Source organism: Campylobacter concisus (genome assembly GCF_002914195.1).
Lineage (GTDB): Bacteria > Campylobacterota > Campylobacteria > Campylobacterales > Campylobacteraceae > Campylobacter_A > Campylobacter_A concisus_M.
In genome coordinates, this window is the sequence record NZ_PPAU01000132.1 from 1 (window position 1) to 56,960 (window position 56,960).

General features: G+C 37.5%; 60 protein-coding genes, 1 other RNA gene and 1 pseudogene (1 of these 62 running past the window's edge). 39 read left to right on the plus strand and 23 right to left on the minus strand.

Going from position 1 to position 56,960, the window contains the following annotated elements; translation table 11 throughout:
• The 3 genes from CYP28_RS09115 to CYP28_RS09125 form a co-directional block, all read right to left on the minus strand.
• Positions 1–341, minus strand: a 341-nt coding sequence (locus tag CYP28_RS09115) for an Rrf2 family transcriptional regulator (RefSeq protein WP_103593929.1), incomplete at its 3' end; no start/stop codon positions are given.
• A gap of 116 nt (positions 342–457) precedes the next feature.
• The gene (locus CYP28_RS09120; RefSeq protein WP_103593930.1) at positions 458–1,090 is read right to left on the minus strand and encodes an NAD(P)-dependent oxidoreductase; all 633 of its coding nucleotides are present in this window, start codon (positions 1,088–1,090) and stop codon (positions 458–460) included.
• Between the two features lie 29 nt (positions 1,091–1,119).
• Positions 1,120–1,494, minus strand: coding sequence for a cupin domain-containing protein (locus CYP28_RS09125; RefSeq protein ID WP_103593931.1), 375 nt, complete (start codon positions 1,492–1,494; stop codon positions 1,120–1,122).
• Positions 1,495–1,741: 247 nt separating this feature from the next.
• Here CYP28_RS09125 and CYP28_RS09130 point away from each other — a divergent pair, with 247 nt between their 5' ends.
• The 7 genes from CYP28_RS09130 to CYP28_RS09160 all read left to right on the plus strand — a co-directional run bounded on the left by CYP28_RS09130 (position 1,742) and on the right by CYP28_RS09160 (position 7,294).
• A complete protein-coding gene (locus CYP28_RS09130; RefSeq protein WP_242047054.1) occupies positions 1,742–2,713 on the plus strand; it encodes a cation diffusion facilitator family transporter in 972 nt (323 codons plus the stop codon).
• A 26-nt stretch (positions 2,714–2,739) separates the two neighbouring features.
• Complete coding sequence (locus CYP28_RS09135; protein WP_103593932.1) at positions 2,740–3,129, plus strand: transporter; 390 nt, start codon at positions 2,740–2,742, stop codon at positions 3,127–3,129.
• Between the two features lie 89 nt (positions 3,130–3,218).
• A complete protein-coding gene (gene lepA, locus CYP28_RS09140; protein WP_103593933.1) occupies positions 3,219–5,009 on the plus strand; it encodes a translation elongation factor 4 in 1,791 nt (596 codons plus the stop codon).
• Between the two features lie 200 nt (positions 5,010–5,209).
• The gene (locus tag CYP28_RS09145) at positions 5,210–5,440 is read left to right on the plus strand and encodes a 2-hydroxymuconate tautomerase family protein (RefSeq protein WP_009294206.1); all 231 of its coding nucleotides are present in this window, start codon (positions 5,210–5,212) and stop codon (positions 5,438–5,440) included.
• Complete coding sequence (locus tag CYP28_RS09150) at positions 5,434–6,156, plus strand: hypothetical protein (RefSeq protein ID WP_103593934.1); 723 nt, start codon at positions 5,434–5,436, stop codon at positions 6,154–6,156. The genes CYP28_RS09145 and CYP28_RS09150 overlap by 7 nt, the downstream gene beginning before the upstream one ends.
• An 11-nt stretch (positions 6,157–6,167) precedes the next feature.
• Complete coding sequence (locus CYP28_RS09155) at positions 6,168–6,725, plus strand: YajG family lipoprotein (RefSeq protein ID WP_103593935.1); 558 nt, start codon at positions 6,168–6,170, stop codon at positions 6,723–6,725.
• Positions 6,725–7,294 (plus strand): ComF family protein, encoded by a 570-nt coding sequence (locus tag CYP28_RS09160; RefSeq protein WP_103593936.1) that lies wholly within the window; start codon positions 6,725–6,727, stop codon positions 7,292–7,294. The genes CYP28_RS09155 and CYP28_RS09160 overlap by 1 nt, the downstream gene beginning before the upstream one ends.
• Before the next feature lie 83 nt (positions 7,295–7,377).
• Here the strand turns inward: CYP28_RS09160 and CYP28_RS09165 are convergent, their stop codons facing one another.
• The 10 genes and pseudogenes from CYP28_RS09165 to murJ form a co-directional block, all read right to left on the minus strand.
• Entirely contained in the window at positions 7,378–8,016 is a 639-nt protein-coding gene (locus tag CYP28_RS09165) for a YggS family pyridoxal phosphate-dependent enzyme (protein ID WP_242047053.1), read from the minus strand.
• Entirely contained in the window at positions 8,013–9,122 is a 1,110-nt protein-coding gene (rseP, locus tag CYP28_RS09170) for an RIP metalloprotease RseP (RefSeq protein WP_103593937.1), read from the minus strand. The genes CYP28_RS09165 and rseP overlap by 4 nt, the downstream gene beginning before the upstream one ends.
• Positions 9,123–9,313: 191 nt before the next feature.
• Complete coding sequence (pgsA, locus tag CYP28_RS09175; protein ID WP_085657289.1) at positions 9,314–9,859, minus strand: CDP-diacylglycerol--glycerol-3-phosphate 3-phosphatidyltransferase; 546 nt, start codon at positions 9,857–9,859, stop codon at positions 9,314–9,316.
• Between the two features lie 33 nt (positions 9,860–9,892).
• A pseudogene (locus tag CYP28_RS09180) lies at positions 9,893–10,680 on the minus strand (enoyl-ACP reductase).
• Complete coding sequence (dapA, locus tag CYP28_RS09185; protein WP_035167707.1) at positions 10,680–11,549, minus strand: 4-hydroxy-tetrahydrodipicolinate synthase; 870 nt, start codon at positions 11,547–11,549, stop codon at positions 10,680–10,682. Before dapA ends, CYP28_RS09180 begins: the two are co-directional and overlap by 1 nt.
• Positions 11,550–11,575: 26 nt before the next feature.
• Entirely contained in the window at positions 11,576–12,817 is a 1,242-nt protein-coding gene (locus CYP28_RS09190; protein WP_103593938.1) for a M16 family metallopeptidase, read from the minus strand.
• 11 nt (positions 12,818–12,828) lie between these two features.
• Complete coding sequence (locus tag CYP28_RS09195; protein ID WP_103593939.1) at positions 12,829–13,902, minus strand: quinone-dependent dihydroorotate dehydrogenase; 1,074 nt, start codon at positions 13,900–13,902, stop codon at positions 12,829–12,831.
• Positions 13,903–13,954: 52 nt separating this feature from the next.
• A complete protein-coding gene (locus CYP28_RS09200) occupies positions 13,955–15,679 on the minus strand; it encodes an ABC transporter ATP-binding protein (protein WP_103593940.1) in 1,725 nt (574 codons plus the stop codon).
• A complete protein-coding gene (gene cysS / locus CYP28_RS09205) occupies positions 15,672–17,066 on the minus strand; it encodes a cysteine--tRNA ligase (RefSeq protein WP_103593941.1) in 1,395 nt (464 codons plus the stop codon). The genes CYP28_RS09200 and cysS overlap by 8 nt, the downstream gene beginning before the upstream one ends.
• Positions 17,053–18,453, minus strand: coding sequence for a murein biosynthesis integral membrane protein MurJ (gene murJ / locus CYP28_RS09210; protein ID WP_103593942.1), 1,401 nt, complete (start codon positions 18,451–18,453; stop codon positions 17,053–17,055). Before murJ ends, cysS begins: the two co-directional genes overlap by 14 nt.
• Before the next feature lie 123 nt (positions 18,454–18,576).
• Here murJ and CYP28_RS09215 point away from each other — a divergent pair, with 123 nt between their 5' ends.
• The 7 genes from CYP28_RS09215 to CYP28_RS09245 all read left to right on the plus strand — a co-directional run bounded on the left by CYP28_RS09215 (position 18,577) and on the right by CYP28_RS09245 (position 25,041).
• On the plus strand, positions 18,577–20,490 hold the full coding sequence (locus tag CYP28_RS09215; protein ID WP_103593943.1) for a flagellar assembly protein A: 1,914 nt from the start codon (positions 18,577–18,579) through the stop codon (positions 20,488–20,490).
• A gap of 17 nt (positions 20,491–20,507) precedes the next feature.
• Complete coding sequence (gene ruvA, locus CYP28_RS09220; protein WP_103593944.1) at positions 20,508–21,062, plus strand: Holliday junction branch migration protein RuvA; 555 nt, start codon at positions 20,508–20,510, stop codon at positions 21,060–21,062.
• 10 nt (positions 21,063–21,072) lie between these two features.
• Positions 21,073–22,113 (plus strand): D-alanine--D-alanine ligase, encoded by a 1,041-nt coding sequence (locus CYP28_RS09225; protein WP_103593945.1) that lies wholly within the window; start codon positions 21,073–21,075, stop codon positions 22,111–22,113.
• A gap of 64 nt (positions 22,114–22,177) precedes the next feature.
• Positions 22,178–22,408, plus strand: coding sequence for a type II toxin-antitoxin system Phd/YefM family antitoxin (locus tag CYP28_RS09230; RefSeq protein ID WP_021091404.1), 231 nt, complete (start codon positions 22,178–22,180; stop codon positions 22,406–22,408).
• On the plus strand, positions 22,398–23,183 hold the full coding sequence (locus tag CYP28_RS09235; RefSeq protein WP_103593946.1) for an alpha/beta fold hydrolase: 786 nt from the start codon (positions 22,398–22,400) through the stop codon (positions 23,181–23,183). The genes CYP28_RS09230 and CYP28_RS09235 overlap by 11 nt, the downstream gene beginning before the upstream one ends.
• Positions 23,180–24,604, plus strand: a complete 1,425-nt coding sequence (locus CYP28_RS09240; RefSeq protein ID WP_103593947.1) for a Mur ligase family protein — start codon at positions 23,180–23,182, stop codon at positions 24,602–24,604. Before CYP28_RS09235 ends, CYP28_RS09240 begins: the two co-directional genes overlap by 4 nt.
• A complete protein-coding gene (locus CYP28_RS09245; RefSeq protein ID WP_103593948.1) occupies positions 24,601–25,041 on the plus strand; it encodes a hypothetical protein in 441 nt (146 codons plus the stop codon). Before CYP28_RS09240 ends, CYP28_RS09245 begins: the two co-directional genes overlap by 4 nt.
• Positions 25,042–25,052: 11 nt before the next feature.
• On the opposite strand, the gene CYP28_RS09250 is transcribed toward CYP28_RS09245, so the two are convergent.
• Positions 25,053–26,066 carry a hypothetical protein gene (locus CYP28_RS09250; protein ID WP_103593949.1) on the minus strand — a complete coding sequence of 338 codons (1,014 nt, stop codon included), beginning with the start codon at positions 26,064–26,066 and terminating at the stop codon, positions 25,053–25,055.
• A gap of 61 nt (positions 26,067–26,127) precedes the next feature.
• Here CYP28_RS09250 and CYP28_RS09255 point away from each other — a divergent pair, with 61 nt between their 5' ends.
• The 4 genes from CYP28_RS09255 to rnpB all read left to right on the plus strand — a co-directional run bounded on the left by CYP28_RS09255 (position 26,128) and on the right by rnpB (position 29,594).
• Positions 26,128–26,949 (plus strand): thiamine-phosphate kinase, encoded by an 822-nt coding sequence (locus tag CYP28_RS09255; protein ID WP_103593950.1) that lies wholly within the window; start codon positions 26,128–26,130, stop codon positions 26,947–26,949.
• Positions 26,927–28,051, plus strand: a complete 1,125-nt coding sequence (gene truD / locus CYP28_RS09260; RefSeq protein ID WP_103593951.1) for a tRNA pseudouridine(13) synthase TruD — start codon at positions 26,927–26,929, stop codon at positions 28,049–28,051. The genes CYP28_RS09255 and truD overlap by 23 nt, the downstream gene beginning before the upstream one ends.
• Before the next feature lie 453 nt (positions 28,052–28,504).
• Positions 28,505–29,122, plus strand: coding sequence for a Type 1 glutamine amidotransferase-like domain-containing protein (locus CYP28_RS09265; RefSeq protein ID WP_180997974.1), 618 nt, complete (start codon positions 28,505–28,507; stop codon positions 29,120–29,122).
• Between the two features lie 146 nt (positions 29,123–29,268).
• Positions 29,269–29,594: RNase P RNA component class A (gene rnpB, locus CYP28_RS09270), an RNA gene on the plus strand.
• Between the two features lie 14 nt (positions 29,595–29,608).
• On the opposite strand, the gene CYP28_RS09275 is transcribed toward rnpB, so the two are convergent.
• Genes CYP28_RS09275 through CYP28_RS09290 form a run of 4 tightly spaced genes read right to left on the minus strand, consistent with a single transcriptional unit; the run spans position 29,609 to position 32,368 of the window.
• Positions 29,609–29,836, minus strand: coding sequence for a hypothetical protein (locus CYP28_RS09275; RefSeq protein ID WP_087577120.1), 228 nt, complete (start codon positions 29,834–29,836; stop codon positions 29,609–29,611).
• Positions 29,829–30,200: a flagellar export chaperone FliS gene (gene fliS / locus CYP28_RS09280; RefSeq protein ID WP_072594313.1), complete on the minus strand. Its 372-nt coding sequence runs from the start codon at positions 30,198–30,200 to the stop codon at positions 29,829–29,831. Before fliS ends, CYP28_RS09275 begins: the two co-directional genes overlap by 8 nt.
• Before the next feature lie 9 nt (positions 30,201–30,209).
• Entirely contained in the window at positions 30,210–31,970 is a 1,761-nt protein-coding gene (fliD, locus tag CYP28_RS09285; RefSeq protein ID WP_103593953.1) for a flagellar filament capping protein FliD, read from the minus strand.
• A 2-nt stretch (positions 31,971–31,972) separates the two neighbouring features.
• Positions 31,973–32,368 carry a FlaG family protein gene (locus CYP28_RS09290; RefSeq protein WP_084041076.1) on the minus strand — a complete coding sequence of 132 codons (396 nt, stop codon included), beginning with the start codon at positions 32,366–32,368 and terminating at the stop codon, positions 31,973–31,975.
• 120 nt (positions 32,369–32,488) lie between these two features.
• Between CYP28_RS09290 and CYP28_RS09295 the strand changes: the two genes are divergently transcribed.
• From CYP28_RS09295 to CYP28_RS09360, 14 genes are all read left to right on the plus strand, one after another.
• Positions 32,489–32,833, plus strand: coding sequence for an ornithine carbamoyltransferase (locus CYP28_RS09295; RefSeq protein WP_103593954.1), 345 nt, complete (start codon positions 32,489–32,491; stop codon positions 32,831–32,833).
• On the plus strand, positions 32,830–33,396 hold the full coding sequence (gene rsmD, locus CYP28_RS09300; protein WP_103593955.1) for a 16S rRNA (guanine(966)-N(2))-methyltransferase RsmD: 567 nt from the start codon (positions 32,830–32,832) through the stop codon (positions 33,394–33,396). Before CYP28_RS09295 ends, rsmD begins: the two co-directional genes overlap by 4 nt.
• 65 nt (positions 33,397–33,461) lie before the next feature.
• On the plus strand, positions 33,462–34,514 hold the full coding sequence (locus CYP28_RS09305; RefSeq protein WP_103593956.1) for a flagellar basal body P-ring protein FlgI: 1,053 nt from the start codon (positions 33,462–33,464) through the stop codon (positions 34,512–34,514).
• Positions 34,514–34,813: a rod-binding protein gene (locus CYP28_RS09310; protein ID WP_054196705.1), complete on the plus strand. Its 300-nt coding sequence runs from the start codon at positions 34,514–34,516 to the stop codon at positions 34,811–34,813. The genes CYP28_RS09305 and CYP28_RS09310 overlap by 1 nt, the downstream gene beginning before the upstream one ends.
• A gap of 58 nt (positions 34,814–34,871) precedes the next feature.
• The gene (locus tag CYP28_RS09315; RefSeq protein WP_072594307.1) at positions 34,872–35,075 is read left to right on the plus strand and encodes a flagellar biosynthesis anti-sigma factor FlgM; all 204 of its coding nucleotides are present in this window, start codon (positions 34,872–34,874) and stop codon (positions 35,073–35,075) included.
• Positions 35,076–35,088: 13 nt separating this feature from the next.
• Complete coding sequence (gene flgN / locus CYP28_RS09320) at positions 35,089–35,520, plus strand: flagellar export chaperone FlgN (RefSeq protein WP_072594306.1); 432 nt, start codon at positions 35,089–35,091, stop codon at positions 35,518–35,520.
• 3 nt (positions 35,521–35,523) lie between these two features.
• Positions 35,524–37,395, plus strand: coding sequence for a flagellar hook-associated protein FlgK (flgK, locus tag CYP28_RS09325; RefSeq protein WP_103593957.1), 1,872 nt, complete (start codon positions 35,524–35,526; stop codon positions 37,393–37,395).
• Positions 37,392–38,159, plus strand: coding sequence for a TIGR02757 family protein (locus tag CYP28_RS09330; RefSeq protein WP_103588683.1), 768 nt, complete (start codon positions 37,392–37,394; stop codon positions 38,157–38,159). Before flgK ends, CYP28_RS09330 begins: the two co-directional genes overlap by 4 nt.
• Before the next feature lie 66 nt (positions 38,160–38,225).
• Positions 38,226–38,762 carry a superoxide dismutase family protein gene (locus CYP28_RS09335; RefSeq protein WP_103593958.1) on the plus strand — a complete coding sequence of 179 codons (537 nt, stop codon included), beginning with the start codon at positions 38,226–38,228 and terminating at the stop codon, positions 38,760–38,762.
• Positions 38,763–38,916: 154 nt separating this feature from the next.
• Positions 38,917–39,678: a TSUP family transporter gene (locus tag CYP28_RS09340; protein WP_087577113.1), complete on the plus strand. Its 762-nt coding sequence runs from the start codon at positions 38,917–38,919 to the stop codon at positions 39,676–39,678.
• Positions 39,679–39,743: 65 nt separating this feature from the next.
• Positions 39,744–40,427: a F0F1 ATP synthase subunit A gene (locus CYP28_RS09345; protein WP_054196701.1), complete on the plus strand. Its 684-nt coding sequence runs from the start codon at positions 39,744–39,746 to the stop codon at positions 40,425–40,427.
• A gap of 162 nt (positions 40,428–40,589) precedes the next feature.
• Positions 40,590–42,011 carry an Asp-tRNA(Asn)/Glu-tRNA(Gln) amidotransferase subunit GatB gene (gene gatB, locus CYP28_RS09350; protein ID WP_103593959.1) on the plus strand — a complete coding sequence of 474 codons (1,422 nt, stop codon included), beginning with the start codon at positions 40,590–40,592 and terminating at the stop codon, positions 42,009–42,011.
• Between the two features lie 12 nt (positions 42,012–42,023).
• On the plus strand, positions 42,024–42,914 hold the full coding sequence (locus CYP28_RS09355) for an NAD(P)H-dependent glycerol-3-phosphate dehydrogenase (RefSeq protein ID WP_103579507.1): 891 nt from the start codon (positions 42,024–42,026) through the stop codon (positions 42,912–42,914).
• The gene (locus CYP28_RS09360; RefSeq protein WP_103593960.1) at positions 42,911–43,966 is read left to right on the plus strand and encodes a glycoside hydrolase family 3 N-terminal domain-containing protein; all 1,056 of its coding nucleotides are present in this window, start codon (positions 42,911–42,913) and stop codon (positions 43,964–43,966) included. The genes CYP28_RS09355 and CYP28_RS09360 overlap by 4 nt, the downstream gene beginning before the upstream one ends.
• A 15-nt stretch (positions 43,967–43,981) precedes the next feature.
• On the opposite strand, the gene CYP28_RS09365 is transcribed toward CYP28_RS09360, so the two are convergent.
• From CYP28_RS09365 to rarD (CYP28_RS09385), 5 genes are read right to left on the minus strand one after another with little or no spacing between them, the layout of a single operon-like run.
• Complete coding sequence (locus CYP28_RS09365) at positions 43,982–45,178, minus strand: McrC family protein (RefSeq protein ID WP_103593961.1); 1,197 nt, start codon at positions 45,176–45,178, stop codon at positions 43,982–43,984.
• A 16-nt stretch (positions 45,179–45,194) separates the two neighbouring features.
• Positions 45,195–47,093: an McrB family protein gene (locus tag CYP28_RS09370; protein ID WP_103593962.1), complete on the minus strand. Its 1,899-nt coding sequence runs from the start codon at positions 47,091–47,093 to the stop codon at positions 45,195–45,197.
• Between the two features lie 56 nt (positions 47,094–47,149).
• The gene (locus tag CYP28_RS09375) at positions 47,150–47,602 is read right to left on the minus strand and encodes an aryl-sulfate sulfotransferase (RefSeq protein WP_103593963.1); all 453 of its coding nucleotides are present in this window, start codon (positions 47,600–47,602) and stop codon (positions 47,150–47,152) included.
• Entirely contained in the window at positions 47,595–48,482 is an 888-nt protein-coding gene (rarD, locus tag CYP28_RS09380) for an EamA family transporter RarD (RefSeq protein ID WP_087578873.1), read from the minus strand. Before rarD (CYP28_RS09380) ends, CYP28_RS09375 begins: the two co-directional genes overlap by 8 nt.
• Positions 48,466–49,353, minus strand: coding sequence for an EamA family transporter RarD (gene rarD / locus CYP28_RS09385; protein ID WP_084107873.1), 888 nt, complete (start codon positions 49,351–49,353; stop codon positions 48,466–48,468). Before rarD (CYP28_RS09385) ends, rarD (CYP28_RS09380) begins: the two co-directional genes overlap by 17 nt.
• 145 nt (positions 49,354–49,498) lie before the next feature.
• On the opposite strand from rarD (CYP28_RS09385), the gene CYP28_RS09390 reads away from it, so the two are divergent.
• The 7 genes in view from CYP28_RS09390 to trpC are tightly spaced (at most 23 nt apart) and all read left to right on the plus strand, a layout consistent with a single transcriptional unit that may run on beyond the window.
• Positions 49,499–50,839 (plus strand): class II 3-deoxy-7-phosphoheptulonate synthase, encoded by a 1,341-nt coding sequence (locus tag CYP28_RS09390; RefSeq protein WP_103593964.1) that lies wholly within the window; start codon positions 49,499–49,501, stop codon positions 50,837–50,839.
• 23 nt (positions 50,840–50,862) lie between these two features.
• Complete coding sequence (locus CYP28_RS09395) at positions 50,863–51,819, plus strand: NAD(P)/FAD-dependent oxidoreductase (protein ID WP_072594292.1); 957 nt, start codon at positions 50,863–50,865, stop codon at positions 51,817–51,819.
• A gap of 2 nt (positions 51,820–51,821) precedes the next feature.
• A complete protein-coding gene (locus tag CYP28_RS09400; protein WP_103576855.1) occupies positions 51,822–54,074 on the plus strand; it encodes a vesicular transport factor Uso1p in 2,253 nt (750 codons plus the stop codon).
• On the plus strand, positions 54,071–54,778 hold the full coding sequence (locus CYP28_RS09405; protein WP_103593965.1) for a tRNA1(Val) (adenine(37)-N6)-methyltransferase: 708 nt from the start codon (positions 54,071–54,073) through the stop codon (positions 54,776–54,778). The genes CYP28_RS09400 and CYP28_RS09405 overlap by 4 nt, the downstream gene beginning before the upstream one ends.
• Positions 54,775–55,140 carry a YkgJ family cysteine cluster protein gene (locus CYP28_RS09410; protein WP_103593966.1) on the plus strand — a complete coding sequence of 122 codons (366 nt, stop codon included), beginning with the start codon at positions 54,775–54,777 and terminating at the stop codon, positions 55,138–55,140. The genes CYP28_RS09405 and CYP28_RS09410 overlap by 4 nt, the downstream gene beginning before the upstream one ends.
• Positions 55,119–56,384, plus strand: coding sequence for a tetratricopeptide repeat protein (locus tag CYP28_RS09415; protein ID WP_103593967.1), 1,266 nt, complete (start codon positions 55,119–55,121; stop codon positions 56,382–56,384). The genes CYP28_RS09410 and CYP28_RS09415 overlap by 22 nt, the downstream gene beginning before the upstream one ends.
• Positions 56,381–56,960 carry the 5' portion of an indole-3-glycerol phosphate synthase TrpC gene (gene trpC / locus CYP28_RS09420; RefSeq protein ID WP_103593968.1) on the plus strand. It continues 206 nt past the right edge of the window, so the window shows 580 of its 786 coding nt (coding positions 1–580); it begins with the start codon at positions 56,381–56,383; its stop codon lies off the right edge, out of view. Before CYP28_RS09415 ends, trpC begins: the two co-directional genes overlap by 4 nt.

Consider the following 56,960-nt stretch of genomic DNA (forward strand, 5'->3'; position numbering starts at 1 on the left):
TTTAGGAGGGGGATGGTTAAGAGACCTTCGATCTTGCTACCGAGCGGGCAGGCCTTGGGTGAGTCAGAGTGGATCTTAAAAAGTTTTTCTTTATCATTTACTGTGTTAAAAATTTGAAGGAGGGTTATATCTTTTGGCTCTTTCGCAAGACTCACACCACCAACTCCAGCTACGACATTCACGAGTCCTGCAGCCTTTAGAGTGCCAAGCAGACGCCTAACTATGACAGGATTCGTGTTTATACTACCTGCTATAAATTCGCTCGTGACTTTCTCGTCTTTGAAAAAACAAGCTGCTAAAATTATATGGATCGCGGTTGAAAATTTGATCCCTACTTGCATGATCATCCTTGAAATTTTCTCTGATTATACTTTAAATTTTTACTAAAAGCAGTTTATTTTTTAGTTTAGATTTGACAAGCCAGCTTTTTGTGCCAACTATGTCAAATCTATAATTTTTATGCTCGCTCGCCAACTACTGTGAAGCGTTTTTGTATAAATTTTTTGTTTTTTAGCTCGTCTATGATCGCAAGCGCAAGGTCTGCATAGCTTATATAGCTCTCATTTTTTGAGTTTAAGATTAGATTGTCTCCACCAAGCACGTATTTGCCAGTACGAGCACCATTTGCGTAGTTACCTGCTGGACTTACATATGTCCAAAGCAAATCGCTCCTACCTTTTAGCTCAAAATAAGACTCCGCAGTCGCCTTTGCCACACCCATATATGCAGCTGGGAAGTCTGGCGTATCCATGACCATTGTACCATTATCATCTACAAATAATGTACCAGCGCCGCCAACTACGATGAGTCTTGTGCTAGTGCCTTCTAGTAAATTTACTAGGTGAGCGGCCACTTTTTTGTGAAGCGGGAAGGTCTCTGGTGTCCAAGCGGCAAATGCACTGATAACTGCACCAAAGCCTGCTAGATCGGACTTGGTTAGATCAAAAATATCTTTATATATGACTTTAACGTTGTCATTTTTATACTCTTTATTTCTAACTATCGCTGTGACATCGTAGTCTTGTCTTAAAGCCTCGTTCACCAAATTTGTACCGCTTTTGCCGTTTGCTCCGATGATTGCTATTTTCATTATTTCTCCTTTAAATTTTGTTTTTAAATTTACAGCCAGCTTGGCTTTACGTCATCAACTATCACGCCGTCACTCATTGTGTATTGCTCTAGGCTACCGCGTTTTGCCTGGATACAGATCATTTTGATGCCGTTTTTGCCAGCTTTAAAGCACCTTTTGCCATCTGGATCTATGCGCACCGCGTCTCCTTTGCCAACTGCTATCACTTCGCCATCAATAAAAAGCTCGCCATCACCATCAGTGATGATGTAAAGCTCCTCGTTTTGCTTGTGCGCATGGACAAATGGCACGCTAACATTTGCTGGAAGTACATTTATAGAAACTTCACAGCCACTTAAATTTAAAGCCTCTTTTAGCTCGACTCTTGGCTCGTTTGCGATCTTTGCAACTTGATAATTTTTCATTTTGTTCTCCTTGTCTTTGTGTTGTAATATTTTTATTTACAACCGATGAGCGAAGTATAATAATTTTTAGTTGTAATGTCAAGAGTTACAACAAAATTTTTATCATTTTTAAAATTCAATCTTTAAGCGGCACTAAAGCAGATGCAGGGCATATTTATACAGTTTTTAGCTTGCTTAGCCTCTAGTCAGGTGGCGCCAGAGCTTGCTATGGATGTTTAAATTTATCAGTAAAAGGTGATCATTTTAGATGCAAGATACCCACTCTCATCACTCTCATGCCGAGCATGGCGGTATGCACATTCACACGAGCAATAAAACTGTTTTAAGAAATTCATTTTTTCTAATTTTCACATTTATGATAGTTGAGGCGGTCTTTGGCTTCGTTTCAAACTCGCTTGCACTCATCAGCGACGCATTTCACATGCTATCAGATGCCGCAGCGCTCTTTTTATCGCTAGTTGCTTTTAAGATCGCCGAAAAAAGAGCAAATTTACAAAAGACTTTTGGCTACAAGAGAGTCGAGATCATCGCTGCTTTTATAAATGCCATAGCTCTTATTGTGCTTGCTATCTTTGTCGTAGTTGAAGCCATCATTAGGCTTTTTAACGAGCCAGAGATCAAAGCTGAGACAATGCTTTTTGTTAGTATTTTGGGGCTTATTATAAATTTAGTCGTGGCTGTTTATATGCATAAAAGCGCTGATACAAAAGAAAATTTAAATATGAAAGGTGCATATTTGCATGTGCTTGGCGACACGCTTGGCTCGGTTGGCGCCATCGTTGCAGCGCTTCTTGTGATGAAATTTAACTTCACGCAGGCCGATAGCATCGCAAGTATCTTTGTCTCGCTGCTCATCATAAAAAGCGGCGCTAGCTTGCTAAAAGATAGCTTTAATATCCTGATCGAAGCCGTGCCGCTTAAGCTTGATATGGATGAAATTTTAGGCGTTATAAAGGGCGTAAATGGCGTTAAAATCGTGCATGACCTGCATATCTGGGCGATAAATGCTGGCACAAATGCGCTCATAGCCCACGTGGTGGTGGATGATGCGCTAAGCGTGGCTGAAATTTCAAATATGATAAAGCACATCGAGCACGAGCTTTCTCACGCAGGCATCGGTCACGTCACGCTTCAGTTTGAGAGCGAGAGCCTTGGACACAAAAATGGTCTCATCTGCGAGTTAAATGACGAAGATGATCACTGCGGGCATCATCACTAAAATTTGACGCAAAAGGTTTAAATTTAATGTTGCGCATAAAAAATGAATATCTAATGGTCGTGGCTTTGGGGTTGCTTGGTATTTTTATGGATAAGACTCCTCTTATCGCAGTAAATTTTGCAGTAGCCTTGGTTTGCGCTCTATTTTGTATAAAAAAGGGCTATATATTTGTTTTGTTGCTGGCGTTAAATTTTGCTCTATATTTTAATGCCATAGATGCCCCATTCGAACAACCAGAGCTTTGGACTTATTACGTGCCAGTGCTTGCACCTGCGACATACGGGCTTAGCGCTTTAGTTTATGCTTCAGCTTTTCTTGTTTTTTTGCCGCTTCTTGCTTATTTTTATTTTTTATATTCACTTTGCGTTGTGCTCTGCGCTTTGCGTAAAATTTTAAAAGCTAAATTTGAGCTTTAAATTTAAGCCTTGCTAGCCTAGCAAACTCATTTTTACTCAACTTTAACGATTTTTTTTATAAAATCGCCTAAAATTTAACTAGGGATTTCATGAAAAACATTAGAAACTTTAGCATCATCGCTCACATCGACCACGGCAAAAGCACGCTTGCTGACCGTCTCATTCAAGAGTGTGGCGCCGTTAGTGACCGTGAGATGAGCTCGCAGATCATGGATACGATGGACATCGAAAAAGAGCGTGGCATCACGATCAAAGCCCAGTCTGTCCGCCTAAACTACGCACTAAATGGGCAAAATTTTGTTCTAAATTTGATAGACACCCCAGGACACGTTGATTTTAGCTACGAGGTGAGCCGTAGCCTAGCTAGCTGCGAGGGCGCACTACTTGTCGTGGATGCTAGCCAGGGCGTGGAGGCGCAAACCATCGCAAACGTATATATCGCACTTGAAAATAACCTAGAGATCATCCCAGTGATCAATAAGATCGACCTACCAGCGGCTGACCCTGCTAGGGTAAAAGACGAGATCGAGCACATCATCGGACTTGACTGCTCAGGAGCGATCGAAGTGAGCGCAAAAACAGGCGTTGGCATAAAAGAGCTGCTTGAAGCGATCATCACAAGGATCCCTGCGCCAAATGGCGACGTAAGCAAGCCTACAAAGGCGCTCATTTATGATAGTTGGTTTGATAACTACCTTGGCGCGCTTGCTCTTGTGCGCGTTTATGATGGTGAAATTTCAAAAAATGATGAAATTTTGGTCATGGGCACAGGCAAAAAACACATCGTGCTAGACCTCATGTATCCAAATCCTATAGCACCGATCAAGACCAAAACGCTTAGTGCTGGCGAGGTCGGCATCGTTGTTTTGGGGCTTAAAAACGTTAGCGACGTGCAAGTTGGAGATACGATAACGCAGTCAATAAATCCTCTAAAAGAGCCAGTTGGCGGCTTTGAGAGAGCTAAGCCATTTGTTTTTGCGGGACTTTATCCTATTGAAACTGATAAATTTGAAGATCTGCGTGATGCGCTGGATAAGCTAAAGCTAAATGACAGCTCCATTAGCTACGAGCCAGAGACCTCGGTCGCACTTGGATTTGGCTTTAGGGTTGGCTTTTTAGGTCTTCTTCACATGGAGGTCGTCAAAGAGAGGCTGGAGCGTGAATTTGACCTTGATCTCATCGCTACAGCGCCAACTGTGACTTATGAAGTCATTCAAACTGATGGGCTAAATTTAAAAATTCAAAACCCAAGCCAGTTGCCGCCTGTAAATAAAATAGACTCGATCCTTGAGCCATACGTAAAGGCTACTATCATCACGCCAAGCGAGTTTTTGGGCAACATCATCACGCTTTTAAACAACCGTCGTGGCATACAAACAAAGATGGATTACATCACGACTGATCGTGTTTTGCTTGAGTATGACATACCGATGAACGAGATCGTTATGGACTTTTATGACAAACTAAAATCAAGCACAAAAGGCTACGCAAGCTTTGATTATGAGCCTAGCGACTACCGCGTGGGCGATCTAGTGAAGCTTGATGTAAAAGTGGCCGGCGAGACGGTCGATGCGCTCTCTATCATCGTGCCTGAGAGCAAGGCACAAACAAAGGGCAGGGACTTTGTAAAGGCAATGAAAGAGATCGTACCGCGCCAGCTTTTTGAAGTGGCGATACAAGCTAGCATCGGTAATAAAATAATCGCCCGAGAAACCGTAAAATCAATGGGTAAAAACGTCACAGCCAAGTGCTACGGCGGCGATATCACTCGTAAGAGGAAGTTGCTTGAGAAGCAAAAAGAGGGTAAGAAACGTATGAAGGCGATAGGTAAGGTGAATTTGCCACAAGAAGCGTTTTTATCCGTCCTAAAAATAGACTAGCGGATTATCTTTTGTGTCCTTTTGAAAGAGTTAGTGAAATTTTGGCTTGATGAACTGCATGTTCTATCCGCACCAAAATTTCACTAACTCTTTCAAAATCACCACAAAATATTTCGCCTTATTGCGAGGTGGCGATACTACCGCATTCGGTTTTTGTTTTTGATTAAATTTTAAATACTAAATTTGCAAAAAGGAGCATTATGCCATTTGTGAAAATTTGTGTGACAAAAGAGGGCGATAGCCCAAGTGTTGAGCAAAAAGAGAAGATGATAAGTGGAGTTACAAAGCTAATAAGCGAAATTTTAGGTAGAAGCGCTCAAAATACCGTTGTCATTATCGATGAGATCGATACGAATAACTATGGCATCGCAGGTGAGAGTGTAAAAAATCTCCGCAAAAAACAAAAAGAGCAAAAGGAAGTAAAATGCTAAGAACGACATTATTAGCAGTTTTTGCAGCTATCTTTCTAACTGGCTGCGTGGCTAAAGCTAGCCTTTGTCTATCATGTGAAGGAATAGACGGCGTGCAAAGTGCGAGCATAAACAGCGAAGATAAGATGTATTTTGAAGAGGTTATGAGGATACCGGCTGACTGCAGCGCTTGTAAAGGCAGGGGCGATGGCCTTTTTATAAATGGTGTTAGATACAAAAGTGATGTAGCAATAAACTGCTGCTTGGAAAAAAATATGATCGATACTAATGTTGGATTAAAAAAGGTTTATTTTCACAGGATTGTCGATGCTAGAAGTAGCGCTAGATCGATATATTACACAGGTGTTGAAGGAAATACTGCAGTTTTTAACTCAAATCCGCGCCTTGAAGTGCTTTTTTACATGTTTTTGCAGCGTGAGTTAAATTCTCGCGGAATCGTTGTTGTCGATACTCAAACATCACCTTATACGTACAGGCTTGATTTTAGATTTGACGAGCTTAGAGGAAGCTATTCGGGAAGTTCAGAAATTTTAAATGGACATCTAAATGGGCTTCTTATTCTTTCAAATATAAATTTCAAAAAAACGTTACCTATCTCGACTAGGCACCATGTGGAGAAGTTAGAAGCGTCAGAGTCTGGTCAGTTTGACTTTTTTATCGCACTTTTAGTTAAACAAGCCGCAATAAAAGTAGCCGATGAGATCACTAAACTTTAAAAGGAAAAACGATGAATAAATTTAATTTTTTAGCTATTTTTGGACTTTTTGTTTTATTTTTAACTGGTTGTGCGCCAAGCCAAAGTGTTGTCGCATTTGATCCATATAAGGCTGCTTCAAGCCAACAAAATAGCGGCTTTGAAACCTATATAAGCGCAGTGCATGATAACCGCAAAAACAAAAGTACCATTGCTACGATCACTGATAGCAAAGGCACAGTAGAAGAATATGTCGTGCTTCAAAACGATCTTGCTACTTATTTTAGCGATTCGCTCAAAAAAGAGCTTGTGGCGCGCGGTGCAAATGTAAATGGCATGGGTGGCGTTGTAGTTGAAATTTTTATCAACGAATTTGAAGCAAATATGAGCGGATACGGCACTGATAATACAAAAGGTAATATTAAGATCACACTTAAGATCCAAAAAGGCGATCAAAGCATCGTTAAAAACATTTCAAATAATCAAACCAAATTTGAGTTGATTCGCACAGGTGGAGCATTTAAGCCATTTTTAACTGATATTATAAACGATGCAGTCAAACGCACAGCAATTGCTATTTTAAATAGCTAATGTTTTGTGCGTTTTGCAAGAGCTTTACGCTAAATACATTTTGTAAAATTTGCTCACAAATTTTAAGCGAACCAAGCCCGATAGTAAGAGAACTAGAGGGCTTTAAAATTTACAGCTTTTACGGCTACTCTGAAATAAAAGAACTCATCCACTCCAAGCACCAAATGCACGGATATTTTATATATAAAAACTTAGCCAAATTTGCATTTAATCAATTTGCTAAAAGCTTTAGCTTACCGGAGAAAGTCTATGCTCTGCCGATAGATGATAGAGTGCATCACGGCTATTCGCATACGGCTATTTTGGCAAATGCGCTAAGGGCTAAAAATCTAAAGCCCATATTTCATGCACTGCATGCAACAAGCAAGATCAGCTATAGTGGTAAGGATTTACAATTTAGGCAAAATAACCCAAGAAATTTTAAAATCCTAAAAAAGATCACTGCGCCAGTTATTTTAGTAGATGACATTGTAACCACTGGCACTACAATACTTGAGGCTAGAAATACTCTAGAAAAAGCTGGCGTAAAAGTACTTTTTGCTCTAGTTTTGGCTGACGCTAAATATTAAAATTTTATTTTTTGCTCAAGTCTTTTTTAGTAAAAATCTATTGAGCCCCAGCAGTAGAGGCAAATCAGACAAAAGCAATAAATTTATAGATAAAGCATTGTCCCAAGGCGGATCATAGTTGAGCCACATTTTATCGCTAGCTCGAAGTCACTACTCATACCCATCGAGCAGATAGTTGCACCTTTTGGCTTTAGATTCTCGTAAATTTTATAAGTTAGCTCAAAGCTCTTTTGAATCTCTTTTGGTTCATCCACGTGCGCTCCGATACTCATCACACCTTTTAGATTGATATTTTTGCACTCTCTTTGGATATGTTCATAAATTTCTGCCGCGTTTGCTACGCTTACACCTTGCTTTGCATCTTCATCAGCCGAGTTTATTTGAAGCAAGGTATCGAGCTTGTAGCTGAGTCTTTTATCGACCTCCACGGCCCTTTCAAAGCTATCACAGCTTTGCCAAAGTGTGGGCTTTAGACTTATCATTTGATTTATTTTGTTATTTTGCAAGCGGCCGATCATATGCCATTTTATATCAGTAAAATTTTGCAGTTCTAGCTCTTTTTTGGCTAGCTCTTGGACTCTGTTTTCGCCAAAATTTCTCTGTCCTTGTACGTAAAGCTCCTTTACTTCGGCACTTGTTACATTTTTGCTAACAGCGACTAGTGTCACGTTTTTACTTAAATTTTCTATCTTTTCTAATAGCTTTTTTAAAACTATCATCATAAACCTCCGCTTAATCTCATAATGTCGTTAAAGGTCGCAAGTACCATTATGCCAAGTAGTAGCGCCCAACCGCAGTAGGTGAGCATGATAAGCACTCGCTCATTTACCTCGCGTCTAAAAATTAGTTCATAAATGTTAAATAAAATATGCCCACCATCAAGCGCTGGGATCGGGAATAAATTGAATACGCCTAAATTCACAGAGATGAGCGCTGTGATGAGAAGCAGCATGCTAAGGCTAATCTGAGCGGCTTTTGAAGTGACATCAGCGATCTGTACGATACCGCCGATCTCTTTTAGTGGCACGGCTCCACTTACTATCTTAGTAACGCTTTTAAAGATGAGTTTTGAAGCCTCGATCGTCTCGCCAAAGGCAAATTTTAGGCTCTCTAAACCTGTGTGATAAATTTTCACCACTTCGCCATTTGGAGATATGCCTATTAGTGGGCGCTCGATCTTTTCATTAAATATATTTATCGTCTCGCCTATTTTTGGTGTTAAATTTATGCTTAAAATTGAGCCGTTTCTATCTATCAAAATGACACTTGGCTCTAATTTCACATTTTTGCTGATCTCGTCCCACTCGTTTATTTTTACGCCATTTATTGCTAAAATTTTATCGTTTATTGCTATGCCAGCGCTCTCAGCTGCTGAGCCCTCAGCTATGTGCCCAACACTTGGAGTAAGCCTCTCAATGCCGATAAATCCAAGCAAAATGTATATGGAAAATGCCAAGATAAAGTTAAAAAATGGCCCTGCAAAGAGGATGTAGATCCGCTTTATCGGACTTAGCACGTTGTAGCTGTCCGCGTCGTAGTTTTTGGCTTTTGGGTCGGTGTCGTCTTGCCCTTTTAGCTGCACGTATCCGCCAAGTGGGATAGCGCTTAGGCAGTAGTCGGTGCCGCCAATGTTTTTGGTGTAAATTTTCTCGTCAAAGCCGATACTAAAGGTATTTACTTTGACGCCTAGCGATTTTGCTGCTAAAAAGTGGCCAAGCTCGTGAAAAAATATGAGAAAACTAATGGCTAAAACGGTCACTAAAAAATAAAACGAATACGCATAAAGCCCAAGGCAAAGCAGGGCCAGCGTGAAGAGAATGCCTTTCAAAACTTACCTTTTTTTGAAAAATTGATGAGATTTTAGCCAAAATTTATAAATTTACTCTCAAACGGCGTTTAGCTAAATTTTTTAGCTAGGAGAAATTTTTAACTTAATTTTACTTATTTAGAAAATGAAGTTTTTATTATTTATATAAATTTTGCAAGTAAAAACTTTGGGTCTTACAAACAAAAGAAATTTTAGCTCTTTTTCATCGCCTTTACATAGGCAAAAATATACTCAAATCCAGAATAAAGTGTGAGCGCAACAGCGATCCAGAGTAAAAGCTCACCGCCTGGCCAGCTCATCAGTAAAAATCCAACCGCAAACATCTGCGAGACTGTTTTTACCTTGCCAGCCATCGAAGCTGCGACCTCTACCCCATCACTTGCCATAACGACACGAAAGCCGGTTATAAAAAATTCTCTTACTAAGATAAGATAAACAGCCCAAGCACTAGCTCTACCAAGCATCATAAGGCCTAAAAATGCAGCAAGAATTAGCATCTTGTCTGCCAGTGGATCAAGGATCGCTCCAAGCTTGGTCTTTTGATCCCAGCTTCTGGCGATGTAGCCGTCAAAAAAGTCAGTCACCGAGGCGATCACAAAAATAAGAGCTGCGAAGTAATTTATCCAGCTTATGTGAATTTGTGTAAAAATTCCTGGCGCATTTACGAGCATAAAAAACATAAGCGGAGCCAGTAGTATCCTAAAAAATGCCAATGCGTTTGGTAAATTTAAACTCACAAATATGCCTTTATGCTTAAAATTTCAATCTTCTCATTTAAAAGTTGTGCCGCCATCTATTATAAATGTATGTCCAGTCACCCAGCTAGCCTTAGATGAGCATAAAAATAGACATGCTCCGGCTAGATCAGTCGGCTGTCCCATGCGGTTTAGCGGGCTAAGCTTTGCCGTCATATCGCGCACCTCTTCGTAGTTTGTAAAGGCTCTTAGTGCGTCTGTCTCGATAGGGCCGCCACTTACGACGTTTACACGGATATTTTTCTCGCCAAGCTCAGTAGCAGCGTATCTTGCCATGGCTTCAACGGCTGCTTTTGCTGTACCGTGACCTGCGTAGTTTTCGATATAGACTAAATTTCCAGTCGATGATAGGCTGATGATGCTACCACCACCCACTTTTTCTATGCGTTTTGCAGCTTCTTGAGTGCCTACGACAAAGGCATTTACGGTTGCTGTAAGATATTGTTTATGCCTCTTGGTTTTAGCTTCATAAATTTAGTGTATCCGCCAGCTACTGCACGACCTGAGATGATAGCATTTGAGATGAAAAAATCAATCCTATCAAAATCCTCGTCTATCTTTAAAAATAGCTCTTTATAAGTCTCTGGCTCGAGGATATTTAGTGCATATGCTCTTGCTTTTATCTTATAAGTAGCTTCAAGCTCTCTTGCTTGCTCATTTGCAAGCTCTTCGTTTGAGTTGTAGGTAAATGCTATATTTACACCAGCTTTTGCAAATTCTTCAACTATGGCTCTACCGATACCTCTAGTGCCACCGCTTATAACTAGCGTTTTACCTTTAAATTCGTTTAGTGTATCCTTCATTAAAAACCCTTTATTTCATAATTTTTTATTACTTCTTCTATCTTTTTGAAATTTTCTTTACTTGGTTTGCAAAGTGGCAAGCGGTACTCTAAAGAGTCGATTAGTCCAGCTAGATACATCGCTGCTTTGATCGGTATCGGATTACTTTCGCAAAAGAGTGTTTTATTTATCGTGTATAGATTGTCGTTTATTAGTTTTGCTTTTTTGTACTCTTCGTTCATTGCAAGGTGCGTAAGCTGTGAAATTTGATCTGGCAAGAGGTTTGCAGTAACTGAGATAACGCCTTTGCCGCCATTTGATATGATAGGATAGTTGATCGCATCTTCGCCGCTGATGACTACTAAATTTGGCTCGTGAGCCAGTAGATCGACGCATCTATCGATACTGCCTGTAGCCTCTTTGATACCGTAGATATTTTTGCACTCTTTAAAAAGCCTAAAAACAGTCGCTGGTAAGATATCCACACCAACTCTACCTGGAACATTGTAAAGAAGCACAGGGATTTCAATGCTATTTGCAATGGCTTTATAGTGCTCATAAAGCCCTTCTTGTGTTGGTTTATTGTAGTAAGGCGCAACTGATAGGATACCATCAGCGCCATGAGCTTGGGCAAATTTAGCGATACCAATAGCCTCGTGAGTGGCGTTACTACCAGCGCCAGCTAGTACTTTTACATTTGTGCCTTTACATGCATCAACGGCTATTTCGATACAAATTCTATGCTCATCATGCGTTAGTGTTGCGCTCTCGCCAGTGGTTCCAACTGGCACAACGACATCTATGCCGTGTTTTATCTGTCTTTTTATTAGCTTTTCAAAACTGACTTCATCTACTTTTTGATTTTTAAATGGCGTAATGAGTGCGGTCATCGCACCTTGAAGCGAATTTTCCACGTTTATTCCTTTTTTAATATGATTGTTGTGCTGGTTTTTTCATTAAAATATCTATTTGCTATCTCTTTTAAAAGCTTAGCATCAATCTTATCGATATTTTTCTCAAGCTCATAAAGTGGCTTTATGTCGCCTCTAGCAAGATATGAGCCATATAAATTTGCAACTTTGCTTGCACTCTCAAATGAGTAAATAAAATCGGTTTTTATCAAATTCTTAACTCTTAAAACATCATCTTTGTCGATTGGTTTATTTTTTAAATCATCTATGATCTTTAAAATTTCAGCCTCAACCACACTTGCTTCGATATCTGGGTTGCAAACTGCTAAAAATATAAATAAATTTTCATCGACACAACTCATATTGTAAGCGTAAATTTGATTTACAAGCATTAGCTCATCGATTAGACGTTGCTGTAAAACAGAGCTTTTGCCAGTGGCTAGATATTCACTGATCGCATTTAGTCCTACTTGATCAGTGTGTTTAAAATTTGGGATTTTATAAGCGATCGCTAGCATTTGTGTTTGGCTATCTTTATAGATAATAGCTCTTCTTGCGCCGTCTTGCTCAGGCTCTTTGCAGTGAGATTTTGGGATAGCTCTTTTATTTTTTATACCGCTAAAATTTTTCTTAGCCAGTTTAAATGCTTCATCCTTGCCGATGTCGCCACTTATCATTAAAATGGCATTTTTTGGCTGATAAAAGGTAGCATGAAATTCTTTTATGTCGGAGATATTCCAGTTTTCGATATCTTTTATAAAGCCTATCGGTGTCCAGTGATATGGATGATAGATAAATGCGTGGTTATAGAGTCTAAAGTAGAGGTATCCCATAGGGTTGTTGTCTGTTCGCCACCTGCGCTCCTCGTGCACCACCTCGCGCTCTGGCTGAAATTCTTTATCTTTTAGACTTAAATTTTTCATAAGCTCGGCAAAAAGACCAAGCGTTTTGTCTAAATTTTCATTTGAAGCTTTTATAAAGTAGTGGGTATAGTCAAAGCCTGTACTTGCGTTATTTACGCCGCCAAAGCCTTTTACTATCTTGTCAAATTCGCCAGCTCGTAAATTTTTGGTTGATTTGAAATTTAGATGCTCTAGCATGTGAGCGATACCGCTTTTGCCCATCACTTCGTTTCTTGATCCAACTTTATAAAAGACATCGACACTTATCACTTTTGAGCCAGAATTTACTGGTACGTGATAAATTTCAAGTCCGTTTTCTAGTTTTGTTTTATTAAATTTTATCAATCTTTTGCCTTTTATTTTTTAACATCTATGCCGACCGCTTCGCTAATAGAGGCAAAGCCATCTCTTTTTAAAAGTTCTAAAATTTCTAAATTTATATCTCTTGCGATCATTGGCCCTTTAAAGATAAAGCTTGTAAAAATTTGAACCAAATTTGCTCCCATTTTTATGCGCTCATATGCCTCTGCGCCGCTATCTATGCCGCCACATGCGATAAGCGTCGTCTTGCCGTAAAGCTCGTCTGCAACGGCTTTAAAGATCTCTTTTGACTTTTTAGCGATCACCTTGCCGCTTAGTCCGCCAAAATCCTTTAAATTTGACGAGTGAGAGAGCGAGTAATCAACGCTTGTATTTGAAACAAGCACGCCACTAGCGCCGTTTTCTACAGCGCAGCTACAAAGCCTGATCGCATCTTCGTGGCTCATATCAGGAGCGATTTTAAAGATGATTGGTTTTTTAGTAAGCGGCAAAATGACGCTAAAAAGCTCTTTTATAAAGCTCTCATCTTGCAATGCTCTTAAATTTGGCGTGTTTGGCGATGAGACATTTATGACGAAGGTGTCGCAAATTTCACTAAATTCTCTTACTAAAATTTCATAGTCTTTTATTGCGTCTTCGTTTGGTGTGACCTTGTTTTTGCCTATATTTGCCCAGATAGGTAAAGTATAAGGATAAAGTTTTTTGACTCTATTTTTAATAGCCTCACAGCCTTCGTTGTTAAAGCCCATCGCGTTTTGGATGCTCTCTTCGTCTATAAGCCTAAAAAGTCTTGGTTTGTCGTTGCCAGGTTGAGGTTTTGGAGTAAATGTACCAAATTCTAAATACCCAAATCCAAGAGCCGTGAGCGCTTCAAACATCGTGGCGTTTTTATCAAAGCCTCCAGCTATACCAACTGGGTTGTGGTAGGTGCTTGAAAATAAATTTTGTTTTAGTGCATTGTCATCGACCACGCACTTATTTGCTACAAAGCTTAATGATCCTGGAAAAATTTTATTTGCTCCGATCATTGCAAGTTCTGCGATCTTGTGGGCAGTTTCAGGATCAAATTTAAAAAATATAGATTTTAAAGTTTCGTAGTTTAAGCTCATTTTAACCTCTTTAAAATGCCTAAAATTTCTGCAAATCTTAGCAAAAATCGCCTTAAACTAAGGCTTTGCCTTTAAGTTTTGCATAAATTTCATTTCTCTTGCTAAGCTCTTCATCGCTTCCGATATCAACTATCCTTCCATCACACAAAAGCGCGATCTTATCAGCACTCTCAACCGTACTTAGACGGTGAGCGATGACAAAGATGATCTTTTTGTTTCTTAGGTTGTTTATGGCCTTTGTGATCTCTTTTTCGCTCTCATTATCAAGTGCTGAAGTGGCCTCGTCAAAGATAAGAATTTGTGGGTTTTGGTAAAGCGCTCTTGCTATTGCGATGCGTTGTCTTTGACCGCCTGATAGGTTTGTTCCAAATTCATTTAAGATAGAGTGGATACCATCATCTAGTTTGCTTACAAACTCATAAGCATTTGCCATTTTTAGTGCATTTATCACGGCATCTTCGTTAAACTCTCTGCCGTAAGCCACGTTTTTAGCGATCGTGTCGTTAAAGATATAGACACGCTGCGTGACAAGACCGATGTTTTGGCGAAGTGAGTAGATTTTGATATCTTTTAAATTTGTCTCATTTATTAAAATTTCTCCACCATTTACGTCGTAAAATCTCATAAGTAAATTCATGAGCGAGGTTTTTCCGCCACCGCTTGAGCCAACTAGGGCTATAAATTCTGACTTACGAGCCTCCAAATTTATACCTTTTAAAACCTCTTTGTCGCCGTAGCTTAGGCGGACATCATTAAATTTAATCAAATTTATCTCTTCGCTTAACACTTTTTCGCCATCTTTTATCTCGCTTACTTTATCCATCAAGAAAAATGTCCTCTCGCTCGCAGCGATCGCATCTTGCATTTTGTTGTATATATTTACGATACGTTTTAGAGGAGTGTAGAGCATGAAAAGCGCAGTTAAAAATGAAAAGAAAGCACCCATGTTTATATTTCCGTCAATGACGTCTTTGCCGCCTATTATGATGACAGCTGCCACGCCTATTGAGCCAATTGTTTCCATTAGTGGGCTTACTAGTTGCTCGATTTTTACGGTTTTAAGGTTTAACTTAAAAAATTTGTTATTTTCTTCAACGAAACGTGAGTGCTCGTATTTTTGGGCATTATTTGCCTTGATGATCTCGATATTTGTAAAAATTTCACTCAAGGCTGAAGTGATATCAGATGTCTTTTCTTGCGATTTTTTTGAGATTTTTTTCATCTTTTTAGCAAGGCGCGAGATCGGATAAATCGCTATTGGCATAACAACAAGTGCAAAAAAAGCTAATTTAGGGCTTTGGTATATGACTACACAAAGCAGACCTATGATAGTTACAAGCTCTCTAATAAGCTCAGGTATGAAACTTGAAACAATAGATCTTATGCGCTCTATGTCGTTCGTGGTTCTGCTTATTAGCTCGCCTGTTCTAAAATCATTAAAAAATTTCATGTCCAAATTTAGTAAATTTTCGACCATCTTTTCACGAAATCTTCTAATCGTATCTTGGCCGATATATGCCGTAAAATAAGCCTGCATAAATGTGCCTATATTTTTTAACACATAAATAGCGATGATCGCACATGGTAACAAATAAAGCAGTGTTTCGTTTTTTTCAACGAAAATTTTATTAAGTACTGGCTCCACCAGGTACGCACTCACCGCCGTTCCACCACTTGCAAGCCCCATGCCAATGAAGGCTAGGATGAAGTGCGGAATGTAGTCTTTAAAATATGGACCAAAGCGTTTTAGTACATCTTTTAAGCCAAAGTTAGTCATTGTTTTTCTCCCAAACTGCGCCGTTTGGTGTATCCATGATAGAGATATTCATCTTTTCTAGCTCGTCTCTTATCTCATCAGCTCTTGCAAAATTTCTCTCTTTTTTAGCTATCGTCCGCTCATCAAGAAGCCTTTTAATTTGCTCTTTTTGCTCATCACTTACACCAAACTGAAAATACTCAACATAATTTGTGCTGGCAATGCCTAAAATTTCACTTATAAGCTCTAAATTCGCCACTACTTCTGCCTTATAGGCTTTATCTTTTGGATTTGTATCAAGCCTTTCATTTGCTGTTTTTACAAACTCATCAACACTTGCAAGTGCTTTTGAAGCGTTTAGATCATCACTTAGTGCCTCAAGTAGCTCATTTTTAAAGCTCTCATTTATTGCACCTGCTTGCACGCCATCAACTCTTTTTTTAAGGCGGTAAATTTTATCAAGCCTCTTTTTTGAAGCCACTAAGTCTTCATCTGAATAATTAAAATGAGCCCTGTAGTGGCTTGTAAGAAGATAAAATCTAAGCACTTCGCCATGAACGTTTTTTAGGGCGTCTTTTACGAAAAAGCTGTTATTTAGGCTCTTGCTCATCTTTTCGTTATTTACTTTTATAAAGCCATTGTGCATCCAGTATTTGCTTAAATTTTTGTGGTAGGCACATCTGCACTGGCTAGCTTCGTTTTCGTGGTGTGGAAAGAGCAGGTCGATGCCACCAGCGTGGATGTCGATCTCAAATTCCTCGTTTTCTTTGTCGCTTAAAAACTCCCTTATCATAGCTACGCACTCGGTGTGCCAGCCAGGACGACCCTTGCCAAATGGGCTCTCGTACCATTTCTCATCAAATTTCCAAAGCACGAAGTCTTTTTCATCTCTTTTTTCACCAAAACTTGCCACTCGTGCGATTAGATCGGTGTTATTATCCTTGCCGCTGATGCTAAAATATCCACTATCCTTGCTCGTATCAAAGTAAATTCCATCGCTGGTTTTATACGCCACACCTCTATCCATAAGCACCTTGATGTAGCTAATGATCGCCTCCAAGCACTGCGTAGCCTTTGGTTTAAAGTCTGGATCAAGCACGTTTAAAGCGTTCATGTCACTCTCATAATGCGCTATATATTTGTTTGTGATCTTTTCTAGGCTTTGGCCAGTTTGCGCCATTTTATTTAAAATTTTATCGTCTATGTCGGTGTAGTTTCTTGCAAATTTGACCTTGTAGCCAAGCGCTTTTAATACCCTTCTTAAAAGATCAAAGCTAACGGCTGACTTTGCATGTCCTAAATGTGCATCATCATAGACCGTTGGACCGCACAAATAGATGCTAGCTTCACCTTCTTTTATCGGGCTAAATTCTACTTTTTCTCTTTTAGAAGTATCAAAAATTCGCATTAAATATATCCTTTAAAAATGTTAAACCAAAATAGAGCAAAACCGCTAAAACAGCGATGGCGGCTATAAATTTAGGCTCGATTATAGCTAAAAATCGCTTAGCTCCAAAGGCTCTTATGTATAAAATAAGCTGTAAAAATCCCCCAAGTGAGCTTGCAAATGCAAGGCCGGCTGCTCCAAATTTCTGCATTAAAATGACTGCTAGGATCAAATTTATCACAAGGCAGATGATAGAAATTTTAGCTGCCTCTTTTTGCTTCATGTTTGCATAAAGCCAAAGTGAAAAAATTTTAGCCAGACCAAATGGCGTAAGCCCCACCAAATAGGCACTTAGCACCTTCGCACACTCAATAGTATTTACCCTTACGAAATTTCCTCTCTCAAACAATAGCCAGATGATAAACTCACTTAGCACGATGCCTGTGATCGTGGCGGCTAGCAGAGCACTAAGTAGCAGATAAAAGCTCTTTTTCGTCCAAACTAGGGCGTTTGTCTCATCTTTTTGCTTTAAAAGTCTGGTAATCTTTGGAAAGAGTGCTTGAGAGAGCGCGATCGCAAAGATAGCAAGCGGAAGCTGAAAAATTCTATTTGCATAAAAAAGGTAGCTTATCGAGCCACTTACCAAAAAGCTAGCTAGCCAAGTGTCCATAAATGCGCTTATCTGCATAGCACTTGAGCCAAGTAAGCCGTGATAAAAATTTATAAAAAAGCCTTTGCTCTGCGCTCTTTTGCCCTTAAAATATCCTCTTAAACCGCCCCAGAAAATTTTATTTAAGGCGTTAAATTTCATAGCGATTAGATGCACCAAAACCTGCAAGATGCCGCCTGTAACGACGCCAAGGCTAAGATAAAGTGCGACCACGCTTTCGCTCTTGCCACGAGCCAAAAGTAGCGATGCGATCATGGCTAAATTTAGTAGTGCGGTCGAAAACGCAGTCGTGGCAAAGTGCCCTTTGTACTGAAGCAATGCACCCATGAAAGTGACGATATAAACAAGGGCTAGATAGTAGAAATTTATACGCACAAGTGGCACTGCGTCTATGATATTTTGCTCGCTTAAACCGCTTGCGATGATCTTTATAAAGTAGGGCGTAAATAAATTTACAAGAAGCGTTAATGCGCCTATAAAAAGTAGAAATTTGATGAAAATTTCAGCCTGAAAGATCGCTTTTTTCTTGCTATTTGTAAAATTTGGCAAAAATGCCTGTGTAAAGGCACCTTCTCCAAAGATACGGCGAAATAAATTTGGTATTTTAAAAGCGATAAAAAAAAGATCACTAAATATGCCAGCTCCAAGGATAGAAGCTGTTAAAAGGTCTCTTATAAGTCCAAGAATTCTTGAAACCATAATGCCAACTGAGTTTGAAAAAAAACCTTTTATAAACATCGCTCACCTAAATTAAATTTGAAAACGCAATAGTAACAAAAGATGCTTTAAAGCTTACATAACCCAAATTTAATAAAATTTTGGCGATAATAAGAGCCAAATTTTATGTGAAATGGATCAATTTTGAGCGAGAACGTGCAAGAAAACGAGAGATTTTTACCGCCAACGCAAATTCAAACTTCAACGCCTTATATATCGCTTAAAGAGCTAAGCAAGCAACACAGCGTACCGGTAGAATTTATAGATTTTAAAATTTTAGATATTTTGACTTATTATAAAAATAAAGATAATGAAGAGCCGATTTTTGTCCCTGAAGAAAATTTAAACTTTTTTGATGATAATGCTTTTTATCTTGATGAGACACTAGAGATCGAGCAGGTCTATGACGTGGAATTTTTTGATGTTAGGCTAAATGCTGTGCCAAAGCTTCCAAAGATAGAAATCGGTGTAAATTCAACAGTTACAAAAGTAGTCGCAAAGGTAAAAACTACAAAAGATTGTGAATACGAACAGCATTACGAAGATAAACTTTTTGAATATATCGCCAAACAGCTTATGAAAGCTCAAATTTTAATAGGTATAAGGATCGGTAAACTAAAAGACGAGCTAAAACAAATAGCCTCAGTTGTGCATGTAAAGGGCGAACTTGATAAAGACTACATACTAAACATAACACAAGGTATAAATCCAAAAAAAGCTACCGATGCAAAGATACTTTACTACTACAAAGATAAACTTGATGCGATAAAAGAAGAAGATAAGGTTGATTACGCTGATAGAGGTTTTGTTTTTGGCGTGGCACAAGATGAAGTGATAATGGAAGAGAAAAAGTCTCACGAAGGGCAAAGTGGCCGTGATGCGAGAGGTAAATTATTAGCAGTAGAAAAGCCAAAAGAAGATACTGGCAAAGAGATAAGTATAAGCGAAAATATAGAGAGAGTAGAAAATGACGATAGCATAATATACATAGCTAAAAAATCAGGATATGTAGTTGAGAAAAATGGCTCATTTGACATCGAAGAGCGTATAGAGATAAATGAAGCAAATTTTAAAACAACTGGCTCTATTCAAGCAGGCACTGATACAAATGTGACTTTGGTAGTTAGGGAAACTGATACTATAAAAGACGCCATCGGCACTGGCATCATCGTGGAGGCTGACGAGATCGAGGTTAAGGGAAACGTCGGTGCAAATGCGATGGTTAAAGCAAATGAAGTAATAATCGGCGGTCAAACACACCAAAAGGCTAAAATTTATGCAAAGAATGCAAAAATTTCTATCCACATCGGTAAGGTTGAAGCTGAAAATGTCGAGATAGATAGGCTAGAAGGCGGAAATGTCGTAGCAAAAAGAGTTAAGATAAATAGCGTCGTTGGTGGCTCTATAACTGCTCAAAATATCCAAATAAGTACACTTGGCTCAAACTGCACTATCACAGCTTCACACTTAATAGACGTAAGATATTTAAGAGGCACTGATAATAAATTTATAATCGATACTAGCAAAATGCCTGAGAGTGCTGAGGCTACGCAAGAGCAATTAAATAAGATCGAATATACAAAAGCAGAGCTTGCCTCACTTCTAAAAAATATTGAAACAAAGAAAAATGTTATAAATGAAAATAAAGACTCGATTTATACCATAAAAGCAAAGGTAGAAGAGCTCTCAAAAGCTAAAGTGATACCGCCAGTTACCTTTATGAAAAAGCTAAAAGAGTATCAAGGTCTAGTCAATGAATACAACACTTTGCTAAAAATTTTTAAAGATAAAAAAGAGTTGCTAGCTACTTTAAAAGATGAGCTTGAGATCATGCAAAATGGAATATTTTCTGCAAAAGTGATAAATAGAGGCAACTGGGTTGAACTAAATGAGATTAGATTTGTTATCGTTGATCCTCCGCAAAATGTTACTTATATCTCAAAGCAAAATGAGACCGCTCATGCTATTACTTTAGAGAAGATCGGCGATGGCGATGAGGCTGAGTATAAGATCAAAAAGTCAAATAAATTAGAAGACTACACAGATACAAATTTTTAAGAATAAAAGGTTAAATGATGATAAAAGCGATCGAAGGTATCGTCAGCAGAAAAGATCCCGCATTTGTGATACTTAAAACAAATAGCGGCATAAGCTATGGAATTTTTATCTCACTTTTTTGCTCGGCCAAGCTTAGCAAAGGTGAAAAGGTTGAGCTTGCCATAACGCAGATCATAAGAGAGGACGCAAATTTACTCTACGGCTTTTTAGACGCAAATGAGCAAAAGATGTTTGAGATGCTTATAAAGCTAAATGGCATCGGAGCTAGCACGGCTATGGCAGTTTGCTCAAGCCTTAGCTCGCAGGCATTTACAAATGCCATAATAAGCGGTGATGCAGACACCTTTAAAAGTGTGCCAGGTATCGGACCAAAGACTGCTAGACGCATCATAGCTGAGCTAAGCGACGCAAAACTAATAAGTGATGAGAGTGTGCCAAGCTACCAAAATGAGGCACTTTTGGCACTTGAGGCGCTTGGCTTTAAACGTGAGAAGATAGTGAAAATTTTGCCTGAGTGTAAGAGTGAAAATACAAGTGATCTTATAAAAGAAGCATTAAAGAAATTAGGATAAGGATAAAAAGATGAATTTAGGTGTGATATTTGGAGCAAAGAGCTATGAACATGAGATAAGCATAGTTAGTGCGATAGTTTTAAAAAATATCCTAAAGCAAGAGCTAAAATTTATATTTTGCGATGCAAATAGGGACTTTTACCTGATCGAAGAGAAAGATATGAGAGCAAATTTCTTTAGCTCTGGCAAATACAAAAATTCAAAAAAGCTCATTTTATCTAAAGGCGGATTTTTCATACACTCTCTTTTTGGCGATAAAAAAGTAGAGTGTGATGTCATTATAAATTTGATCCATGGCATGGACGGCGAAGATGGCAAGATAGCAGCACTTTTTGACTTTTACGGCATAAAATATATAGGTCCAAGGCTTGAAGTAAGTGCGCTTAGCTACAACAAAGAGCTTACTAAATTTCTAGCACAAAAAGCTGGTGTAAAGGCGCTTGATTATGAGATGCTAACTCGTGAGAGCCAGCCAAAATTTCACTATCCTATTATCTTAAAGCCAGCAAGACTTGGAAGTAGCATCGGCGTAAATATAGTGCATGACGTCAGCGAGCTAGCTTATGCAAAAGATGTGGCATTTGAGTTTGATAAGGATGTGCTTGTCGAGCCTTTTATAAAGGGAGTAAAAGAGTACAACCTTGCAGGCTGTAAGATAGATGGAAAGATAAAATTTTCTATCATCGAAGAGCCAAAAAAGAAAGAATTTTTAGACTACGAGCAAAAGTATCTTAGCTTTTCAAACGAGAGCAAGGTCAAAGAGGCCGATATCTCTGAGGAGCTAAAACAAAAGCTCAAATTTAATTTTTCTAAAATTTATGATTGCGGTTTTGATGGGGCGATCATTAGATGCGACTTTTTTGTGATAGATGATGAGGTCTATCTAAACGAGATAAATCCAAATCCAGGAAGCCTTGCAAACTATCTATTTGAGGATTTTGAGAGCACTTTAAACGCTCTTGCAAACTCACTTCCAAGAGAGCGTAATATAAAGATCGATTATAGCTTCATAAACTCGATCACTTCAGTAAAAGGTCGCGGAAAAATTTAGGCCATTTAGTAGATTATAAAGTAGTTTGTGATATTTTACGTAAAATTTTACACAAAGAGCGACAATGGTAACTTTTACAAAAGACGAAATTTATACGGCAACTGAAGTGGTTAGAAATTTTAGTTCAGTGCTCTCTCGCGTGGGAGCTAATGAATTAAAAAGAGCGGTCATTGTTAAAAATAATAAATTTGAAGCTGTACTTTTAAATATGGAAGAGTATGAGCGCCTTTGCGAAGCAGTGAGCGTGCTTGAGAGCATTTATACTGCAAAAAAAAGAGAAAACGATGGCGAGTAGGATGGTAAAATACAGCTCAGACGAGTATGAGATCAGCTACGAAGTAGTAAATCCAAAATGCAAAAAAATAGTGCTTTTCTTGCACGGCTGGGGCGCTAATAAAGAGATAATGAAAAAGGCTTTTGGTTCATATTTGAGCGAGCTGTGTCACGTTTATATCGATATGCCAGGCTTTGGTAAAAGCTCAATTACTGATCCTTTAAAAACAAGCGATTATGCAAAAATCGTTGAAAATTTCTGTGATGAGCTTGGCATAAAGCCAGATATCATCGTAGGTCATAGCTTTGGTGGTAAGGTCGCAACACTTCTAAAGCCGCTACATCTTGTGCTTTTAAGCTCAGCTGGCATAGTTGTCAAAAAGCCATTTATCGTGCGCGCAAAGATCGCTATTTTTAAAATTTTTAAGTTTTTTGGATTTGGAAAATTTTATAAACTCTTTGCCACAAAAGATGTGAGCGGTATGAGCAGAGTGATGTATGAGACCCTAAAAAACGTAGTTGATGAGGATTTTACGAAGCATTTTGCCAGCTTTAGTGGCAAGGCTTTTATATTTTGGGGAGAAAATGACAAAGCAACGCCTATAACAAGCGGAGAGAGCATACATAAGCTCATTAAAAATAGTTCATTTTTTCCGCTTAGCGGTGATCATTTTTTCTTTTTACTTCACGCTAAATTTATAAGTGAAGAGATAGAAAAAGGGCTAAAATTTGAGCTAGATGAAGCTAAAAATGTCGTGCTAGATGATGATGAGAGCGGGATCGAGGAGATAAGATGAGTATATTTTTAAGCATAAGCACAGTTTTATTTATCTTTGCACTCGCTTTTTATGTGATTACTTGCTTTCAGTGGTTTTCATATAGGCCTGAGCGCGTACTCTTTCACTTCACAAAGCCTGTTTGGCACGTCTTTTTCTTTATTGTGCCGTTGGTGCTTTTTTACACGACTGGTAAGTGGTTTTTTATCTATTTTTACTTTGCGCTTTTGCCAGCTCTTTATCTTTGGCACAAAAAACTTGATAAAAAGCTAGTCTTTACCGCCAGGGTCAAGCACTTCTTTGTGATCCTTGCTTGCGCTATTATCCTAAACTACGCTCTAAATTTTATCATTCACAAGGTATTTTTAGCTCCGATGCCACTTTTTGTCTTGGTTGTTAGCCTATTTTTTAGTGAAATTTTAGAAAAGATAAAATTTCAAGGATTTAAAAACAAGGCGCTTAAAAAACTTGGCGCAAACAAAGATCTAAAAATCATCTTGATCACAGCAAGCTACGGCAAAACTAGTATCAAAAATTTCTTATTTGAAATTTTAAAAGATAACTTTGTCTGCTACAAAACACCTCGCAGCGTAAATACAATGGCTGGCATCATCAAAGATATCAATGAAAACTTAAGTGAGCAAACGCAAATTTATATCGTAGAAGCAGGCGCTAGGCTAAAGGGCGACATTTTAGAGATCACTAAATTTCTAAACCCACAAATCGTCATCGTAGGTGAGATAGGTGCGCAACACATTGAGTATTTTAAAACGCTTGATAATATCCGCTCTACCAAGCTTGAAGCACTTCAAAGCGCTCGTTTGCAAATGGCATTTTTACATAGCTCGACAAAAAAAGAGCCAAGCCAAAATTTAGAAATTTACGATGAGAGCCTAAAAGATATAAACGCAAATTTAGATGGAATTTCATTTATGCTTGATGGCAAGAGTTACGCTTCGCCGCTGCTTGGCAAATTTAACGCTACAAATTTAGCAGTTTGTATAAAGGTGGCAAAATACCTAAAAATGAGCGATGAAGCGGTAGATAAAGCGCTATCTAGGATGAAAAACGTCGAGCACCGCCTAAGCAAGATCGAGGCTGGCGGTAAGTTGATAATTGACGATAGCTTTAATGGAAATTTTTCAGGTATGAGCGCAAGCTACGAGCTTGTAAGCACCTATGCTGGCAGAAAAGTGCTGCTAACACCAGGCATTGTCGAGAGTGATGCGGAGCAAAATACAAATTTAGCCAAGGTGATAAATGAAATTTTTGACCTTGTTATCATCACAAGCTCGCTAAACGCTGAAGTTTTACTAAAGTACATCATAAAGCCAAAGATCATCATCTTAAAGGATAAAAATAAAATGCAAGAAATTCTAGCTCAAAATACGCGTGCTGGCGATCTCATACTATTTTCAAATGACGCACCGAGCTTTATATGAAAAAGATAGTTTTTTTAATCCTAGCTTTAAATTTAGCATTTAGCTTTGACATCGATGATTATGACAGAGGCATTGAGGCACTAAATGCCGGAGATTACGCAACTGCGTATGAAATTTTTTATGATGGTTGCGAGCAAAAAGATGTGCTTTCGTGCGAGGCTTTGGGCGATATGTTTGTAAATGAAGAGATAAATGAACAAATGGATAGTGATCTAAAAAAACACTCAAATATTGAGCTTGGTGTGAGCTATTATATGAAAAGTTGCGACCTTGGCTACCAAAATGCTTGTGATGATGTGATGAGCTTAAAGGACGATTTAAACATAAGCCTACCAGCTGGTGTTTATGAAAATGCCAAAGCAAGGTACGATGAGATAAGACGAGAAGACGAAAAAGAAGAAGCCTTAAGCGAGCAAAATACGACTTCGCAAAAATAAATTCTCTAGTTTTAGACTAGATTTACTTTTAGCGTATGCTCTTTTAGGCTTGCTGGAATTTTGCCATTTTCAAGCTCGATCAGTTCGCTAACTCTTAAAACATAAAAATCCTGCAAGCTTCTGTTTGTAAATTTTTCAAGCTTTTTTGAAAGCGTTTCAAACATATAAAACTCAGCCTCATTGCTAGCTATTAAAAAATCAGCCCCACTATCAAATGCATTAAAGATGGTCTTGCTTGCAAGTGCAAATGCAAGCTTTTCGTTTACTTTTAAAAGTTCAAATCCACAAGGAAATTTGATGTTTAGATTTATAAAATTTGCTCTAAATTTATCTAAATTTGCAGGGATTTTATCGCTTACGGCTATTTTGAACTCTTTAAATTTATCCAAGCTCTTTATCTTTTCAAGCTCATTTTTTGAGGTCTTATCCTCTTTTATCCCTAAAATTTCTTTAAAAAACCTAATCGCTTCGGTATAAATTTCGCTTCCGCCAAAGATAAAATCATCAATCTTGCAAGCTATTAAAATACCATTTTCATTGTTGATAAGCCTCATGATCTCATCATTTTTTTCTTTTTTATAAAGATGATGAGCTAGTATGATGGCCGCTGCACCTATAAAATTTGGCTCGTATTCTCTCACAAAATCAGCATAAAAATATGGCTTTAAGCTTGCATAAAAATCTTTGTCTGCTTGATTGCAAAATTTATCAAATGGCTTAAATTTCTCCCAAAAGTCGTCATCATTTATCTCAAGATCTAAAACCGTTCTTTTTTCATCAAGTGGCGAAATCACAAGTTTGCCTGCAAATTTCTCATATAAATTTACTAATGGTTCAGCGGTGCTCACTACGACATCATTTACTTTCACAAAGCCAGTTGTTGGCTGAAAATACGGATCAATCTTTTTAATATGCAAAAATAGCTCGTCAAGGTTTGCGTAATCTAAAATTTCTAAAAAATATGGTTTGAAATACGACAAAATATCCTTTTTTGCATTAAATCTAAAAATTTCTATTTTTTGCATTTGGCTCCTTTTTTGGCTTATTTTATCCTAAAATTAAAAGGAGTTTCATTATAATGGCCCGATGGATAAAGAAAATTTTACGATTGAATGCTTTGGTAACGCTTATATTGGCGATGATGCGGCCGTGCTTGGCAAGCAGGTCTTTAGCAAGGATATCTTTGCTGAAAACTCGCACTTTAAGCATGGCTGGCTAAGCCTTGAAGAGATCGGCTATAAGGCGATGATCGTAAATTTTTCAGATACGATCGTGATGAATGCTAGGCCAAAATTTGTCCTTCTTGGACTTAGCTTGCCAAAAAATTTCACACCGCAACAAATCAAAGAGCTAAGTAGCGGCATAAATAGAGCGTGCGAGGAGTTTAGTGTAAAGATTATCGGTGGAGATACGATAAGTAGTAAAATTTTAAATATAAGCGTTAGTGTAATTGGCGAGCTAAATGGTAAAGCTGTGCTTAGGAAAAATGCAAAATACGGCGATCTGGTGGCTTTTACTGGCGAGCTTGGAGGTAGTCAAAAGGGGCTAAATTCACTTCTTAGGCTTGGCCAAATTTCAAAAAACTCACGATTTAAAAAGCCTATTTTAAGAGATAAATTTTTCTACAAAGCAGCTCATCTTGTAAACTCCGCTATGGATATCTCAGATGGGCTAAATGCAGATTTTGCTAAGCTTTTAAAGGCTAACAAAAAGGGTGCTAAATTTACAAAAAAGCTAAGTAAATTTGAGCTTAGTAGCGGTGAAGAGTATGAAATTTTATTTACTTTTAGTCCTAAAAATTTAAACGCTATCAAAAGGATTGCCGCAAAAACACGGACAAAGATTAACGTCTTTGCAAAAATTTCAAATAAAAGGTTAAAACAAAATGCAAGAAACCACCACTTTTAAGCCACTTTATGCACTCACTCATGCGCCTATCGAGGCCTACTTTTCTAAAAATTCAGATGATTTTGTCGTGCGCGAAATACCACTTTATGAGTTTAGCGGTGACGGTGAGCACTTAATCGTTGAAATTTCTAAAAAAGATATGACGACACAAGAGGCCTTGCATGTCTTAAGCGAGGTTACAGGAGCTAAGATGCGTGATTTTGGCTACGCTGGGCTAAAGGACAAGCAAGGTATGACGACTCAGTTTATCTCTATGCCACGTAAATTTGAGAGCAATTTAGCGAATTTTAGTCACGAAAAGATTAAAATTTTAAGCCTAAATGCGCATAAAAATAAGCTTCGCATCGGACATCTAAAGGGAAATAGCTTTTTCATTCGCTTAAAAAAGGTGTTACCAAGTAATGCCAAAAAGCTAGAGCAAGCATTTGTTAGCATCGATAAAATGGGCTATGCAAACTATTTTGGCTATCAGCGTTTTGGTAAATTTGGCGACAACGCTGCAACTGGGCTTGAGCTACTTAAAAACGGGACGATAAACGGCAAAAAGAGCAAAAATCCAAAGCTAAACGACTTTTTGATCTCGGCATATCAAAGTGATCTTTTTAATCGTTGGCTTAGCAAACGCGTGGAGATTTCGAAGTTTGCGCAGGATTTTAGCCTAGGCGAGCTAGCTCAAATTTACCCGTATCTTGATAACGCGATTTTGAAAAATTTAAAATCACAAAAGAGATTTTTTAAGCTGATAGGGGGCGAAGTCTTGGGGCACTACCCGCACGGCAAGTGCTTTTTATGCGAGGATTTGGACGCGGAGGGCGCACGCTTTGACGCTAGAGATATCACTAGCTGCGGGCTGATCGCGGGCGCGAAGGCGTATGAGGCGCAGGGGGCGGCGAGAATGGTAGAGGATCAAGTTTTCGCGCAGGCAAATGAATACAAAGCTAAAATGACGGGATCTAGGCGCTTTGCGTGGTGCTACTTGGAGGATACAAGCTACAAATACAACGAAGAAAAAGCGCACTTTACGATAAATTTTACGCTGCAAAAAGGTAGCTACGCAACGGTGGTGCTAGAAGAAATCTTGCATAAAAACATCTTTGAATAGGGCGGCGACTCGTCTTGTGAGCGCTTTTAAATGATTTTTGTGTCTATGCTCGTAAGTGCAAGCAGAGTATAAATTTCGCTCCGCGATAGGCTGTATACCTTATTTTTGGACGAAATTTATTTCTTTTGTTTAGCTACGAGCATAGCGATGTAGAAAACATTTAAAACCATCTCGCAAGACTTCAACTTAACTTTTTTGTTTAAATTTCTCAAATCAAAATCTGCCTTGCCTAATGCTCTTTAAAAGCTGTGAGCAAAACGGAGCAAAAACTTTGCCTTGTCGTTTTAAGCTCAAATTTGAGGCAAAATTTATCAAATTTTTATACCAAGATTCATATCTTAAAATCGCTAAAATTTATCCGTGGAGCAAGACGCGAGCGACGTGAAACGCGAGCGTTTCTAGGAACGTTTAGATATAATGCGTTTACAAATTTATATTTTAAAGGGATTAAAAATGGCAAATATTTTTCTTTGCTCTTATTTTGCGGAGGTTGCGAGTAAGATCAATGAAATGATAGATTTTCAAGGTAAGCACGTTGCTTTTATCGATACGGCAGCAAAATTTGAAGAGGTGAATTTTTACGTAGATGAAGCGGTGGAGATTTTAGAAAAATTTGGCGCGAAGCTAATACGCCTTGACGTCTCTTGCGCCAAGGATTCGGCAGCGCTAGTATCTAGCCAAGATGAGCCATCTTGTGAAGATAAAATTTTATCTGCCATTAGTCAGTGTGATATCATTTACGTTAGCGGTGGAAATACATTTTATCTGCTTAACGAGCTGCGAAAATCGCGCGTCTGGCAAGCTATAAAAAATGCAGTCAAAGCGGGCAAAATTTATATCGGCGAGTCGGCGGGAGCGACCGTGGCTGCACCAGATACTAGATATGCTACACTGATGGATGAAAATAGCGCGAAAACGAGTGATTTTACAGGGTTAAATTTGGTTGATTTTTGCGTTGTGCCGCACTTTGGCTGCGAGCCTTTTACGCAGGCCACGCACGAGATAATGGAGAAATTTGGGAACTTGTACGATTTACGACCTATAAATAATGCTGAATTTATTGCGCTTTGAGATAAATTTTTAACAAAACATACGCTAAATATTTACTCAAAGCACTCTATCTGTTTGCAAATCTGCCTTTTAAATAAAAAACATAAAGTTAAAAGTCTAAAGCTTTTAAAGCTAGAAATTTAAGCCAAAGGCGCTATAATTTTGCTCTGGCACGGTAAGCGATCGCTTTTGTTTTTGCAAAAGAGGAAAGTCCGAGCTGCGATAAGACAAGGTTCCATCTAACGGATGGCTAGGGAAACCTAAGGGATAGTGTAACAGAAAGTAGACTTCCGCTTCGGCGGTAAAGGTGAAACGGCGGAGTAAGAGCCCACCGGCACGCTTGGTAACTTGCGTGGCCATATAAACCCAACCTGCAGCAAGAAGGGATGGTTTTGGTCTTATATTAAAACCCTTCGCTAGAGCTTGTTTGTAAAAGCAAGCGTAGATAAATGATCGCTCAAGACAGAACTCGGCTTAACGCCGTGCCTTTAAATTTATAAAAATTGATTAGTTTGTTACGTATTTTTGAGCTTTTTGTAGCTTTATAAGCTCATTTTGGATGTGTGAAGACTTGCTTTTTAAAAGCTCTATTGCTCCGCCAATTAGTGCTTGTGCTTCTTGTGCCAAAGCTAGATTTGTAAACATATCCTCACTAAAATTTTCTGACAAAGCAGCTATCTTGCTCGTATCTTCGTTTATCAATGCTAATTTAAATTCATTAATCCAACTATTCACCTGATGTTACCTCTCTCCATGCTTCAGATAGTTGCTTTACGACATTGGTTACTTCATTTAAAGCTGCAACATCGTTTTGAATATTTGCCATGGCAAGAAGCTGCATCTGTCTTGTATAAAGGCCGCTAAGATAGTGGGCTACGTCGCCTTGAGAATAATCAAGCGAATTTAAAAGCTCAACAAAAATAGCGTTTGTCCTATTAATATAATAAACTTTTTTCTCTATATCTCCAGCTTCTATCGCCTTTTTGGTACGAAATATAAATTTTAAAATTCCGTCATAAAGCATTTCTATTAATTTAGTTGGGGACTCAATGCCCCCAAAACTAGACTGTGCGTATGCACTATATGCACTCTGATTCATCTTTCTCTCTTATTTTCTACTATTTATCTCTGCATCGATCATTGATTTTAGTGTCGAGAACTGATTTTCTAAACTCGCGATGATAGCGTTGTACTTTATAAAACGCTCTTGCATTGTTGTGTACTTTTCATCTAAAAGCTTTTGTGTGCTCTCTTTGTTTTTTGTGATCGACTCGTTTTCGTCTTTTAATTGATTTTGCATAGCAACCATCGTGCCACTTTTGCCAACTACACCATCAAGCATTTTAGCTAGCTTTGTAAATAGCCCATCTGTCTTTTTGGTTACTGGATTTATGGTAGCTTCATTCATGCCTAGAGCTGTTAAGGCTGAATTTTTACCTTTTACTTCGATATTTTCACCATCGCTTCTTTTTAAGACGATTCTTTTGCCACTTTTATCAAGACTAGCTGTAACTCCAGTTATACCAGCGTCATTTATAGCTTGTTGAAGTTTTAGTGCATTCTCTTCGGCTGTGGCAGTGGCAGTAGTTGAGAATGTAACTGACTTGCCGTTTATCGTAAGATCACCAGCTTTTATGTCCAGTGCTCCAGCGCTAACAGTCGATGCTCCCATATAGCTTATTGGCTCGATCTTGCTTGATCCCATGAAAAATTTCTGAATCTCTTCAGGATCTTTACTAAGAGCTGCATTTAGTTTATTTAGGTCAAGCTGAAGCTGTCCGTCTTTATCAGGTACTATGCCATATTTGCTTAATGCTTTGCCTTCGCTATCTTGTCCGTTTACAAGACGACCAATATTTGATCTTAAGCTTGAAATTTCGCTAACGCCTTGGAAAGTGCCAGCTCCTTTTTCCTCGTCATATTTTGTGGCTATACCAAGGTTCATGGTCATTAGGTTGTAGTCTTTGATAAATTCTTCAACCGCTTTTATTACCTCTTTTGTATCCTGAGAAACGCTCACGTTTGTTTTGCCGGTTTCATTTAATGTAATAGAAATTCCCGGTCTTAAGTCGTTGAAGGTATTTTTGCTTCTTTTTACATTTACTCCGTTATATGTAAATTCCGCATCTTGTGCCTTTAAAATTCTATTCTTTTCAAAATTTGATGTCATCTTTGGTGTGCCATCAGGATTTGTTAGTAGAGTGCCATTTGCATCTTTGTCCTGAAACTGCGTACTATCCCAGCCAAGCTTATCTAAAACACCAGCCGTATCATTTGAAAATTTAATAGTCTGTGTTGCGCCAGTGTTGCCTGATTGAAGCATGATTTGATTTGGCTTATCTCCGCCAACATTTAAAATTCTAGCTTGTAATTTGCCGCCACTGATATCATTTATCTTGTCTACAATATCTTGATATGTGGTTGATCTAGTTACGCTAATAGAAAATTTTTGTCCATCGATCTCAACATCAAAAGAGCCGTTATTTGTCGCACCTACTAAGTTTGAAGCGTTTTTGAAATTTGAGCTTTGAAATGTATCTTTTTGAGCAAGTTTTTGCACATCGATACTAAAATTTTGTACGCTAACACCATTTGACGCTGAGGCTGTTACGCTTTTGCCAGCATTATTTGTAGTTCTTTTTAGATAAAGCGCCTCTCCGCCAAGTGTTTTACCACTTACGTTTACGTTGCTAACTAGAGTTTTTAGCGCTGCAAGGTCTTTTTGCTTTAGGTCATTTCTTTCTAGTCTTTTTGTTAAAGGCTTGATCTGTCCTGCTTCATCTGCTTCTTTTAATTTCTTGATAAGATCGTCATTTAGTCCGCTATTTTTTGTACCGATTCCTAAATTTGTTACGTTACCTACTGCCATTTTTAACTCTCCTTGTCAAAAAGTATTCCGATACTTTCCTTGAAATACTCGCTTATTCTTATAGCTTCTTTGCTAGGAAGTTGTGTTATCTCCTCGCCAGTTTTAGCGTCTTTTACTTGCACGACCATTAAATTTAGCTTCTCATTGTAAGCAAATCTTACATTAGTATCGAGCTGCTGCATTTGATAGTTTAGTCTATCGGTGACCTCTCTTGTTCTTTTGGCAAGCTCTTCGTTGCTAAGTCCGTCTAGCTCGTTAACATCTTTGGTTTCATTGTTTTTATCAGCACTTAATTTAACATCAGAATGCTCAATAGGTCTGCTATCTATTTGACGCTGAGCAGATGTGCTCATGCTCGTATCTAGCACCTGATTTGCTGCTGCCTTAAAGATTTCCATAGTTTTACTCCTTAAAACTTACGTTAGCTTCTACATCGGTAAAATTTTAAAATCCTTTAGTGTTTATATAAATTTTTGATTATTTAGGCTAAAATCGAGCAAAAATTTATAGGAAGAGATATGAAAATTTCATTTGAGTGCGAGTGTGTTTTACTTCAAAAGACACTGCTGCTTTTTTGTGGAAATTTAGCTGCTCATCATAAGGATTGTGATTTTGTAGTAAGTGACCGCGAGATTGCGACAAAAAAACCACTATTTATAATAGGTAAAAATGCTCATCTTTCTCATCCTTTTACCAAAATGGCACTTCTTGATACGCTTGAAGAATTTTACTCAGCTATGCAAATTTCAAAAGCAAATGAGCTAAATGAAGCTAAAAATGAAAAGGGCTTAGAAGAGAAAATTTCACTTTTGATAGATAAATTTAAAGCCGATCTTCTTGAAATTCTAAGGGCAAACCAGTGAAACTCTACACTAAAATCTCAAGTGGTAAATTTAAAGGTAAAAGGCTTGAACTGCCAAGCCTAAGCACGACTAGAAGCACAAAAAGCATCGTAAAAGAGTCCTTCTTTAACGTCATTAGAGATGAAATTTACTCGCTTACATTTATAGAGGGCTTTGGTGGAAGTGGCGTGATGGCAAGCGAGGCCATTAGCAACGGAGCACGTGAGGCTATCGCTATCGAAAAAGATAGAGCCGCTTTTAAGATCACACAAAGCAATCTTGCTAGCCTAGGGTGCTCAAATTTAAAAGCGATAAATGGTGATTCCTTTTCTGTCTTGCCTGATCTTATAAATTCTCAAAGTGGCAAAGTCTTGCTCTACCTTGATCCACCGTTTGACATAAGAGCTGGCTTTGATGGCATCTACGAAAAGCTTGTAAATTTAATCTCACAGCTAAAAAAAGAGAAAATTTATATGATAGTTTTTGAACACAACAGCGACTTTAAATTTTGCGATGAAATTTCTACATATAAACTTGTAAAATTTAAAAAATTTGGAGCTACTTCGCTCTCTTACTTCCAATAATTTATAAAAATTTGGAACATCTTTTGCTTTAAAAACCTAAAAATAGCTAATTTTTAGGAAAAAATATGAAAAAATTTTTATCTTTTGTAGCAGCTTCTGTGATAGCTACTTCAGCTTTTGCTACGCAGATAAAAGAGCTTGCAAGCATAGTTGGCGTAAGAGATAACCAGCTAATAGGCTACGGCCTAGTTGTCGGACTAAACGGCACAGGTGATGGCTCAACGTCAAAATTTACGATACAGTCTCTATCAAACATGCTTCAAGGTGTAAACGTAAAGATAAATCCAGATGATATCAAGTCAAAAAACGCAGCTGCTGTTATGGTAACAGCTAAGCTTCCTGCATTTGCAAGGCATGGCGATAAGCTTGATATCGTGATCTCATCTATCGGCGATGCAAAAAGTTTGCAAGGTGGTACTCTTCTCATGACGCCACTAAAAGGCGTTGATGGTGATATTTACGCTTTGGCTCAGGGTGCTTTAAGCATCGGTGGTAAAAGCGTGGGTAGATCAGGTGGCAATCACCCGACCGTTGGCTCTATCCTAAATGGAGCTTTGGTTGAGCGAGAAGTTACTTATGACATTTACAATCAAGATAGCATAAGACTAAGCCTAAAAGATACAAATTTTAAAACCGCTCTTGATATCCAAAACGCCATAAATGCAAACATTTCAGACGATACTGCAAAGGCGATCGATCCAAGAACGGTCATCGTTAAAAAGCCAGATGATGTTAGCATCATCGAGCTTGCAAGCGCTGTGCTTGATCTTGATGTGGAGTATAAGCCAGATGAGAAGATAGTGGTTGATGAAAGAACTGGCACAATAGTAAGCGGCATAAATGCTGTGGTTAGCCCAGTTGTCTTAACGCATGGTGCAATCACAATAAAAATAGAGCCAAATAGCTATGACGAGGCAGCGCAAAATGATGTAAATATAGGAAGCGATACGTCGGTCGCACCTAGTCAAAATTTACTTAAAATTTCAGGTGAAAAAACAACCGTTGCAAATGTAACAAGAGCGCTAAATAAGCTTGGGGCAACACCAAGTGATATCATATCGATACTTGAAAATTTAAAGCGAGTTGGTGCGATACAAGTTGATTTGGAGATAATATAATGCAAATAGATAACACCTTAGCGCTAAATTCATACAATGAAATTTCTACAAATAAGATAAAAAACGCAAATGCTAAACAAGATGCTCTTTTAAAAGAGCAAACTGATGCATTTGAGGCTTATATGGTAAAGGCTGTGCTTGATATTGCTTTAAAAGAAGATGAGCACAACTCGCTATATCCAAAAGCTGCTGGTAGCGACATTTATAGGTCAATGTATAACGATGCAATGAGTAAAGCATTGAGTGGAAATCTTGGTTTTTCAGAACTTTTGTACGATTTTTTAAAGAGAGACTCTTAAGTAAATTTATATTCTGCCGATGTAGTGATATAAACATTTTATTTTAAGAGGTATGAATATGATAAGGCCTTTGAACCAAAGACCAAATTTTCAGGCAAATACGCTAAATAAAAATAGCGATGCCAAGGTCGAAACTCAGAGTAAAGAAGTAAGAACAAACGAAAACGCAAAGCTAAAAGAGATAGCTGATGCCATAGCAAATGGCACTTATCAGGTTGATATCTCAAAAACGGCTAGGGCTGTGGCTGATGCGTTGCTGTAATTAAGGAATTTAAATGATTAAAAAGCTTTTGGACGAGGCTATAGGCGAGCTTGATGAGCTTATAAATTTAACCATACAAGATATCGCAAATATAAAAGAGGCTAAACACTCAAGCGTTGATGAGAGTGTAAAGAAAAAAAATGCCTTAGTTCGTGCATTTGAAGATACAAAAAGAGCACTAGATAAAGAGCTTTTAAAGGTATCAAAAGAGAGCGGTACGACTACACTTGCTAGTGTTTTAGACGATGAAGTGAAGTCAAAGCTTGTACTTATGCGTTCAAAGCTTGAAAATTTACATAAAGTTAATAAAGAATATGCAAGGCATGTCGTTGCTGTTAAAGAATTTTTTGACTCACTTAATGAAAAAATTTTTGGCACTAAAACAAGTGAATACGGCCAAGATGGAAACAGCATAGATAATAATTTTTATAAATCAAGGGTTTAAAAAATGGCTAATATTTTTATGTCATTAGGCACGGGTGTTTCGGGACTAAATGCAGCCCAGCTTCAAATAAGTACAACCGGAAATAATATAGCAAACGCCGATAGCAACTACTATACAAGGCAACGTGTTGTCCAATCTGCATCTCCAGCGATGAATACAGTCCCTGGCGGAGTTGGTACAGGCACACAAGTAGATACTATAACAAGACTTCATGATGAGTTTGCCTACTCAAGATTAAAATACTCATCATCAAATTTAGAAAATACAGCCTATAAACAAAGAATTTTGCAAGAAGCTACAAAATATTTTCCTGATCTAAAAGATAATGGAATGGTGAAGGACATTCAGGAGTATTTTTCCGCGTGGAATAACTTTGCTTCAAATCCTAATGCTGGTGCTCAGAAAGTAAATTTGATAAATAAAGCAAGTGTATTGACTGCAAGTATCAACCGCTCATCAAAGATGCTTTATGATATGCATGAAAAGATTGATGAAACAATAAAAATAAATATAAAAGAGATAAATTCTCTAGGCAGACAAATAGCAAACATTAATAAGCAAATCCAAAGAATAGAATCAGGCGCAGACGCTGGTATAAAAATAAATGCAAATGATCTTCGTGATAAACGTGATGAATTAGAACTTGCTATGTCAAAGCTAGTAAATACAGCTGTTTATAAAAGCGATCTAAAGAGCAATTCTAGGGTAGATACAGGAATAACAGATCAAGGAAAATACTACAATCTAAATATTGGCGGTGTAAGTATCGTTGATGGTGTAAATTTTCATGAAATTTCTATGAGTTCAACTGAAAGTGGACGATATACAAAAATTTATTATGAAAGAGAAGATGGCAGAAGAATCCCAATGGAAGAAAAGATCATAGGTGGTAAAATCGGAGCTGCACTTGATCTTAGGGGCCGAAACTACGAGCCAGATAATGATAAATTTAGCGACGGAACGATCCAAAAATACATTGATAATTTAAATACATTTAGTAAAACCTTGATAACAAGTACAAATAATATCTATGCCGAATCTGCAGTTGAAATTTCTAACTCAGATCCGATAAGCTATTTAGAAGGTGATAAGACATTGATGAATCATGATAATAGTATAAGAAACGGAAGTTTTGAAGCTATTGTTTATGATAACAAAGGCAATGTCGTGGCCAGAAAAACTATAAATGTAAATGGAACGACGACGATGAATGATACAAGATATGGCAACTCTATCGTCAAAGACTTTAACTCAAACTCAGATGACAATAAAGACAATAATATGCTAAATGACGTTGATGACTTTTTTGAGGCGTCATATTTTTATGATAAAAATACTAAAAAAGGCACATTTTCTCTCATTCCAAAACAAGCTCAAGGGCTTTATAGCATATCAATAGTCGATCACGGCACAAATTTCCCAGGTGCTGTTGGTATAAATAGATTTTTCTCAGGTACTGACTCAAATAGTATCGGTATAAATCAAAATTTTACCCAAGACCACACAAAGCTTCGTGCCTACTCAAAGCCAGTTATCGGAAATAATGAAGTTGCAAATAAAATGATCCAGCTTCAGTATCAAAAGCAGACCTTTTACTCAAGTGGCATAGCGCTTGATAGAGATGAAACGATCGAGGGATATTACCGCTATCTTACGACTGACATGGCGAGTGATACAGAGGCAAATAATACTATCCACGACACAAATACGTCTTTGCAAAAGACAGCTGAAGAAGAATTTCAATCAACAAGTGGCGTAGATACAAATGAAGAGCTTACAAATTTGATCCGCTTTCAAGCAAGTTACGGCGCAGCGGCAAAGATCATCACGACAGTTGATCAAATGCTTGACACGCTTCTTTCACTAAAACAATGATCGAACTAAAGAGCCTTTTAGACTCACACGTACTTAGCAAAAATACAAATTTGGGGCTGTTTGAAGCCCCAGATCCACTTCAGGTAGCCACTAAATTTAAAGAGCCAAACATAGCGCTCATTTGTGCGTTATTTGCTTATGGTAATGCAAAAATGATAGTGAAATTTCTAAATTTACTTGATTTTAGTTTGCTTGATGAGAGCGAGCAAAATATCAAGAAAAATTTATCAAATTTCAAATATCGCTTTCAAAATGAAAATGATGTAAAAGAAATTTTCATCACTCTCTCACGCCTTAAAAAAGAGGGCGAAATAGAGGAAATTTTACGCCAAGGCCTTGCAAAAAATGGCGAGATGATAGAGGGCGTAAATGAGCTTATAAAATTTATATATAAGCTAAATTCTTACCGCTCTGACGGATATGAGTTTTTCTTTGGTAAGAGTTTTGACAAAGAGCCACAAAGCCCATATAAACGTTACAATATGTATCTTCGCTGGATGGTAAGGGATAGCGACATTGACCTTGGACTGTTTAAAAATTTACCAAAAGATAGGCTTTTGATGCCACTTGACGTGCATACGCATAGAGTTTCTTTAAATTTAGGACTTATAAACAGAAAGAGCTACGATTTCAAAGCAGTCATGGATCTTACAAAAAAACTTAGAGAATTTGATGAGTTTGATCCGATAAAATACGACTTTGCGCTTTATAGAATAGGGCAGAGTAAAGAGTTAGAAACTATCATAAAAAATCTTAATCAATAAAAATTATTGCTAAATTTTTAAATTTAGGGTAGACTTGCCATACAATTTTATCCATAAGGAGCTTGTATGAAAAAAATCGTTTTACTAAGTGCAGTTTTAGGAACTTTGCTTTTTGCTCACGAAGGCCATCACTTTGATCCAAAGGCTGGAGAGCATCTAGTTATACCTGTTAATGAGCTAAGCGAGAAGGGCGATAAGAGTGTCGGCGAAGTAGTAGCTGTTAAGACAAACTACGGCGTTGCATTTTTTCCAAATTTAAAAGGACTTACTGCAGGGCTACACGGCTTTCACATCCATGAAAATGCTGACTGTGGTGCGACTGAAAAAGGTCTTGGCATGAAAGCAGGTGGCCACTGGGATCCAGCTGGCACAAAAATGCACTCTTTTGCCTGGGATGATAAAGGTCACAAAGGTGATTTGCCAGCACTTTATGTAGATGCTGAGGGCAATGCGAACTATCCAGTACTAGCCCCAAAGATAAAAAATCTTGACGAGCTAAAAGGTCACTCACTAATGGTTCATGTTGGTGGCGACAATCACAGCGACAATCCAAAAGCACTTGGCGGTGGTGGCGCTAGAATGCTTTGTGGCGTTATTAAGTAATCACTTTAATAAACGAGTCTTTGAGCTAGATCTAAAGGCTCGTTTAAATTTATAAATTTTAAAAATCTCTCATTTTAAATATAAAAATTTTACAAAAAGATAAGTACAAATAAATTACAATCTGCTTTTATTTCAATTATCAAAAGAGCAAAAAATGGAATTTGATCTACTTAGCTATGTCGTTTTTTTTGTAGCTGCGTTTTTAGGTGGTTTTATCGATTCTATCGCTGGTGGAGGTGGGCTTATAACGCTTCCAGCTATTATGGCGATGGGCGTACCACCACACCTTGCACTTGGTACAAATAAGCTTCAAGGAGTTTTTGGTAGCTTTACAGCGACTCTAAATTTCACAAAACGGGGATTAATTAATTATAAAGAGTGCTTTGTAGGTATCGTTTTTACTTTCATTGGAGCTATCATTGGAGCAGTGGTTATTCTATTTTTAAATACAAATTTTTTAAAGATAATTATCCCATTTTTGCTGATTGCTATTTTCATCTACACGCTTTTTATGCCAAAAGTCGGCGAAAATGATAGAGCCGCAAAGATGAATGAAAAGCTATTTTATGTAGTTTTTGGACTAATGCTTGGCTTTTATGATGGTTTTTTTGGTCCAGGAACAGGCTCTTTTTGGACATTTGCGATAGTGGCATTAATTGGGCTAAATTTAAAAAAGGCTGTCGCTCATACAAAACTCTTAAATTTTACTAGCAATATCGTTGCTCTTGGCATTTTTATAGCTGGTGGACAGATGCTTTGGGCTGTTGGACTTTTAATGGCAGTTGGTCAAATTTTAGGCGCATATTTTGGATCAAATCTTGTCATTAAAAAAGAGGTTAAATTTATTAGAACAATGTTTTTAGTGGTAGTTGCAGTGACTATTTGTAAATTGATTTTCGATTATTTCAGAGTTTAAAATTAAAAATGTTTTAACAATAATTTTGTTACAATCACGAAAAATTCTAAATCCAAGGTAAATTAATGAAAGATTTGTTTCTATTTTCAAATTTCCTAAATAGCTCCCACGCCTTTATCTATGCGTTTCACTTTCTGCTTGTAGCTTTGATTGTTATCATAGTTGCTTATATAGCAAGGAGTAAGATGCAGCTTGTACCAAGAGGTCTTCAAAATATAGTTGAAGCCTATTTAGAAGGCGTTATATCTATGGGAAGAGATACTTTAGGTAGTGAAAAACTAGCAAGGAAATATCTTCCACTTGTTGCAACTATCGGTTTTATCGTATTTTTTTCAAATGTTGTAGGTATTATTCCTGGATTTGAGTCACCAACATCAAGTCTAAATTTAACTCTAGTTTTGGCTTTAGTTGTATTTGTTTATTATAACTTTGAGGGCATTAGAGAAAATGGATTTTTTAAATACTTTGGACACTTTATGGGGCCGAATAAATTTCTAGCTCCTATTATGTTTCCAGTTGAAGTCATCTCGCATCTTTCACGTGTAGTTTCGCTATCATTTCGTCTTTTTGGTAATATCAAGGGAGATGATTTGTTCTTGCTAGCAATGCTTACACTTGCACCTTGGTTTGCTCCACTTCCAGCTTTTGCACTTCTAACGCTTATGGCTGTTTTGCAAACATTTATCTTTATGATGCTAACTTACGTTTATTTAGCTGGTGCTGTTGCTATTAGTGAGCACGAGCATTAAAATTTAAAGCCATATTTTTATATGGCTTTTTCCTTTTTAAACTATTTAAATTTTTGAATCACCTTCTTTATTTTCCAGTCAAAACGCTCATTTTTAGATATTTTAAAAGAAAGTATCGCTAAAATACGCCTTAAAAATTTGCATAAATTTAAAGGTAAAAATATGTTTGAAGTCGTTATCGGTTTAGAAGTTCATACTCAGCTTAATACAAAAACTAAAATTTTCTGCTCTTGCTCGACTAGCTTTGGCGACGAGGCAAACACTCACGTTTGTCCGACCTGCCTAGCTCTACCTGGAGCGCTACCTGTGCTAAACAAAGAGTCCGTTAAAAAGGCGATCAGCTTTGGCACAGCGATAAACGCTAAGATAAATAAAAAATCAGTCTTTAATAGAAAAAACTACTTCTATCCAGACCTTCCAAAGGCATATCAAATTTCCCAGTTTGAGATCCCTATCGTAGAAGGTGGCGAGCTAATAATCGACGTAAATGGTACTAAAAAACGTATCGGTGTAACAAGAGCACACCTTGAAGAGGACGCTGGAAAGAACATCCATGAAGAAACCGAGAGTTTGGTTGATCTAAATAGAGCCGGCACGCCACTTCTTGAGATAGTTAGTGAGCCAGATCTTAGAAGCAGTGATGAGGCGGTGGCTTATCTTAAAAAATTGCACTCGATCCTTCGCTTTTTAAATATAAGTGATGCAAATATGCAAGAGGGCAGCTTTCGCTGCGACGCAAACGTCTCTATCCGTCCAAAAGGCGATACCAAGCTTTACACAAGGGTTGAGATAAAAAATCTAAACTCATTTAAATTTATCCAAAAAGCGATCGATTACGAGGTGGAGCGCCAAAGCGCAGCTTGGGAAGACGGCAAATACGACCAAGAAGTCTATCAAGAGACAAGGCTGTTTGATACGACAAATTTAGTGACAAGATCTATGCGTGGCAAAGAGGATAGCGCGGAGTATAGGTACTTTCCTGACCCTGACTTGCTGCCTGTTGAAGTGTCAGAGCAGATGTATAACGAAGCGATAAAAATTCCAGAGCTTGCCGAGCAAAAGGTCGCAAGATATGTTAGCGAGCTAGGCGTAAAAGAGAGTGATGCGCTAAATTTAACTCAAAGCGTTGAGATGGCTAGATATTTTGAAGAGCTGATCGCCGCTGGAATTCAACCAAAGCTTGCTACTACTTGGCTCATAGTCGAGCTTCTTGGTCGCTTAAATAACGGCGTAACGATCGAGACAAGCCCAGTTAGCAGCGCTAAGATGATAAATTTACTAAAACGCATAGAAGATGGCACGATAAGCGGCAAAGCTGCAAAAGAGGTGCTAGACTATCTAATGGAAAATGACGCGGACGTTGATAGCGTCATCGAAAAGCTTGGCTTAAAACAAGTGAGCGACGACTCAGCGATCATCGCGATCATAGATCAAATTTTAGCTGCGAACGCCGACAAAGTCGAAGAGTATAAAAACGGCAAAGATAAGATATTTGGCTTCTTTGTGGGTCAGGTGATGAAAGAGGGCAAGGGTGCCTTTAATCCAGGCAAGGTCAATGAGCTTTTAAAGGCCAAAATAGGCTAAAAAAGGGCTAAAATGAGCATAGCAGTCATCGGAGCTGGCAAGTGGGGCAGCGCGCTATTTCACGCATTTAGTGAAAATAACGAGTGCGTCATCAGCTCAAGAACGCCAAGAGAGATGCCAAATTTTGTAAGCTTGGATGAAGCTTTGGAGTGCGAATACCTAGTCTGCACGATCCCAACGCAAGCTACAAATTTATGGCTAAAGCAAAACTACAAAAACAAAGGTCAAAAGATCCTAGTCGCCAGCAAGGGCATAGACACGGCAAATCTTAAATTTCTAAATGAAATTTATGAAGACTTTGTTAATAGAGAAAATTTAGCCTTTCTTTCGGGACCAACCTTTGCAAAAGAGATCATGCAAAAGCTGCCTTGCGCCTTGGTAGTAAATTCTAAAAACCAAAATTTAGCTTCAAAATTTGCCTCATTTTTCCCAAGCTACATGAAAGCCTACACCTCAGATGATGTGATCGGCGCTGAAGTATGTGGGGCGTATAAAAACGTGATCGCCATAGCTGGTGGCATCTGTGACGGCCTTGGCCTTGGCAATAACGCAAGGGCGAGCCTCATTTCACGTGGGCTTGTCGAGATGGCTAGATTTGGCAAATTTTTTGGCGCAAAAGATGAGACATTTATGGGGCTAAGCGGCGCAGGGGATTTATTCTTGACCGCTTCATCGATACTTTCACGCAACTACCGCGTAGGTCTTGGCATTGCAAGGCACGAGAGATTAGAAAAAATTTTAAATGAGCTTGGCGAGGTGGCCGAGGGTGTAGATACAGCAAAGGCAATTAGCAAGATCGCCAAAGAAAAGGGCATATATGTGCCGATCGCTAGCGAGGTTGAAAATATGCTAAATGGCAAAGATGTTTTTGAGAGCGTTAAATCACTTTTAGGAAGAAGATGAGAGCTTTTAAATTTATACTTTTTATGGCTATTTTTGCTTTGGGGCTTAATGGCGCAGAAGTGAGCCTAAGAGCCAAAGTCTCGCAAATGATAATGGTTGGCTTTAATGGGGCTAGCACAAAAGATGCTGCATTTCGCGCGATGTTAAGCGACGCTGGATATGAGAGATTTGGCGGTGTGATGCTACTTGGCAGAAACGTTACCAACAAAGCCCAGCTAAAAGCTAGCATAAAAGCAATCAAAGAAAAAAGTCCTAAAATTTTTATCGCTATTGATGAAGAGGGCGGCAATGTAAGTCGCATGAAGGATAGTAGCTTTAACGGTCCATATCCTAGCGCATACGAGGTTGCAAGTACGCTTGACATCAAAAGCGCATACGATCTCTACTCGAAAATGGCTATAAATTTAAAAGAGTGTGGCATAAATTTAAATTTCGCTCCAGTGGTCGATCTGCACGATGAAAACTCGCCGATCATCGCCGCTAAGCAAAGGGCGTTTAGCGAGTATGCAAGCAAGGTGGTGATCTATGCTGATGCTTTTATGGACGCATTTAAAGAGCAGGGTGTGATAACTACGATCAAGCACTTTCCGGGGCATGGCAGCTCAAAAGAGGACTCGCATAAAAATAAGAGTGAGATCACGCTAAGTAAAGATGCGCTACTACCATATAAAGACGCCATAAGCACAGGTAGAGCGCAGATCATCATGGTAGGGCACCTTTTTGTAAAAGGTATTGACGAGGACAATCCGGCTACACTTTCTAAAAAAATAATAACCGATCTACTGCGAAATGAACTTAAATTTAATGGCGTAGTTATCAGCGATGATATGCTGATGAAAGGCGTTGGCGACGATGCTTTGGCGCAAAAGGTGGTGAAATTTATAAACGCTGGAGGCGATATCTTACTTTTTAGTGAGTTTAAGATAAACAACCAAAGAACGGCTGATCTAGTTACTCAGATGATAATTGACGCTGTAAATGAGAAAAAGATCAGCAAAGAGCGAATAGACGCTTCATACAAGAGGATAATGGCTCTAAAAGCGAAGCTTTAAATTTGACTTTTAAAGTTATGTTAGTAAATTTGCGTTATTTTCATCTTTTTCAAGTTCAAAATATAAAATTTCAAGTTGCATATTTTTTTCATATTCAAATTTCATAGGCTCTTGTTGTATGCCGTCTATCTTTGGATAGATGAGGTATAGCTTGCCGTCACACTGATGCTTTTTTCCGTAAGCATATAGCTGATACAAGTCGGCTTGTGAGATATTATTACTTGAGCTTATGATCTTCCATTTTGTGTCAGCTATAAATTTGCTTTCTAAAAATATATCAGGCTTTAGTCTAAAGCTCCTTGGATTTTCTACGAGGTGTTTTTCTGAGTGTTGCAATATAATATCTGGAAGCTTTTTCTTTATGAAATTTCCGACATAGCTTTCAAAAAGCGTATTCATATCAAACAGCAAAGCAAAGGCCACATCGTTACCTCTATACGGGCCAAACGACTTGTTTTGTAAAAATATCTTGCTCCATAAAAGCGCTTGCTCATAGTGTTTTGTTTGGCGATTTAGTTTTAAGCGGCTAAAGTCCGCGTTTATATCGGAGCTAGATAAAATTTCATCAAAAATAAATAAATATTCCCTAATAAGCCGTTGATTTTTGCTTGATTTTGAGCGTCTGTATAAAAACTCGAGCGTACTTTTTATGAGGCGATTTTCGGCTCTATCTATGGAAAATTCCTGATAACAAACGTAAAATCTCTCTTTATGGACGATATTTTTACGTATTTGCTCCGAGATTTTAAGCTTTCCTTTTAAAAATTTTAGGTTATCTTCTAGCTCTATGTAGTCGCTTTTTATTCCTATTTTTATGAGTTTTGATACTTCGTCGAGGAACATTGATATAAAAATTTCAAAAAGCGGTAAATTTAGGCTTTTTAAATTCGCTATGTTTATATTTTTAAATGGATGATTTTTTAAAGTTTTTAACATTCTCAGTAAAATTCTTTTAGAATTTTCTACCGCTTCTTTATTGCTGCCATTGTCGTTATCATGGATTTTTGGAAGTATCTCAAGGCTATCGCCACTTTTTGTCTGGATGATACCGACGTAGTTTTGAGCTTGTAAAAAATCGCCCTTTTTGTCTCTGCCGGGCCTTAGAAACTCTACTGTGGCAAAATTTTCTCTAGTAAATGCATCTACTGCGTTAAATAGGTCTTGGTCGTCTTCCGGGCGAAATTTTTCAAACTCTATTAAGTATTTGGTCATTGCTTTGCGTTTTTTTTCATTCGTAAATTTTTATATAGCTTTGAGGATTGTTGAAAATTTCTTGGTCGCTTATCTCGTATAAGACTTTATCGTCTATATCGTCGATTTTTGATCCAAATAATTCTTTTACAACCATATTTTTCTTGACTTTAATAAACTGCAAATCCTCATCTTTTTGATTATCGCCCAGAACTAGTCTTATTTTCTCCCAATCGTCATAAAAATACTCTTGTAGCAGCGGTAAAATTTTGTTTTTAAAGACATTTGCAAGCATTTCCATGTCTGACACATTTATAAAATAAGCATGTCCTATCGTGTGATCTCTGTCGTAAAGATACTCTATGCGCTCGTTTATCATTTTTAGCATTTTGCCTATATTTATACCTTCGATATTTATTTTGTTTAGTTTGTCATATTCTGGCATCATCTCCACAAACTCAAACCTTCTTCTAAGTGCTGTATCCATAAGGGCTATGCTTCGATCTGCTGTATTCATAGTGCCTATTATGTATAAATTTGAGGGCACTCCAAATTTTTCTTTTGAGTATGGCAGCTCTACTATTATCTCGTCATCTGCTCCGATCCTTTTTGACGGCTCTATAAGAGTTATGAGCTCACCAAAAATTTTAGATATATTTCCGCGGTTGATCTCGTCGATGATCAATACTCGCTTTTCTAATTTTCTATTTGATTTTTCCATATAGTATTCAACCAAGTACGTGAACAAATTTGTATAGCCGTTTACTATGTATTTTTCAAGTATTTCTGGATTTTTGTCTGCCGCGCTCTTATTTTTAATATCTTCTATTGTGATAGATCTGTTTTTTAATAATCTCACTAATTCTTCTATAAGATAAATCGGAACAGGGATTTCTCCTGGGATATTTTTCTTCTTTAGTTTTATAAGTTCGGTCCCGGCATAAGAGATCGTATAGCCTTCTATTGTGTCTCCTATGTTAAAAATAGTATTTTTACAAATATCCTTAAAGATACCATTTGTTATTTTGTATTCCAGTCCTTTACCTTGACTTTCTTTGTCAAAAACAGGTTTTATTCCCTCCACAAATTCCTCATACCCATAGCTTTGATGAAATGTTACAAATTTTATTTGTCCGCTTTGTATATATTCATCAAATTGCTTTTTTAGAGCTTTCCTTTTTTCTTCGTCGTTGATTTCTTCTTCACCAACTTTTTTCCCTCTTATTATTTCGATAGCTTTTGCTATTGTGGTATATGTCTTTCCTGTGCCTGGAGGGCCATATAAAATTTGATTAAGGGGACTAGTTGATTTTTTGTCATCATCGGTCATTTCATATCCTTTTTTATCACTATTATTTTGTCTGTTGTGTTCTATGTTTTTATAAAATTTTTCACATGTTAGATAATATACATTTGTTAATGCCTTAAGTAAGCTTGTGTAGTCAAGAGTTGTGAAATTTTCTATATTTTCTATAGCAAAAAATATATTTCTTTCCCATGAGAATTTACCAAGCTTAAAGCCTTCCACATTTATCTTTTTGCATTCGGTTTCTAAAAACTCATATATTGCGTCTTTTTGTCTTTTTTCTTCATTGTTTATATTATCTTTGATCAGATCTATAGATATATAAAAATTGGCAGGCTTGGCCAAGACTGCAAAACAAATAATCAAATTTATATCATCTCGAATTCCAAAAGGCTTGTATCTATTCCATATATACTCTGAAATATTTCCACTATTCTGCCATTTTCCATGATCTATAATTTTAAATCTATTAAAAATATCATCAGAAAAAGTTATTAAATTTTTACGAAATTTACTTAACTTATCATACGTTATTTTGTCGTCCGAGCTGTATTTTGTATTTTTGGCGTATCTATTTTTGTAAAAATCAAATCCTTCTAATATTTCATTTTTTAAACTATCGCTTATCATGTTCCCATCCTTAGTTTTTTTGTTATTTTATAGCTTTAGACCTTTTGAATATCTTTTCACAACTCATCAAATTCTCTTTTTAGTTCGTCTCTTAGCTCTTCGGCTCTATTTTCACCGTTTTTGAAATTTATCTTTATAAAGCCATCAAGCTCGTCCAAGATCGCAAAGAGTTCGCTCTCCCAGCTTAAATTCTCTTGCTTTGATAAAGTTTCTAATTTTTCTCTTATTTGCTCTAAGGCATCTAATGCTTTATCCTTCTCAGACTCACTATTTAGCGCATCTTCAAATAAAATATCTTGCCTTAAGGAGTTTATTTTTTTTAATATTACATTGCAAAATTTTGGATATTTCTCAGCATTGCTTAAATTTTCTAAAACCTCTTGCGCAGCCTTTTGATAAGCTGGAACCGCTCCCTCTTCGTCGAGCTTTCTGGTTAGTTTTTGTATCTGAAAATATAAAATAAGCGCTGCAAAAAACGCAAGTAGCAAATAAATCGTCACATTATTCATTTTTACTCCTTTTTCTAAATTTATCTATGCTAATTATCGCAAGTGCCAGCCAGATCATACAAAACGAGATGACCTTGTAGCCGTCTAAATTTTCGCCGTAAATGAAGACCGCACAAAGAATCGCGATGGTCGGCGAAATGTATTGCAAGTAGCCGATCGTGGTTAAATTTATCCTTGTTGCAGCTGCGTTAAATGCGACAAGTGGCACGATGGTTACGATGCTTGAGGCGATCATTAAAAGTGAGTCTTCATTTAGTCCAAAGTGGCTTTTACCTAAAAATGCTATGTAAAAAACGTAAGCAAGTGCAAATGGGAACATAAAAAATGTCTCTATAAACAGCCCGTTAAATGCGCTAATCTTTGCCATCTTTCTAACTGCTGCGTAAAATCCAAATGAAAGTGGCAAGATAATGGAAACTAATGGCAATCCACCTTGGGCATAAATTTGTACGCTAATGGCTAAAACGACTATGCAAATGGCTAAAATTCCGCTTTTATTTAGCCTTTCTTTAAAGATGATAACACCAAGGAGCATGCTTATTAGTGGATTTATAAAATAGCCCAAGCTTGTGTCCAAAATTTTGCCATTGCTAACTGCATAGACATAAACGCCCCAGTTTGTAGTGATAAATATGCCACTCAAAAATAGGATTTTTAGCGAACGAATATCTTTAAGTAAAGTAAAAATTTCGCCAATTTTGCCACTAAAATAAAGCACTCCAGCCATTAAGAAAAATGACCAAATGACTCTGTGGGCTAAAATTTCATAAGCATCGACATCTTTGCTAAAGAGGTTGAAATAAACCGCCAAAAACCCCCACATAAAAAAGGCGCTAAGCGCGAGAATAACGCCTTTTTGGCTCTCATTTAGTCTTGGTATTTTTGTCGCCTTTTATAGAATTTATACTATCTATCATCAAAAGTGTGACCGAGATGGCTAGGCAGATCATTAAAAAGTATGAGCTTTTCTCCAGTCTCTCGCCGATAGCAAATGAGACAAAAAGCATCATTATAGGCTCAAAATATGTAAGCAAACCTAGTACATTTATCGGCACGAGCGTGCTTGAGAGGATCTGGGCGATGAGGGCTATGCCGCTGATAGCACCAAGCAAGATGAGCAGATAGTAGATGTTTGGATTTTGGCTCATCACGTAGTTCATATCGGCTGTGAGCGCAAAATAAAATGAGAATAAAAACATAAAAATTATCTCTATAACAAAGCTTGAGAAATTTGCAAGGTTGTAGTACTTTCTAATGGCAAAATAGACTGGATAAAGGCAAAAAACTACAGCGCTCTCCCACGAGATGCCGCCGCTTAGTATAGCTGTGCTAAAGACGCCAAGGGCTGCAAAAAATATCGAGGCTAGCTTTGTTTTTGAGAGGTGCTCTTTAAAAAATATCCGTCCAAAAAGGACCATGACTATTGGCATGATGAGGTAGCCTATTGATACCTTTAGTGCCGAGCCGTTGCTTGGCGCCCAGAGATAAAGCCACATCTGAAATGAGACGATGAGCGAGGTAGCAAGCAAAACTAGTAAAATTTTAGGTTTTAGCTTTATTTTTAGAAGTAAAAATTTGAAATTTCGCTGCTGTTTTAACAAAAAAATGGCGGCGATGACAAAAGGCATGGCAAAGATCATGCGGTATCCAATAAGAGCTTGCGTGCTGATGGGGTTCATGAGCACCGACATGTAGTAGATGCAGTTAAACAAAACAGATGCCAAAAGCGAATAAAATATGCCTTTTATCATGAAAAAAATCTTCTCTTTTTTTGGGTAAATTTAAAGTAGCGATTGTATGCAAAATATCTTTAATAACCCATTAATGGCTTTTATTTTTTAAGTTTGCCGTGATATAATCAGCGTCTAATTTAAGGTAAAAAAGATAGGAAAATAAATGACTTGGAACCGCGATAGCTGGAGAGAATTTAATATCTTGCAACAACCAAAATACCCAGATTTAAAAGAGCTTAAAGAGGTCGAAGAAAAATTAAAATCACTTCCTCCTTTGGTCTTTGCTGGCGAGGCTAGAAGCTTAAAAGAAGAACTTGCAAAAGTTTGCAATGGCGAGGCATTTTTGCTTCAAGGTGGCGACTGCGCTGAGAGCTTTACAAATTTTAATGCAAACAACATCAGAGATATGTTTAAGGTTTTACTTCAAATGGCGATAGTTTTAACCTTTGCTGGTGGCTATCCAGTGGTCAAAGTGGGCCGCGTGGCAGGGCAGTTTGCAAAGCCTAGAAGTAGCGATTTTGAAGAGATAAATGGCGTTAAGCTTCCAAGCTATAGAGGTGACATTATAAATGGCTTTGAATTTGACGAAAAGGCAAGAGTACCTGATCCAAAACGTATGATAGAGGCGTATTATCAAAGCGCATCTACGATGAACTTACTTAGAGCCTTTTCAAGAGGCGGTTTGGCCGATCTTCATCAAGTGCATAAGTGGAATTTAGGCTTTGTCAAAAAGCCAGAGATCGGCGAGAAATACGCAAAACTAGCTGATGAGCTAACAAAGACGCTTTCATTTATGGCAGCTTGTGGTATCACTTCAGCAAATACGCCAGTCATAAATCAAACCGCGGTTTATACATCTCACGAGGCACTTTTACTACCTTATGAGGAGGCATTGACTAGGGTTGATAGTCTTAGCGGTGAGTGGTACGACTGCTCGGCTCATATGCTTTGGATAGGTGAAAGAACGCGTGGTATAAATGACGCTCACGTACATTTTTTAAGTGGTGTGAAAAATCCTATCGGCGTAAAGATCGGACCAAGTGCAAAGGCTGAAGATGTCGTCGCGCTTGCAAATAAGCTAAATCCAGAAAATGAAGCTGGCAGACTAAACGTGATAATCAGAATGGGTGCTGATAAGATAGGCGAAAATTTACCAAAAATTTTAAGAGAGCTAAAGCGAGAAGGGCTAAATATCGTTTATAGTATCGATCCGATGCATGGCAACACCGTAAAAACCTCAAATAACTACAAAACTAGAGAATTTGACAAGATAATAAGCGAAGTTAGAAGCTTTTTTGAAATTCACAAAGCTGAGGGCACAAGGGCTGGCGGCGTACATCTTGAGATGACAGGACAAGACGTGACTGAGTGCACGGGTGGGGCATTAAATATCACTGAAAGCTCGCTTGAGCAAAGGTATGAAACACAATGTGATCCAAGGCTAAATGCTGATCAGGCACTTGAGCTTGCGTTTTTGATGGCTGATCTAGTTAAAAAAGCTTAAAATTATAAAATTTGGAGAAAAAGATGGTAAATGTTTATGATCTAATCGTTGTTGGTGGCGGACCCTGTGGAATTGCTAGCGTAGTTGAGGCAAAAAGAAATGGCTTAAATAACGTTTTGCTTCTTGAAAAAGGTGATAATCACAGCCAAACGATAAGAAAATTTTATAAAGATAATAAACGCGTAGATAAAGAGTATAAAGGGCAAGATAGCACGATACATGGCGTAGTTTCATTTGAGGATGGCACGAAAGAGAGCACGCTTGATTATTTTGATAAGCTGCTTGATACTGAAAAGATTGAGGCTTTTTTTAACTCTGAAGTAGAGAGTGTGAAAAAAGATGGAGAAATTTTTAAAGTAACTACCTCAAAAGCCGTCTATGAAGCTAAAAATGTGATGATATCAATTGGCAAAATGGGACGACCAAATAAGCCTGATTATAAAATCCCGCCTTCACTAAACTCGGTTGTAAATTTTAACCTTGATAGCTGTACGAACGGCGAAAAGGTGCTTGTTGTAGGTGGCGGAAACTCAGCAGTTGAGTATGCGATCGAGCTTTGCCAATACAATAAAACCACAATCGCTTATAGAAAAGATAATTTTAGCCGCGTAAATGAGACAAATTTAAGCGCACTTTGGGAGTTAGAAAAGCACGGTAAGATAAAAGTTAGACTAAATCACGATATAAAAGAGATAGATAACGAATCAGGCAAAGTTAGAGTACATTACGAAAATGGCAAAATTCGCGTTTATGATAGAGTTGTCTATGCAATAGGCGGCTCAAGTCCGGTTGATTTTTTACAAAAATGTCAGATAAAAATCGATGAAAAAGGTACTCCAATAGTTGATAGTAACTACCAAAGTAGCGTGCCAGGACTTTATGTGGGCGGTGACATCGTGCTAAAAAATGGCGGCTCAATAGTCGTTGCTCTAAATCACGCTCATCACGTCATAAAAGACATTTTAAAGGGCAAGGCATAAGCTTGATAAATAAAATTTTACTAGCTATTTTTTGTTTGATAGCTGGCTTTTGCCTATCGTTTTTTAAATCCCCAAAAGAAGATGAGACATCAAAAGATGCTAATCAAACGATTTATTCTATAAATTTTGATAATTTGCCAGAAGAAGAGAGACAAAAATACATCAGTAAAGACGATCTTTACGAATATGGCGGATATATAACTCCAAAAAGCTATATCCAAAATTTTACTGAAACGAACGATCAAAATTTATCACATAATGTAAATGAACTTCAAGAACAAGTTCGTGAGCTAAGTAAAAAAAATAAAATTTTAGCTGCTGATAATGTTGATATCAGCGAGAAAAATTTAGACTTTATAAGCAAAATTTCAGAGATGAAAAAAAATATCGAAAATGAAAAAAATGAGATAGTTGAAAAAAATCAAAAGACGCTTGGCGAGCTTGAAACACAACACTTTGAAAATATACAAACTCTCACAAAACGGCTAAATGAAGCTCAAGCTGATATGATAGAGAGCTCAAAAGCCTATGAAAAAAAGATAATAGACCTTGAAAATGCGATAAATGAGGCGAAAAATGGCGATGAAAGTAAGGTAAAAGATATCGAAGCAAATTTTGCTAAATTTAAAGAGGCGGCTGAGGCAAATTATACGGCTTTAAAAGAGCAAAATATAGAGCTAAATACGACACTGACTCAAAAAGACGCGCTAATAAAAGAGTATGAAAATACTCAAAATGAAAAAGATAAAAACGAAAAAAAAGAAATTTTGCTTTTAAAAGAGGAGATCGAGCGAGCAAAGAGTGACGCTAAGACACAAAAATTTAGCTACGAAAAAGAGATAAATGTACTAACTGATGGCTTTGAAACGCAAAAGAGTGTTATGGAGGATGAGCTTTCAAAAAAGGCAAATAAGATAATTGATCTTGAGGAGGCTCTTGAGTCAAGCAAGACCGCCTTAAAAGACAGAATTTATGAGCTTGATGAGATAAAGAAAAATTTAAACTCAAAAGATTTGGCAGTTGAAAACTATAATGGTAAAAATTTAGAGCTAAACGCCTCTCTTGCGGCACTTCATAAAAGTTTTAATGATTTAAAAGAAAAAAATCTTAAAAGCGAGCAGGAAAATAAACTCGCAAATGAAAATATAAGCTCGCTTAAAAAAGAGCTTGAACGGGTAAATTTGATAAATAAAAAGCTAGAGAAGCAAAATTTAGATGCAAATGCAAGTTTAAGTGAGCTAAATAAAAAGCTAAATTTAAGTGAAGAGAACCTTAAAAATGCACGAGATGAGCTAAAGACGCTTGATATAAAGACGAATAAATTTTTAAAAACTTTGTTTGAGCAAAATCAAACTATCTCTTTGCAGACCCAAAAGCTTGGTTTAAATGACAGTGAGTTAAAAAATTTAAGTGCAAAGATAAATTTAAAAGATGAAAAGATAAAAGAGCTGGAAAATAATCTCACGCAAACAAGCCAAATGCTAGCAGCAAAGCAAAGTGAGCTAGAAGCTCAAAAAAGGACGCTAAAGATCGATATGCAAAATTATGAAATTTTGCGTCAGCAAATAAATATTTTGCAAAAAAAGATAGCCGATACGTCAGCTCTTTTTGCTGATAGCAATAAAAGTGGTGGTAAAAATTTACTAAGCTTACAAAATGAGCTTGAAAGCGCAAAACATAAGTTAAACGAGAGCAATAAGACGATTGAGAGGTTAAATTCTAAAATAAATGAACTTAGCTCATCTAGCGTAAAAGGAAGTCCAGTAAATGCCAAAATTATCGAACTTCAAAAAGATATCGAGCAAAATTTAAATAGGCAAGATGAGCTTGAAAATGAAAATGTGAATTTAAAAAATATCTTGCAGGCGACAACTAAGCCAGAGACGCCAACAAAGCTAGTTTTGATCTCTAGCCTTGAGTGTGATGACATGGACGCGAAAGATAAGGTTAGCGTGATGTGCAAGAATAGAGTGAGCGAATTTTTGCAAAGATTTAACTCAAACTACCTTTATGAGATAATTCCGATCGTAGATAAGAAAAATTTTGTCATCCCGTCAAATGTGGCTCAAAGCATCAAAAAAGACGATCTTGGCAGGCTAAATAACTATGTAAATTATGGCGTTGGTAAAGAGCGCGCAAAGGCAGCAGCCGAGCTTATAAAAGAAGAATTTGGCGATTTTGCAAGGATCAGCTTTAGCTCAGAAGTGATCGTAAAAGATGTCACGCGTGGCTTTATCATCAAGGTTTATAGATGATCTTGGCTCAGCTAAAAAGTGGCTATCGCTACAACAGCGATACGCTGGTACTTTATGATTTTATAAGATCAAGTTTGAAAAATTTTTCAGGCAGGATTTTAGACGTTGGCGCAGGGTGCGGGGTACTTGGGCTTTTGCTTAAACGCGACTTTAAAAATTCCAGCCTAAGCTTGCTTGATATCTTGCAGATAAATGGTGAAATTTCTAAATTTAATGCCAGTAAGAATGGCTTGGAGGCAGAAATTATAAATGCTAATTTTGCAGATTTTAAAGATAGTGAGAAATTTGACCTCATCGTATCAAATCCGCCATTTTATCACGAGGGTACGAAACAAAGCGAAGATGAGCATATAAAAGCTAGTAGATACACAAGTTCTTTGGGTCTAAAAGACTTTATAAGAGGCGTAAGCATAAATTTAAAACCTCACAAAAGGGCATTTTTTTGCTACGCACCTGATGATCTTAGTCGGATCGCAATGTGCCTAAAAGAGTTTAAACTAAATTTAGTAAGCCTAAAATTTATTCATACAAAGGCTGATAAGCCAGCAAATTTAGCCTTATTTGAGGTAAGAAATAATTCAAACTCAAAGCTAAAAATTTTCCCACCTTTAGTGATGAGCGAAAATGGCTCGCATACAAAAGAGGCGATTGAAATTTTTAAAAAAGCTAATACAAACAGCATTGATTATCAGGAACTAGCGTGAGGGTGCAAGGCTTTAACTATGAGTTTGATGCGAGTTTTTGCGAGAGCTGTGGTGGCAAGTGTTGCACGGGAGAGAGTGGCTACATTTGGATAAACGAAGAAGAAATTTCAAAATTTTGCACAGCATTTAATATGAGTAAAGATGAGTTTGAAAAGCAGTTTTTAATAAGAGTTGGGCTAAGGTGTAGCATAAAAGAGAAGCCCTATGAAGATGGCTTTGCTTGTGTATTTTTTGATGAAAAAAATAAAAACTGCTCAGTCTATGAGCTAAGGCCACAGCAGTGTAGGACCTTTCCGTTTTGGAATTATTTTAAAAAAAATTTAAAGGAGCTAAAAGCAGAATGTATTGGCGTAAAATTTTAGTATTTTTTATGAGCGTATTTTTTAACTCGCAGCTACTTTTGGCTGACGATAATAAAAGTATAAATTTACGTCTAATGCAGGCTTTATTGTTTCAAGATAGCGGAGATGTGAATGCTAGCATTCAAGCTTACTCAAACATTTTTAAAGATACAAATCAAAAAGCTTATTTAAAAGAGGCGATCAAACTCGCCTTTGCTACAAAAAATGAAAATTTAGATGCTTTGATAAATGAAGGTGAAAAAAGCTTAAAAGACGATAGCGATTTTATCCGTATAAAGGTGGCAAATTTAGTAAATCTTTCAAAGCTAAATGAGGCTAAAAGCTTAATGCAAGAGCTTGCTACAAAAGAGCCAAATGCTCAAAATTTACTCATGCTTGGCACTATTTGTATGATGCAAAATGAAACAACGACTGCGCTAAAATACTTTGAAGAGGCATACTCGCTAAAGCAAGAAGAAGAAAATTTGCTCCGTATCGTTGATATTTTGATAAATCGCATGGATAAGATAAAAGATGCTACAAAATATCTTGAAAAATTTAGAGATGAACAAGGCTGCACGCTAAAGACTTGCGAGCTTTTGGCTGAAATTTACTCCCAGCAAAGAAATTTCCCAAAAGTGATTGAGCTCTTTGAAGAGCTTTATGAGCTAAATCACGACACTTCGTATATTGATAAGATCGTGCAGTTTTTTATCTATGATAAAAATTACAAAGCAGCAATTGAAATTTTAAAAAAATATAGCTACAACGATGTGGCACTTATGGATCTTTATGCGGCGACTAGTAATTTTGGTGACGCATACATACTTGCTGTTAAAATTTATAACGATAGCAGGGATTTAAATTTTTTAGCAAAAGCCGCGATTTACGAATACGAGATGAATAAAGATACCTTGAACAAACAAAAAATGTCTGAAATTTTAGACAAATTTGAAGCTAGCGTGCCAAAGCTAGAAAATGATATGTTTTTTAACTATTATGGCTACTTGCTGATAGATCATGATATTGACCCTAGAAAGGGTATAGAGCTTGTGCAAAAAGCGCTTGATATCTCGCCTGAGTCACCTTATTACGAGGATTCGCTAGCGTGGGGATATTTTAAGCTTGGTGAGTGCAAAAAGGCAAAGGGCATTATGCAGCATGCGATGAAAGATGTTGATTTTAGAGCTTCAAAAGAGGCAAAAGAGCATTTGCACCTAATAGAGCGCTGTATAATAAATTTAAACAAAAGGCTTAAAAAATGATACTTGATGAGATAATTAAAAAAACTAAAGATGATCTTGAAAAAAGAAAGGCAGACTTCCCTGAGGAGTGGCTTGGCCGCTCGCTCGCGTATAATCCATACGTGCCAAGAGATGTTTTAAGTGCGCTTAGAGCAAGTCAAAATGAGCCGATAAAAATCATAGCCGAGATCAAAAAAGCAAGCCCAAGCAAAGGTGTGATAAGAGAAGACTTTGAACCAATAAAAATCGCTCAGGAGTACGAGCCATACGCAAATGCCTTTAGTATCTTGACTGAACCACATTGGTTTAAAGGCAACATCGAGTATATCACTCAAGTCCGCCGCTACGCCTCAAGGCCGATCCTTAGAAAAGATTTTATCGTTGATAAGTATCAAATTCTTGAAGCTCTTGTTTATGGGGCGGATTTTATCTTGCTCATCGCAAAAGCACTAACTCAAAATGAGCTAAAAGAGCTTTTAGACTACGCTCATCATTTAGGTCTTGAAGTTTTGGTTGAAACTCACGACGCGAGTGATGTGAAAAAGGCTATCTTTGCAGGAGCAAATATAATAGGCATAAATCATAGAAATTTAGATG

Excerpts from the sequence above, each read along its gene's own strand:
- CYP28_RS09120 (WP_103593930.1), bottom strand. The coding sequence starts at position 1,090 with ATGAAAATAGCAATCATCGGAGCAAACGGCAAAAGCGGTACAAATTTG.
- CYP28_RS09125 (WP_103593931.1), bottom strand. The coding sequence starts at position 1,494 with ATGAAAAATTATCAAGTTGCAAAGATCGCAAACGAGCCAAGAGTCGAG.
- CYP28_RS09130 (WP_242047054.1), top strand. The coding sequence starts at position 1,742 with ATGCAAGATACCCACTCTCATCACTCTCATGCCGAGCATGGCGGTATG.
- CYP28_RS09135 (WP_103593932.1), top strand. The coding sequence starts at position 2,740 with ATGTTGCGCATAAAAAATGAATATCTAATGGTCGTGGCTTTGGGGTTG.
- lepA (WP_103593933.1), top strand. The coding sequence starts at position 3,219 with ATGAAAAACATTAGAAACTTTAGCATCATCGCTCACATCGACCACGGC.
- CYP28_RS09145 (WP_009294206.1), top strand. The coding sequence starts at position 5,210 with ATGCCATTTGTGAAAATTTGTGTGACAAAAGAGGGCGATAGCCCAAGT.
- CYP28_RS09150 (WP_103593934.1), top strand. The coding sequence starts at position 5,434 with ATGCTAAGAACGACATTATTAGCAGTTTTTGCAGCTATCTTTCTAACT.
- CYP28_RS09155 (WP_103593935.1), top strand. The coding sequence starts at position 6,168 with ATGAATAAATTTAATTTTTTAGCTATTTTTGGACTTTTTGTTTTATTT.
- CYP28_RS09160 (WP_103593936.1), top strand. The coding sequence starts at position 6,725 with ATGTTTTGTGCGTTTTGCAAGAGCTTTACGCTAAATACATTTTGTAAA.
- CYP28_RS09165 (WP_242047053.1), bottom strand. The coding sequence starts at position 8,016 with ATGATGATAGTTTTAAAAAAGCTATTAGAAAAGATAGAAAATTTAAGT.
- dapA (WP_035167707.1), bottom strand. The coding sequence starts at position 11,549 with ATGACCGCACTCATTACGCCATTTAAAAATCAAAAAGTAGATGAAGTC.
- CYP28_RS09195 (WP_103593939.1), bottom strand. The coding sequence starts at position 13,902 with ATGAGCTTAAACTACGAAACTTTAAAATCTATATTTTTTAAATTTGAT.
- CYP28_RS09200 (WP_103593940.1), bottom strand. The coding sequence starts at position 15,679 with ATGACTAACTTTGGCTTAAAAGATGTACTAAAACGCTTTGGTCCATAT.
- cysS (WP_103593941.1), bottom strand. The coding sequence starts at position 17,066 with ATGCGAATTTTTGATACTTCTAAAAGAGAAAAAGTAGAATTTAGCCCG.
- murJ (WP_103593942.1), bottom strand. The coding sequence starts at position 18,453 with ATGTTTATAAAAGGTTTTTTTTCAAACTCAGTTGGCATTATGGTTTCA.
- ruvA (WP_103593944.1), top strand. The coding sequence starts at position 20,508 with ATGATAAAAGCGATCGAAGGTATCGTCAGCAGAAAAGATCCCGCATTT.
- CYP28_RS09225 (WP_103593945.1), top strand. The coding sequence starts at position 21,073 with ATGAATTTAGGTGTGATATTTGGAGCAAAGAGCTATGAACATGAGATA.
- CYP28_RS09230 (WP_021091404.1), top strand. The coding sequence starts at position 22,178 with ATGGTAACTTTTACAAAAGACGAAATTTATACGGCAACTGAAGTGGTT.
- CYP28_RS09235 (WP_103593946.1), top strand. The coding sequence starts at position 22,398 with ATGGCGAGTAGGATGGTAAAATACAGCTCAGACGAGTATGAGATCAGC.
- CYP28_RS09240 (WP_103593947.1), top strand. The coding sequence starts at position 23,180 with ATGAGTATATTTTTAAGCATAAGCACAGTTTTATTTATCTTTGCACTC.
- CYP28_RS09245 (WP_103593948.1), top strand. The coding sequence starts at position 24,601 with ATGAAAAAGATAGTTTTTTTAATCCTAGCTTTAAATTTAGCATTTAGC.
- CYP28_RS09250 (WP_103593949.1), bottom strand. The coding sequence starts at position 26,066 with ATGCAAAAAATAGAAATTTTTAGATTTAATGCAAAAAAGGATATTTTG.
- CYP28_RS09255 (WP_103593950.1), top strand. The coding sequence starts at position 26,128 with ATGGATAAAGAAAATTTTACGATTGAATGCTTTGGTAACGCTTATATT.
- truD (WP_103593951.1), top strand. The coding sequence starts at position 26,927 with ATGCAAGAAACCACCACTTTTAAGCCACTTTATGCACTCACTCATGCG.
- CYP28_RS09265 (WP_180997974.1), top strand. The coding sequence starts at position 28,505 with ATGGCAAATATTTTTCTTTGCTCTTATTTTGCGGAGGTTGCGAGTAAG.
- fliS (WP_072594313.1), bottom strand. The coding sequence starts at position 30,200 with ATGAATCAGAGTGCATATAGTGCATACGCACAGTCTAGTTTTGGGGGC.
- fliD (WP_103593953.1), bottom strand. The coding sequence starts at position 31,970 with ATGGCAGTAGGTAACGTAACAAATTTAGGAATCGGTACAAAAAATAGC.
- CYP28_RS09290 (WP_084041076.1), bottom strand. The coding sequence starts at position 32,368 with ATGGAAATCTTTAAGGCAGCAGCAAATCAGGTGCTAGATACGAGCATG.
- CYP28_RS09295 (WP_103593954.1), top strand. The coding sequence starts at position 32,489 with ATGAAAATTTCATTTGAGTGCGAGTGTGTTTTACTTCAAAAGACACTG.
- CYP28_RS09305 (WP_103593956.1), top strand. The coding sequence starts at position 33,462 with ATGAAAAAATTTTTATCTTTTGTAGCAGCTTCTGTGATAGCTACTTCA.
- CYP28_RS09310 (WP_054196705.1), top strand. The coding sequence starts at position 34,514 with ATGCAAATAGATAACACCTTAGCGCTAAATTCATACAATGAAATTTCT.
- CYP28_RS09315 (WP_072594307.1), top strand. The coding sequence starts at position 34,872 with ATGATAAGGCCTTTGAACCAAAGACCAAATTTTCAGGCAAATACGCTA.
- flgN (WP_072594306.1), top strand. The coding sequence starts at position 35,089 with ATGATTAAAAAGCTTTTGGACGAGGCTATAGGCGAGCTTGATGAGCTT.
- flgK (WP_103593957.1), top strand. The coding sequence starts at position 35,524 with ATGGCTAATATTTTTATGTCATTAGGCACGGGTGTTTCGGGACTAAAT.
- CYP28_RS09330 (WP_103588683.1), top strand. The coding sequence starts at position 37,392 with ATGATCGAACTAAAGAGCCTTTTAGACTCACACGTACTTAGCAAAAAT.
- CYP28_RS09335 (WP_103593958.1), top strand. The coding sequence starts at position 38,226 with ATGAAAAAAATCGTTTTACTAAGTGCAGTTTTAGGAACTTTGCTTTTT.
- CYP28_RS09340 (WP_087577113.1), top strand. The coding sequence starts at position 38,917 with ATGGAATTTGATCTACTTAGCTATGTCGTTTTTTTTGTAGCTGCGTTT.
- CYP28_RS09345 (WP_054196701.1), top strand. The coding sequence starts at position 39,744 with ATGAAAGATTTGTTTCTATTTTCAAATTTCCTAAATAGCTCCCACGCC.
- gatB (WP_103593959.1), top strand. The coding sequence starts at position 40,590 with ATGTTTGAAGTCGTTATCGGTTTAGAAGTTCATACTCAGCTTAATACA.
- CYP28_RS09355 (WP_103579507.1), top strand. The coding sequence starts at position 42,024 with ATGAGCATAGCAGTCATCGGAGCTGGCAAGTGGGGCAGCGCGCTATTT.
- CYP28_RS09360 (WP_103593960.1), top strand. The coding sequence starts at position 42,911 with ATGAGAGCTTTTAAATTTATACTTTTTATGGCTATTTTTGCTTTGGGG.
- CYP28_RS09365 (WP_103593961.1), bottom strand. The coding sequence starts at position 45,178 with ATGACCAAATACTTAATAGAGTTTGAAAAATTTCGCCCGGAAGACGAC.
- CYP28_RS09370 (WP_103593962.1), bottom strand. The coding sequence starts at position 47,093 with ATGATAAGCGATAGTTTAAAAAATGAAATATTAGAAGGATTTGATTTT.
- CYP28_RS09375 (WP_103593963.1), bottom strand. The coding sequence starts at position 47,602 with ATGAATAATGTGACGATTTATTTGCTACTTGCGTTTTTTGCAGCGCTT.
- rarD (WP_084107873.1), bottom strand. The coding sequence starts at position 49,353 with ATGATAAAAGGCATATTTTATTCGCTTTTGGCATCTGTTTTGTTTAAC.
- CYP28_RS09390 (WP_103593964.1), top strand. The coding sequence starts at position 49,499 with ATGACTTGGAACCGCGATAGCTGGAGAGAATTTAATATCTTGCAACAA.
- CYP28_RS09395 (WP_072594292.1), top strand. The coding sequence starts at position 50,863 with ATGGTAAATGTTTATGATCTAATCGTTGTTGGTGGCGGACCCTGTGGA.
- CYP28_RS09405 (WP_103593965.1), top strand. The coding sequence starts at position 54,071 with ATGATCTTGGCTCAGCTAAAAAGTGGCTATCGCTACAACAGCGATACG.
- CYP28_RS09415 (WP_103593967.1), top strand. The coding sequence starts at position 55,119 with ATGTATTGGCGTAAAATTTTAGTATTTTTTATGAGCGTATTTTTTAAC.